Below are 57,671 nucleotides of genomic sequence, written 5' to 3' on the forward strand. Positions count from 1 at the left end.
CGATCCCGCAGTCGCGGACGACCCCGCCGGCGCGGCGGAGGATCATCGCCTGCAGGTCATTTCCATCGCCAAGAGCTACGACAAGCGCACCGTCCTCGCCGATGTCAGCCTTGAGGTCGGCCATGGCGAAGTCGTCGGGCTGCTCGGGCCGAACGGCGCAGGCAAGACGACCTGCTTCTATTCCATCATGGGTCTGGTGAAGCCCGATTCGGGCCGCATCCTGCTGGAAGGTACCGATATCACCGGCCTGCCCATGTATCGCCGCGCGATCCTGGGTCTGGGCTACCTCCCGCAGGAAACCTCCATCTTCCGCGGCATGACCGTGGAGCAGAACATTCTCTCGGTGCTGGAACTGGCCGAGCCGGACAAGACGGCGCGGGCACAGAAGCTGGAGACGCTGCTGGAGGAATTCGGCCTCGCCCGCCTGCGCGCCAGCTCGGCCATGGCACTCTCCGGCGGTGAGCGGCGGCGCTGCGAAATCGCGCGGGCGCTGGCGGCCAATCCGTCCATCGTGCTGCTCGATGAACCCTTCGCCGGCATCGACCCGCTCTCCATCGCGGACATTCGCGATCTGGTGAAGGATCTCAAGACGCGCGGCATCGGCGTGCTCATCACCGATCACAATGTCCGCGAGACGCTGGAGATCGTCGACCGCGCCTGCATCATCTATGATGGCAAGGTGCTGTTTGCCGGTAGCCCCGCCGAACTGGTCGCCAATGCCGATGTCCGCCGCCTCTATCTGGGCGAGAGTTTCTCGCTGTGATGGCGGGCCGGTCGCGGACAGGCTGAGGGGCAGCACCACCCATGGCGATGGCGCCTCGCCTCGATCTTCGGCAAAGCCAGTCGCTGGTGATGACGCCGCAGCTCCAGCAGGCGATCAAGCTGCTGGCGCTGTCCAATCTGGAGCTTGAGGCATTCATCGGCGGCGAGCTGGAGCGCAATCCGCTGCTGGAAGCCGGCACGGACATCGCGCTGCCCGCGCGGGAGCAGGCTGAGCTGCCGGACGGCGTCGAGCCGCAATCGGGCCCCGACGCTCCGGCCGACGTGCTGATCGGCAAGGGCAGCGGCGAGGCGGACGGGCCGCTGGATGTCGATCACGGTGCGGAGACCTTCATCGACGATGGCCCAAGCGACCGCGCGCTGCCGGGCGGGGCGGACCCCGGCCGGTCCTCCGCTGACTTCGGTGCGGACGGACCGGATTTCGACAGTTTCGCCGCGCCCGAGCAAGGGCTTTACGAGCATCTGATGCATCAGGCCGGCGCAGCGCTCTCCGGCCGGGCACTGATGATCGCCGAGCACCTGATCGGCCAGATCGACGATGCCGGCTATCTGGAGGCCGATCTGCTGGAGACCGCCTACCGGCTGGGCGTTCCGCTGGCAGAAGTGGAGGCGGTTCTGGCCGTCATCCAAGGGTTCGATCCTGCCGGCATCGCGGCGCGGAGCCTCAGCGAATGCATCGCGCTGCAAGCCAAAGAGGCGGATCGCTACGACCCCGCCATGGCAACGCTGATCGCCAATCTCGACATTCTCGCCAAGGGCCAGATCGCGCATCTGCGCCGGATTTGCGGGGTGGATGAGGAGGATATGGCGGACATGATCCGCGAGCTGCGCGGCTATGACCCAAAGCCCGGGCTGCGCTACGCCAATGATCGGCCTTCCGCCGTGGTGCCGGACGTGCTCATCGCGCCTGCGGGGAATGGCTGGTCCGTGGAGATCAACGGTGCGACGCTGCCGCGCATCCTCGTCAATCGCCGCTATCATCACCAATTGGCGAGCGGCGCGCGGGACAAGACGTCCAAGGCTTGGGTGTCGGATTGCCTTGCCAGCGCCAACTGGCTCATCAAGGCGCTCGACCAACGCCAGCGCACCATCCTACGGGTGACCGAGGAAATCCTGCGGCGGCAGGAGGGCTTCTTCCGCCACGGCGTTGCCCATCTGCGGCCGCTCACGCTGCGCGTGGTGGCCGAGGCGGTGGGGCTGCACGAGTCCACGATCAGCCGGGTGACAAGCAACAAATATCTCTCTTGCCCGCGCGGCACGTTCGAACTCAAATTCTTCTTTACCAGTGCGATTGCCGCAGCCGATGGCGGCGAGGCCGCTTCCGCAGAGGCGGTGAAGAGCCACATCCGCCAGCTGATCGCGGATGAGCCGCCTAATGCGATCCTGTCCGATGATTCTCTGGTCGATCTGCTACGCGAGCGCGGCTTCGACATCGCGCGGCGCACGGTGGCGAAATATCGCGAAGCGATCGGGCTGGGATCGTCCGTGCAGCGCCGCCGCCAGAAAGCCCTGGGGGGGCGATAACAGCGCGGTTTAGTCGAGCACGCGGGCCATGCGGCGCCCGGCAAGGATGCCGAGCACCAGGAAGATCCCGAACAGCGCAAGGGCGATGAAGAACAGCACCTTCGCAATCCCGACGAACGCTCCCGCCACGCCGCCAAAGCCCATCAGGGCGGCCGCACCGGCAATGAGCAGGCTGAGGATGGCAAGACGGATCATGACGGGCTCCTGTTACTGACAGGGGTTTTAACGTCTCGCGTCGGGCGCCGGTTCCCGGCCGGGGAGGGGAGGACGAGCCGTACGCGGCTCTCGCTACGCAAATCTGCCGAACCCGCCCGGCCGGGGCGCCCACCGGCGGGCGCCATTGCTTCGTCAACGTTAATACGCGAAGGCACCTTGCGAAACCCGTGCGACCCCGCTAGGGCGCACGGCTCCAGTGCATGCGGAGCGGTGGCCGAGTGGTCGAAGGCGCTCGCCTGGAAAGTGAGTATACGTCAAAAGCGTATCGAGGGTTCGAATCCCTCCCGCTCCGCCATTTCGTCGTATGCCGCCGCTCAGGACGTTTGACCGCCGCGAGATGTTCGAGCGCCAGTTGCGCAGCCACAAACTGGCGATCGACGACCGCGACCGGTGGAACCGAACGTAGTCGGTGCTGCTCGCCATCCATGGCCGCACGCCCGCGACACTCGACCGCTTAATCAAGGCCGACTAGAGCCTCAACGCCGTCTTTCAAGCGACCCGCATCATGGTCGAGATGGCGATCTGCGAGAGTCCGTTAGCCGGTGGCGCACGTCATGTTCGCTTGGACATTGCGCTGCTGATGGCCAAGGCCACCCTCCTCTTCGAGGTCGGTCGCTGGTCCGGCGCGGTCCGCTGGGACGTCATGAAACCAGAGATCCACGTCACCCCGCTCGGCGACATCCACGCCAACTTCGACTTCTTCGATGAGATCGTGGCCCCCACGCGAACGTGACCGGTGAGGAGCGAATTGAGCGACCGGTCACACGCTATGCTAAGAAGCTTGAGGAACGACCGCCGTCGGGGAGAGTAGAGAGCGAACTCGCTGTCGGACACTCCGAAGCCTGGGCAGAGCAGGTCGGATTACGATAGACGAGGTCCGGCTATTCGGCGACACCGTCGAGCAGCTGGGCATTGAGGAGAAATCTCAGGTCATTCAGATACCCCGTGACCGCTTCAAATCAATGCTAGTCGGTGATGGCTCATCGACGACGCGAGGCTGGACTGCCCTCGTTTAGCGCGCCAGTCTCTCCAGAAGGGCAGCCGCCTCTTTCGATGCCCTTCGCGACTGAAAATTCCGGAGACGTCGTTATCACCTTGCTCTCATCGGGTTTTCTCTCCGAGGTGACGATCGACGGCAAGGCATTGGAGATGCCAGCCCATCCTGGAAGTTCCTTCGGTCCGCCAGGCGCGGCCCGCTTTGTTGTCTCGTTGGAAGCCGGGGCTCACATGCTCGCCATGCATGCGCTGCCCCCGCGCGATTTCACGCCGGCAAAGGAGATCAGTGTCGCTGCGCAGATAAGGAGGCCTCGCTCTGAAGGCACCGTGTCTCGGATAACCGCCGGCTGGGAGACAGCGCTCGGTGCTCCCGATGGCTGGCGGCTTACTGGATCGTCTAACGGGTGGGATGTGCCGATCTTGCTGTCGCCACAGCCTCACGCGGCATGGCAACCACGCCAGCCGTTCAGATGCGGCATATGTTCAAGGTCACGCGCAAACCAAAAGTTGCCCGGCTCTATGTGGCCACCCTGCGCGCTTAAGAGATGCCGTTGAATGGCTATGCTGTCAGCGAAGATCGCCTGCAGTCTGAAAGCAGCGATTACCGCAAGACGATCCTTTACCGCTGTCATGATGTGACGGACCTGATCAGGCGGGGCGAGAACGTCCTGGGGGCGCTGATAGGCGACGGCTGGTATGCGAGCTATATGGCACCTGCCGGGCGTTACGCATTTGGCCCTGCACCACGGCGGTTAATCGCTCAGTTGGAGATTGATGGTGCAGTCGCGGCCCAGAACGGTCCGGGCTGGAGCATGGCGCCGTCTCCCATAATCGCGTCGGATCTCTATGACGGGGAAAGCTATGACGCTCGTCTGGAGCAGCCGGGTTGGGACCGGCCTGGCTTCAATAACGCGACCTGGACCAGATGCTGGAAGGCGGAGGCGCCTCAAGGCAAGCTGGTCGCACAATCCAGTCCCGCGATACGCATTACGAATATCCTTCAGCCAAAAGCATCTGTCATTTTGCCGACAGGTACGACCGCCATAGATTTCGGCCAGAGTTGGCCCGTCTAAAGCTGGGGGGCAAAGCTGGGCAAACGGTCACGATGCGCTTTGCTGAGATCCTCTACGACGACGGGAGCGTTGACCAGCGGAACTTGCGAGGCGCAGACGCCACAGATCGATACACGCTGCGGGGTGACGCGAAAGGCGAGGTCTATTTACCGCACTTCACCTTCCATGGCTTCCGATACGTCCAAGTTGAAGGCGCGCCCGTTGAGTGGTCAATCGAGGGCATGGTCATGCGCAGCGAGTTCGCCGAAACGGGCATGATGAAGATCGACAATCCTGTCGTGCAGAAGCTCTGGCTGAACACGCTCTGGAGCCAGCGATCGAACTTTCTCGCGATCCCGACCGATTGCCCGCAACGCGACGAGCGACTGGGCTGGACGGGCGACGCTCAAGTCTTCTGGGATACCGCCGCCTTCAATATGGATGTGGCCGCCTTTACACGCCGCTTTTTGCGCGATCTGCGCGATGCTCAGACGCCCAAGGGCGCTGTCCCGATCTTCGCGCCCACCGTGAATAGCGCGGCGGGCGCCTCACCGGGCTGGGCGGATGCTGGCGTGATGCTCCCTTGGATTTGCTGGCGCCGATATGGCGACACCACGATGGTGACAGAGCACTGGGATGCCATGTGTCGCTATGTCTATGGCGTAATCGCCGACAACCCCGACCTTACTGGCGCAAAGTGCTTGGCGCCAATTTTGGCGACTGGCTGTCGCTCGATGCCGATCAGCCCGCAGATGAGACCACGCCAAGAACTGGTCGCCACCGCAATGCTCAAACGATCGTTGGATCAGATGGCGGACATGGGCTCAGCAATCGGCAAGACCAAAAGCAGAACATTATCGCGCTCAGGCGCGTGCGGCAGCGCGCGCGTTTCAAAAGACTTTCGTGGAGGAGAATGGCCGTGTCGGAAACGGTAGCCATGCGAGCTATATCCTCGCGATTCGGATGAGCATGTTGACGGCGGAACAGAAGGTTGCGGCCGGTGCCAGGCTTGTCGAAGATATCAGGCGGCGTGGCACATTACTGTCGACCGGCTTCCTCGCGACACCGGTGAGCCTGGATGCGATCGCCGACATCGGTGCTGCCGACCTCGTTTATGATCTGCTGTTGCGCGCGGCATTCCCCTCTTGGGGCTATATGGTCAGCAAGGGCGCAACGACGATATGGGAACGGTGGAACGGCGACACCGGCGACGTGGCGATGAACAGCTACAACCATTATGCGCTCGGCGCGGTCGTGGGCTTCCTCTATCGCCGGATGGCGGGCACTAATGAGCTGGAGCCGGGCTTCCGAACAGTTCGCATTGCGCCCCTAATGGAGCCATGGGTGCCCAGTGCCGGAGCCGAATATCGTAGCGCGCGAGGCCCCATTAGCGTGAACTGGACGCAGCGCTCTGACAGAGGTTTTCGCTTGGATGTCTTGATCCCCGCCAACATGCGGGCTGAGATACATCTGCCGCTTGCCGCGGGGCGCCGCGTCCTGAGCGACGGGCGAGATGTTGCCCTAGACCGGTCGATACGCATTAAGTCCGGGCAAGAGCCCGTAGCGGTATTGGAAACGGGCAGCGGACGCTATCGCTTGGACGTCGCTTGACCTGGGGGACCACCTAAACAGGGTGGCATTGGATTTTGATGTTGCCTCCGATCAACCGACTGATTTTGGCTCTATCGAGGCTCGGTCGGCGGCGCCCAGCGCTTTCGCGCAAGACAAGTGACATGAGAAAGGCATCTATGTCGATTAGCCGGCGAACGGGACCGGGCATCTCAACCTGGTCACTTCTCGGAGTGCTAATGTGGGACCGATCACGGGCCGCGCGCAGTGGTCGCGGCGCGGCGGTTACCCGATTCCATACAATGCGCTGCATCCCGTGCGGAATCCTAGGACATCGTCGATCTTTACTTCACTTGGGATTGAAGGACCTCTCCTTCGCTAAGCAGACGCAACTCACTTCGAACGTGGATAATGTGTCCGATCAGGGTTCTCCCTACCTGACCACTGGCAATGGCTATGGTAACGGGAATACGCTCGGAAGGTTGGTTCGGCCCGGCATTCGTACGCGCTTCTGATCCGCCGGGTCGCCCGTCCGCCAACGGCGCGATCATAGCGGACGGGGCATCGATATTTGAGGTAGGAGAACTGATGGTCACTCGATTTAGCATGGTGCTGGCCGCCGCTGCGGCGCTGGCAGTTTCGGTTCCGGCGACCTCTGCCGAACCTTTGCATACAACGAAGTCGCGTGTCCTGATCTTGTCCGACATCGGAAATGAACCCGACGATTCTGAGTCTCTTGTGCGCTTGTTGCTTTATGCAAACGAGTTCGATGTCGAAGGCCTTGTTGCGACGACCTCCACCTGGCAGCGTACCAGGGTTCAGCCACAGCTTATGCGCGAGCGGGTGGAAGCTTATGGGAAGGTGCTTCCCAATCTCCGGAAACATGCCCGCGGCTATCCGGATGCCAGCACGCTGATGGCCGCAATCGTCAGCGGCACGCCGGTTTATGGCATGGCTGCGGTGGGCGAGGGCAAGGATACCGAAGCCTCGCGCCGGATCATCGAAGTGGTCGATCGCCCCGATGACCGACCGGTTTACATCCCCGTATGGGGCGGCAGCGCGGATCTTGCACAAGCCCTGTGGACCGTTCGCGAAACGCGCACGCCCGAACAGGTGAAGGCCTTCGTTTCCAAGCTTCGGATCCATTCCATTTCGGATCAGGACGATACCGGCGCTTGGGCGCGACGGACCTTCCCGGACCTGTTCTGGATCGCCAGCGTCCATGGCTGGGGCCAATATGGCCTCGCCGCATGGATCGGCATTGCTGGTGACCTTTTCCGCCGTGACGACAAGTGGCCGAATGCGGACATGGTCACCAATGAGTGGCTGGAGGCCAATATCAGGCGCGGGCCGCTGGGCGCATTATATCCCCCGCATGAGTTCATCATGGAAGGAGACACACCGTCCTTTTTGGGCTTGATTCCTAATGGCCTGAATAATCCCGAGAATCCTGAATGGGGTGGCTGGGGAGGGCGCTATCTGCCGATCTACGAGGGTGCCGGCCACCGGGCCGACGCATCTGACCGGTTTGTGGATGCGAATGGCAAGGTCTGGGCCAGCAATCAGGCGACGGTGTTTCGTTGGCGCGGGGCTTTTCAGAACGATTTTGCCGGACGGATGGCCTGGACTCTTTCGCCCGACGTGCGCCGCGCCAATCACCATCCCGAGCTGGTGTTGAGCGGGGTCGCCGGAAAGGCGCCCGTCACCTTGTCGGCGAAGGTCGGCGCAACCGTGCGCCTCTCCGCCGCCGGCACGCATGATCGGGATGGCGACAAGCTGACCTATCGCTGGTGGCAATATGCAGAGCCAAGCCAGGCGCCCGGCGTCATGGTGCCGCCCCTTGAGATTACCGGCGCGGACAGCACGGAGGTGAGTTTCACCCTGCCGATGTACCGGATGACGAACACGAACGTCCCTGTGCCCAAGGACACCGCCTATCACATTATTTTGGAGGTCACGGATTCGGGATCTCCGCCCCTGACCAGCTACCGACGGGCCGTGGTGACTTTGGAACCATGACGGGGCTGTGCCGCAATGGTCGATCGGGCCTGCATTCGATCGGCCATTGATGTTTTCTGGAAGGGCCTGTGGCAAATGGCGTGCTGGAGAGCAATGTAGCGGACTTTCACAGACAAGCGATCACGAAAGTAGACGTTCCCGATCATCGAGCGAAGCGGATGGCTGCGTGGACCAGTGCAGCTTACGCTAAACAACCAGCCCTAACTGATATCTCGCGGAACGTTTGACTGGCTCCCCGCACTTACCTTTGACTCTTCACATGCCTCGTGGGGGCAGAAGCGAAACTGAAGGATCGTAAATGCCCTCACTCACGCGTGTGAGATAGCGTGTCGCGCGCCCGACATAGCCGGGATCGGTCTTCCATCTCGCGAGCATGTCCATGGGCCGATAGACCGGCTCGATATAAGTAAGAGCATTAAGAGTCTGCAGTGCGACCATTTCCGGAGGATTTGCGGCGAGCAACTCGGCCAAAATCTGCTTGGCCTGCTCCCCTTCACTCAGATGCGTGAGGGCTTCCGCCATGACCACGCGGACCTGCGCCGACGTTTCGCGCTTGCTTGCGCTGAGTAACGTCTCTCGCGCCGGCGCGGCCTGTGCTTTGCGGATCAGCAGACCCGTTGCTGCCCAGTAGCGCATCACTTCGTTATCGTGTGTCAGGGCCCGAGTAAGATCCGGCAGTGCTGATGGGCCTCCGGTCGCCGCCTGCGCGGCCAGAGCCATAATGTCCGCCAGCGGATAGGCATGGGGCTGGCGACTGGCTTCGTAGCCCTCTAGCGGCGAGCCTTCGGGTATGAAGCCGTTATCGTTTATATCCAGCATGTGCTGGTCGAGCGCTGTCCGCAAAGCGCTCAGGCGGCGGCTCTGCTTCGGATCGGCGGCAAGGTTTTGAAGCTGATCAGGATCAGCTTCCAGGTCGTACAGTTCCTCATAGGGCCGAGGCTCGAAGAAGCGCGACTGCACGGCGTTAAGCTCGCCGGCGGCATAGCGGCGATACCAGTCCTGATAGCTGCGCAACATCATCGGGAAGGCGTTGACCTGCCCCATGGGGCGGTGCGGCATGTAGTTGCGAATATAGCGGTAATGCCCGTCCGCGACGGTGCGGACGAAGTCGTAACGCTCATCCATGCGATTGCGCATGCCAAAGGCATAGGCTTTCGGACGCGCGATCTTCCGGCCAAGGAAGGCCGTGCCCGGCATGGTCGCAGGCTGGGGAATGCCCGCGATGGACAGCAGCGTGGGTACGAAATCGATGAAGCTGACCGGCGCCGCGATCTCGCCGCCCATCGCGGCCGGCGCATAGTCCGCCCATTTGTCGGGCACATGGACCACCAGCGCGCAACGCAGCCCTTCCTCATGGCAATGCCGTTTGGAGCGGGGCATGCAGCCGCCATTGTCCGAAAAGTAGAAGATGATGGTATCGTCGGCCAGCCGGGCATCTTCCAACTCGGCCAGCTTTTCGCCGACCTGTGCGTCCATCCGCTCCATGAGGTTATAATAGCTGGCGAAATCCTGCCGCACGGCGGGGCTGTCGGGGAGATAGGGCGGGACGCGGACCTGTTCGGGCTTCACCTTGCCTTCGGTGATGCCGAACAGCCGCGATTCATGCGTGGTTTCAAAGTTGAAGACAGCCATGAATGGCGTGTTCTCAGGCCGGTTGCGGTAATGCGCCTTGGCGCTCGATTCATCCCAGATCGACGCTGGATTCACGACAGCATTGTAATCGGTTTTCTCATTGTTTGTGCAGTAATAGCCCGATGCACGCAGGAGCTGTGGATAGGTCTTGAGAAAATCAGGCAGACTTGCGTCGGCGCGCATGTGGTTCGCCGGCGCATTCGATTCCGGATAGATGCCGGTCAGAAGGCAGAAGCGCGCCGGGGCGCAGACCGGCGCGTTTGCGTAGATCTTCCGGTAGAGGAGCCCCCGGCGCGCCAGCGCGTCGATGTGCGGTGTATGGGCAATCGGGTCGCCATAGGCGCCAATGAAGGGATTATTGTCTTCGCTCACCAGCCACAGAATATTGGGCCTGCCTCTCGGGTCGGGCCGGCTTGTCTGCGCAGTTGTCGTGCAGCCGGTCGCGACGCTGGCCGCAGCCAGGCTCCCGAGCATATTCCTGCGACTGATCGCCATCTTCGCGCATCCTTATCTCAATTGAGGGCGGCCTTTGCCTTTCCGGACCGCAGCAATCCCCACAGCACCAGCGCGCCAATCAGGTCGAAGGCGGCGAGCATCACGAATAGCGGATTGTAGCCCACGACTTCCGCAAGCCCGCCGACGATCAGCGTGAAGATGGCGCCGCCGATCCATCCGATCGATCCGGCCATGCCGGTGGCAGTGCCCACCGCGCGCTTGTCGAACAGGTCGGCGGAGAGAGTGAGCAGGGCGCCGGAAAGCATCTGGTGCGCGAAGCCGCCGACGCAGAACAGCGCGATCGCCATGGCCGGGGATGTCGCCAGCCCGATGCAGGCCGGTCCGACCATCAGGGCGGCGCCCAGTGTGACGGTCAACTTGCGCGAGGTGAGCAGATCGACGCCGAACCAGCGGATAAGGGCCGGGGCGGTCAGGCCGCCCAGCATGGAGCCGGCGTCCGCCGCCAGAAATGGCAGCCAGGCCCACAAAGCAAGATCTTTCAGATTAAAGTCCCACACCGTCACCAGATAGAGCGGGATGAAGAAATTGAAGGTCTGCCATGCTGGCTCTGCGAAGAAGCGCGGGATGGCGATGGACCAGAAGCCCTTGGTGCGGATCACCTCGCGCCAGTGCGCCGGGCGCGCGATGACCCCGGCATCGTCACCGGCGGTCTGGATATGGGCGAGTTCCGCTTGCGTCAGTCGCTTGCTCTGTTCGGGGCTGCGATAAACGAAATACCACAGCAGGGCGAAGAGCAGGCTCAGGCCGCCGGTGATGAGGAAGGCCGACTGCCAGCCGAAATACAGGATGCAGAACGCGACGAGCGCGGGTGCGATCATGTTGCCGATGGAGGCGCCCATGTTGAACACGCCGGTCGCCACGGTGCGCTCGCGCGGCGGAAACCACTCGGACACGACTTTGAGGCCGCCGGGAATGGCGGCGGCTTCAAAGCTGCCCAGCAGCCCGCGCCAGAAGGCGAGGCTGAACCAGCCGGTGGCAAAGGCGTGGCACATATTGGCAAAGCCCCAGCCGACCACGAAGATGGCGAAGCCCAGGCGGGTGCCGAGCCAGTCCAGGATGGCGCCGCTGAACGTCTGCATCACCGTGTAGGTGGCCTGGAAGGAGAAGACGACCCAGCTATATTGCTGGGTGCTCATGCCAAACACTTCCATAAGCGTCGGCGCCGCGACGGAGAGGGACGAGCGCGCGAGATAATTGAGAATCGTGCCGATCGTGACGAGGCTGATGATCCACCATCTCAGGCCCATGAGGGGCATGCGCCGCTTGTCATTCACCGTCATTCTCTCCCGAAGCCCTGTTTGATTGGCAAAGTCAGTCTGCCATCGTTTCCAGATGACTGGACAGTGCGGCCAGTTCATCGCTCGTGGGTTTCCACGAGGAGGCGATCAATCCGCTCTCTGCGAAAAGCGCGGCGGCGATCCCGTCCCGGCCGGCCTGCTTCCAGGCCAGCGCCAGCGCCTCCGCACGGGGGTCGCTGACATGCGGATTGTTGCCCCGCACGTGGGCGATCCACGCGGCGAGGGCTTTCAGGATCGCAGGCGAGGCTTTCCCCTGGGCCTGCCGGTCGGCAAGCGTCGCCAGCCAGCGCTGGGGGATCTTCTGCGATCCATCCATTGCGATCTGGGCGAGCCGGTGGGGAAGGGCGGGGTTGGCGAAGCGGGTTTCCAGCGAGGCCGCATAAGCCTGCAGGTCTTGCCCGGCGGCCGGCTGGAAACTGTCGGCGGCTTCGTCCCGCATCAGGCTGCGAACCAGCGCGCCGATGTCTGGGTCGGCCATGGCCTGGCTGACCAGCTCATGCCCCTTGGCAAGGCCGAGATAGGCGAGCGCGGAGTGGGCGCCGTTGAGCATCCGCAACTTGGCCGTTTCATAAGGGCGCACGTCCGCCACGATCTCGGCACCAGCAGCTTCCCATGGGGGGCGGGGGCCGGCGAACCGATCCTCGATCACCCATTGGCGGAAGGGTTCGGTGAACACTGCAGCCTCGTCCCGCAGACCGATCATGCTTTCCAGCCGGTTGATGTCATCGGGCTGCGTCGCCGGGACGATCCGATCGACCATCGAACAGGGGAAGGTGGTGTTATCCGCGCACCATTGCGCCAGTTGCGGGTCGGTGCCGGTCAGCACCTTCAGGAGCATGGCGCGCAAGCGGGTGCCATTGTCCGCGAGATTGTCGCAGCTCAGGATCGTGAGGCCGGGCAGGCCCTGGTCTCGGCGCTGCTTCAGGCCTTGTGCGAGATAGCCGTAGATGGTGCGCGGCGCCTGGCTTGCGGGGGCATCCTGCAGCAGCGGGTCGAGCGCGTCGTCCTGCCTGCCGGAAAGGTGATAGCCTTTCTCGGTCACGGTCAGCGTCACGATATGGGTCTTGGGATCGGCGATGGCGGACACCACCCGGGCCGGGTCTTCCGGGGCGACGATGATATCGCTCAGGCAGCGCACCAGCCGCGTCGCGGGCGCGCCTTCGCCCTTGGTGGTCACGGTGAACAGGCAATCCTGCGGCGCAAGCTGATCGCGCACCGTGGCGCTGCGCATCGATACGCCGATGATGCGCCAGACCTCGCCCGACGTCGCAATGGCATCTTCGGTAAACACGGCCTGATGCGCTCGCGTGAAGGCGCCCAGGCCAAGATGAACGATCTGCTTGCTGCCGGCGGCGCGATCGTAAGGCACCTGAATAACGCGCGCATCAAGCGACGCGAGAGTCTGCTCGGACAGCCTCATAGTTTGTACGCTGCCTTGGCGAAATTATAGGCGAGATCCTGCGCCAATTCGGCGGCCTCCCAGTCTTCGAGTCGATGTTCGGCGACCAACCGCGCGAGGAAGGCGCAATCGACCCGGCGCGCGACATCGTGGCGGGCGGGAATGGACATGAAGGCGCGCGTATCGTCGTTGAAGCCGACTGTGTTGTAGAAGCCCGCTGTCTCCGTGACATTCTCCCGGAAGCGCCACATGCCTTCCGGGCTATCGTGGAACCACCAGGCCGGGCCGAGCTTGAGTGCCGGATAGTGGCCGGCAAGCGGAGCCAATTCCCGGCTGCAGGTCGTTTCATCCAGCGTGAAAACGATGAGGGACAGGCGCGGATCGCGGCCATATTTGGCGAGCAGTGGCCGCAGCGCATGGACATATTCGGTGCGCACCGGGATGTCCGCGCCGTTATCCCGCCCGAAATGCTCAAACAGCCAGGGATTGTGATTGCGGAAACAGCCAGGGTGGATTTGCATGACCAATCCATCCTCGATGCTCATGCCGGCCATGACCGTCAGCATGTGCGCGCGGAACAGTTCGGCATCCGCGGCGCTCACGTCCGGGGCAATGACGCGCGCGAAAAGAGCGCGGGCCTGCGCGTCGTCTAGGTCCGCCGTCGCAGCGGTTGGGTGGCCGTGATCGGTTGAGGTTGCGCCCATCCGGGCGAAAAACGCCCGGCGGTTGCGGTGCGCGGCGAGATAGCCCTCATAGGTGAAGCAATCTTCGCCGGCCAACTCGCCAAAGCGCACCAGATTGTCGCGAAAACCCTCGAATTCGGGATCGATCACTGGGTCCGGGCGATAGGCGGTAATCACCCGGCCGGACCAGCCGCTGGCGGCAATCGTGCGGTGATGGTCGAGACTGTCGAGGGGGGACTCGGTGGTGGCGATCACTTCGATATTGAAGCGCTCGAACAGCGCGCGAGGGCGGAACGCCTCCTGCGCCAGTTGCTCTGCGATGGCATCGTAATATGCGTCGGCGCTGTCCGCATCCAACCGCTGGGCGAGACCGAACACTTCGGCGAACACCCAATCCAACCAGAGCCGCGAAGGGGTGCCACGGAACAGGTGATAATGGGCCGCAAAGATGCGCCATGCCTCTCGCGGCGCCGTCTTCGCCGCTTCGCCGCGCCGCCGCACGCCCAGCTTCTCCATGGGAATGCCCTGGCTGTAGAGCATCCGCAGGAGATAATGGTCGGGGATCAGCAGCAGGTCTGCGGCATTGCTGAATGCCTGATTGTCCGCAAACCAGCGCGGGTCAGTATGGCCATGGGGGCTCACGATCGGCAGTTGCGCAACCTGTGCATAAAGGTCGCGAGCGATTGCGCGCGTGGTGGAGTCCGCAGGAAACAGCCGATCAGGATGCAGTTTCAGTGGACTCATGACCTTCTCCCTGGCGACCGGAAATGACCCCTTGCCATACAATGCCTGACCAATCTAGTATTGATTGTCAGGCGAAAATGCTTGGACACTCATCGGGAGCTTTGCCTGCAATGAAGATAACTGCCGCTCGGGTCATCGTCACCTGTCCCGGACGCAATTTCGTGACGCTCAAGATCGAGACCGATCAGGGCGTTTATGGAATCGGCGATGCCACGCTCAACGGGCGGGAGCTTTCGGTCGTGTCCTATTTGCAGGACCATGTGGCGCCCTGCCTCATCGGCATGGACCCACGGCGGATCGAGGATATCTGGCAATATCTCTATCGCGGGGCCTATTGGCGGCGCGGGCCGGTGACCATGCGGGCCATCGCGGCGGTCGATGTCGCGCTGTGGGATATCAAGGCCAAGATGGCCAATATGCCCCTGTACCAGCTTCTGGGTGGCCGCAGCCGCGATGGCGTGATGGTCTACGGCCATGCCAATGGCTCGGATATCGAAGAAACCGTCGATGCCGTGGGCGAATATATCGACATGGGCTATCAGGCGATCCGCGCGCAGACGGGTATTCCCAATGTGAAGGACGCCTATGGCGTCGGGCGTGGCAAGCTCTACTACGAGCCTGCCGATGCCGCGCTGCCTTCCGTCACCGGCTGGGATACGCGCAAGGCGCTCAACCATGTGCCCAAGCTGTTCGACAAGCTGCGCCTGACCTACGGGTTCGACCATCATCTGCTGCATGATGGCCACCATCGCTACACGCCGCAGGAAGCCGCCAATCTCGGCAAGATGCTCGAGCCCTATCAGCTTTTCTGGCTGGAAGACGTCACGCCTGCGGAGAATCAGGAAGCCTTCAAGCTGGTCCGCCAGCACACGGTCACCCCGCTGGCCGTCGGCGAGATCTTCAACACCATCTGGGATGCCAAGGATCTCATCCAGAACCAGCTGATCGACTATATCCGCACGACCATCGTGGGCGCGGGCGGCGTTTCGCATCTGCGGCGCATCGCCGATCTGGCCTCGCTCTATCAGGTCCGCACGGGCTGCCACGGCGCGACCGATCTCTCGCCGGTGACGATGGGCACGGCCCTGCATTTCGATACCTGGGTGCCGAATTTCGGCATTCAGGAATATATGCGCCACACCGAGGAGACGGACGCCGTCTTCCCCCATGATTACCATTTCGAGCGCGGCTTTCTCTACTGCGGCGAAACGCCTGGTCATGGCGTCGACATCGATGAAACTCTGGCCGCCAAATATCCCTACAAGCCGGCCTATCTGCCGGTCGCGCGGCTGTCCGACGGCAGCATGTGGAACTGGTGATGCGCGTTCTCGCGATCGGCGAGGGCATGGTCGAGTTCCGGCGGGAGGATGCGTGCTGGCGGCAGGCCCATGGCGGCGATGTGGTCAACACGGCCATTCATCTGGCGCGCTTCGGTATCGCGACCGGCCTTGCGACGGCCATCGGGCGCGATGGGTTCAGTGATGATCTCGCCGGCGCGTGGCAGCGTGAGGGGCTTGATCTCTCCTGCGTGGCGCGCAGTCCGGTGCACGAATGCGGCATCTACTTCATCGCCACTGACGAGAATGGCGAGCGCTCGTTCACTTACCGTCGCAGCGACAGCGCCGCACGACGCCTGGTTTCACTGATCGCGCCCGATACCCTCGCCGCTGCAGTCCGTAACGCCGAGCTGATAGTTTATTTTTCGCTGGTGACGCTGGCCATCCTCCCGGAGGAAGACCGCGCTACGTTGCTCGATATTTTGCGGAGCCGCCGCGCAGCCGGTGGTCGCATCGCGTTTGACAGCAACTACCGTCCGGCGCTTTGGGAGACGGTGGCGGCGGCCCGGCATTGGCATGAAGCGGCGCTGCGGACAGCGTCCATTGGTCTGCCGACGCTCGATGATGAGCAGGCTTTGCTCGGGACGACTTCTTGCGAGGAAGCAATAACCTATTGGCGCGAGCGCGGCGTCGATGAGGTCGCTGTAAAAATGGGGGCGGCCGGCGCGATGGCGGGCGATTGCCTCGTTCCGACCCGCAAGATCGTGGCGCGCCCTTTGGATACCTCCGGCGCGGGCGATGCATTCAATGGCGGCTATCTGGCTCATCGGCTGGTGGGGCGAAGTCCGGAGGCGTCGGCGGAGGCCGGCAATGCTCTGGCCGCTTGGGTTGTGCAGCGGCGCGGGGCTATTCCGCCGGCCGAAGCCGGGATCTACAGTCGGCCATCGGACGACGACACAGGGATGGCGTTTGACCGGGTGACCCCGCCAATAAGAACAGCATGATTGGAGAAGGCCGTGCCCATGACTGGCAAGATTTCGTTCTCGGTATCCGCAATGGCGCTCTGCGCCGTGTTGAGCGGCTGTGCGACAACGGACCGGTCCGCCGCCGCGTCTACTCCATCTGCTTCACCGACGATGACACAGCCGGATGTCGCGGCGCGCAGCAAGCCGGTCATCACTGTGGCCGGGCTGCGGTTCAAAGACCTCAATGCCTCCGGCACGCTCGAACCCTATGAGGACTGGCGTTTGACGGCGCGTGAACGTGCACGCGATCTCGTGACGCGCATGACGCTGGCCGAGAAGGCGGGGACGATGCTGATCGCGACGCAAAATCCCGATTGCGACGGCTCGATCACTGAGGATGGCAAGGCGCTCATCGAAAAGGAGGAGATGAGCCGCTTCATCCTGCGCGCCACGGTGGCGGCAGAGCCGGCCGATTGCTCCGTCCGCCTGACCGGTTTTCGCCTGCGGGGCGGCTATCGGCAGACACCCCTGCAGATGGCGCGGTTCACCAATGCGGTGCAGGAAATGCGTGAGGCAAGCCGGCTCGGCATCCCCGCGCTGTTCAAGGATAATGCGCGTAATCATGTCGAGGTCAGCCCGACCTTCGGCATTGGTCAGGGCGCTGGCGCCTTCACAGAGTTTCCGAAAGAGGCGGGGCTGGCGGCCGCAGCGCTCGGTGCCGCGGCGCCGCTCAGTGCGGCCGATGGCGCTCCGCCCGCCAATCTGCGTGGCGACATGTCCGTCATCGCCGGATTTACGCGTGTCATGGGCCAGGAGTGGCGGGCCATCGGCTTGCGCGGCATGTATGGCTATATGGCGGATCTCGGCACGGAGCCACGCTGGTCACGCTTCCACGAGACGTTCAGCGAGGATGCCGATCTGGTCGGCGATATCGTGACGGCGCTCGCCAAAGGGCTGCAGGGCGAGAAAGGGCAGGGCGGCCTTGCGCTCTCTCCGGCTACCGCAGTCAGCATGACGCTCAAGCACTTCCCCGGCGGCGGGCCGCAGCAGCTTGGGCTGGATGCGCATTACACATTCGGCAAGGACCAGTTCTACACCGATCCGAGCGGACGGTATGGGTTCGATTATCATCTGCGCCCCTTCCAGCGAGCCATCGACGCCGGCGTGGGTTCGATCATGCCTTATTATGGCGTGCCGGTGGATGCGCATCATGGCGGGCGGCCGGTCGAAAGTCTGGGCATGGCGTTCTCGCGGCAGATCGTCACGGGTATTCTGCGGGATGAGCTGGGCTTTCGCGGCTATGTGAACTCGGACAGCGGCATCATCGAAGAACGCGGATGGGGTCTGGAAGACAGTCGCATCAATCCGGCGACTGGCAAGGGGTACACCGTCGCGGATCGCACAGCGCTTGCCGTTCGTGCTGGCACGGATATTCTCTCCGAGTTCCGCAGCAAGAGCACGATCGTCGATCTGGTTGCCCAGGGCGCGCTCAGTGAAGCAGGCGATATCGATCCGGCGGTCGAGCGGCTGCTGACCGAACAATTCGCGCTGGGCCTGTTTGAAAATCCCTATGTCGACGCCGAGGCAGCGCCGGAGATGATCGGCACGGCCGAGCATCGCGCGCTGGGGCTGGACATTCAGCGGCGGTCGCTCGTGCTGCTGCACAATCAGAAGGTGGATGGCACGGGCGTGTTGCCGCTCCGCCCGGGCAGTCGCATCTACACCATGGGCTTTGCCGGTGCTGACTTCGCCGCGCGGGGTTTCGCAGCGACTGACGGCAATTATGACGCGAAAAAGGGGCAGGTCCGTGCCGCTGTGCCAGCCGGCACGGATTACGCCGTCATCAACGTCCGCGTGAGCACAGACGCGGCGCGGCGCTATTCGAGCAAGTCTGCCGAGGGCGGCGGCCGCATTATCGATCCGGCCACCATGATTGCCAACCGGGCCACGGGCAAGCGGCAGGCAAGCTGGGGAGAACAGGACCCCTGCACGACATCCTCCGCCGGCAAGGACGTCACCTGCGTGGATGACAATCTCATTTTCGGCGGGGCGTTTCCGTGGGAAGCGGGGATGCTGTCCTTTACCGCTATGGCAAAAGCGCAGAGCTGGTCGGTCTATCCCTCGCTGGCGGACATTCAGGCGATCATGCGCGAGATCGGCGATCCGCGCCGCGTGATCCTCAATATCTATTTCCGCCAGCCTTACGTGCTGGATGAAGCCAGCGGCCTGCGCAATGCCGGGGCGATCATCGCCAGTTTCGGGGCGAGCGATGCGGCCCAGATCGACGTGCTGACCGGTAAGCAGGCCCCGGCCGGGCGCCTGCCTTTCGCCTTGCCCGCCTCGCTCGATGCTGTCGACCGGCAGCATTCCGACGCGCCCGGCTATGCCGAGACGCCGGGCAGCACGCTCTATCCGTTCGGCTTTGGCCTGACCTACTGAGTGCGCGTGCCGGGGCTGCCCGGTACGTTGCTCAGGCAATCGCCCTTTCATAGCGGGCGCGCTTCGATGCCGATGCCTTGCGCGCTTCCTCGATTGCCTTTTCCTCGGTCGCAAAGAGCAGGCTGTCCAGAACCGCGGTCAGATGCGCGCGCATGGCGGCGCGGGCCTTGGCGGGGTCACGCGTGCGGAGCGCATCGAGAATGACCTGATGCTCGTCGATGACAGGTTTGACATTGGCCGATCGCGCCTTGGCATAGAGCAGGGCGGTCTCAGGGGATTTGGCGCGCAACGACCAGAGATTGTCGATGAGGTTCACGATCGCCGAGTTGCGCGTCGCCCGCGCGATGGTCAGGTGGAACTGATGGTCGGCATCTTCCGTGCCGGCGTTGCGTTCATTCTCCGTCGCGATCTCGTCGATCAGCTGCGCCAGCGTAGCGAGCTCCTCGTCGGTGATCTGCGCCGCCGCAAGCGCGGCCGCTTCGCCTTCCAGCAGCAAGCGCGCTTCGGTCAGTTCGAAGGCGCTGACATTGAATGCCGCAGGATCGCCCGCGCTGGGCAGGCCTTTGAGATAGGCGCCGGAGCCGACGCGGACTTCGACGATGCCCTGAACCTCCAGCGCGATGATCGCCTCGCGGATCGTCGGGCGGCTGACATTATACTGTATCGCGAGTTCCCGCTCCGTGGGTAGCCGGTCGCCAGGCTTGTAGCGCCCGCTCCCGAACACCTCCAGCAACTGGTGCGCGATTGCCTGATAAAGTCGGTCTCTGCCGCTGATCGGTTCGGATGCCATGACCACCTGTTCTATGTCGCCCTCTGCCAGAGGAAAGCGGCGATGCTATCGCGGATTGAGCGGATTGGCCAGACACCTTTGCGCGGTTTCTTTGCAACAGTCAGGTGTGAAAGTGGCGGCTGAAATTAGCCGTTTTCGGTCAGCACGCTGATTTTTCCCGCCACAGCCATTTATATTCTGCCTACAATGTGGCATGACCAATTATCCGCAGTGACTTGGCCAAGTCCGGTTCGGTTCCGAGTTTTGGTAAGAGGATCTCCCTAAATGTGTTCTTTCCTACGTTTTTCCGTTGCGTCTGCTGCGTTGGCGGCGGCCTGTGCGGTCGCAACGCCTGGCTTCGCCCAGAGCGCGGCGCCCGAAGCCGGTGCAGGGTCTGAGCCGGAAGCGATCATCGTAACCGCCCAGAAGCGGGAGCAGGACATTCTTGAAGTTCCGGCGGCGGTCAGCGTGATCAACTCAGCGGTGCTGAACACGGCGCAGGTCACCCAGTTCTCCGACATCACCCGCGTGTCGCCGTCGCTGACGGTGAACGAGCAGGGCAATTCGGCGTCGTCGTCCGTCTCGATCCGCGGCATCGGCACCTTCTCCTTTTCGACCAGCACCGAGCCGGCCGTCTCGATCGTCGTGGACGGTGTGGCACTGCTTCAGCAGGGCCAGGCGTTCGGTGGCGGGTTGAATGACATCGCGCAGGTCGAGGTTCTGCGTGGGCCGCAGGATTCCCTGTTCGGCAAGAACGCGTCTGCCGGCGTGGTCAACATCACGACCAAGAATCCGACGCGTGACCTGAGCGGTTATGTCGAAGGTGTCCTGACCAATGACGACGAGACGCGGGTATCCGCTATGCTCTCCGGTCCCATCGGCCAGAATGCCGGCTTCCGGCTGAACGGCTTCTATTCCGATCGTGAAGGCTACATCAACAACCTGACCAACGGTCATCGCCTCAATGGCGCGGAAAGCTACGGTTTTGGCGGCAAGTTCACTTACGGTGCCGGCAACCTCGATCTCACGTTGTCCGGCAATTACAGCAACACCAAGTCGAACGGCAACGCGCCGACCTATTATTATGTGACCCCTGGCGCGACCCAGAATGGCGCGGCGATTGACCTGCGCGGCATCCGGCCGGGCGTCGGCAACGACAATGTCCGCTTCGATGGCGATCCGCGCGCTGACAGCTTCCAGTATCTGCTGTCGGCCAAAGCCGATCTTGACCTGGGCTTTGCGACGCTGACATCGGTTTCCGCCTATCAGCGCTGGAAGCTGGAATCCGGCCAGGATCTCGACTTCTCTGCCGCGCCGACCCTCTATCAGGGCGGCCCCTATGATGCGACGATGTTCAGCCAGGAGCTGCGCTTGACCTCGCGGGGCGCCAGCCCGTTCGAGTATATGGTCGGCCTGTTCTATGCCGATGGCAATACCGATCGCCGCTTCATCCGTTCGGCGCCGTCTTTCTTGTCGTTCCTCCGTCAGGATTGGGATTCGACCGCATCGACGGAAAGCTATGCCGCCTTCGGTCAGCTCGGCTATAATTTCACGCCCACGACCAAGCTCACGCTCGGCGGCCGCGTCAATCGCGAGACTGTCGGCGTATTCTTCCGGGATAATCGACTGGCGACGCCTGTGGTGTATGAAGATCAGCGGAGCGACACGGCTGTCACCGGCAAGGCCTCGCTACAGCAGTTCGTGAGCGACGAAGTGATGGTCTATGCCGCCATCGCCAAGGGCTATAAGGGGCAGGCCTACGATATCTCGTCCGGCTTCAACCAGTCGCGGATCGACAATCTCGTCAAGCCCGAGCATTCCGTATCTTACGAAGTCGGTATGAAGGGTCGCTTCTGGGGCAACCGTGGATCGTTCGCGATCACCGGCTTCTGGACCGACTATGACGACTTCCAGGCGCAGAGCGCGGAATTCATCGCCGGTGCGCCGCAATTCATTCTCAAGAATGTCGGTAAGCTGCGCACCAAGGGTATCGAGTTCGAGGGCTCCATTCGGGCGACTCCGAACCTCAATCTCTATGGTTCGGCCGCTTACGTCGACGCGAAGATCCGCGAATTCCCGGGCGCGAGCTGCTATCCTGGTCAGACGGTTGCGCAGGGCTGCGTCGCCATTCCGGGCACGACCACGTTCGTGCAGGATCTGGCCGGCGTCGGTCTCGCCAATTCGCCGGACTTCAAGTTCAATGTCGGTGGCGTGTACGAGGCGCCCATTCAGGGCACCGAGATCAACGCCTATATGAGCGCAAACTATGCCTGGCAGGATGATGTCAACTTCTCGCTGGATCGCAACCCGCTCACCAAGTTCGATGCCTATGGCATCGCCAATGCCAGCATTGGCCTGCGCAGCACGGGCGCTGTGAACTGGGATCTGTCGTTCTTCGTCAACAACCTGTTCAACAAGGCGTATCTGACGTCCATCACCGATTATACGGGCAATGGATACTCGGCCCCGACGCTGATCCAGCAGGTTCCGCGCAACTATCAGCGCTATGTCGGCGTCCGCCTCCGGGTCGGTTTTGGAGCCAGCAACTAAAACCGTTCCGATCAACGGAACGAAACAGAACTGAAAGAGAGGACAGTACCATGACGATTGCCCGTTTGAGAGGGTTCATTCAGCAATGGCGTGGTCCTGGCCTCTTTTTCCTCGGCGCGTTATCGGCGGCCTCCCCGGCATTGGCTGGGGAGGCCGTTGGCGCCTCCGAGCCGCGGGTGACGACGCAGGCGGGGGCGATTGAGGGACGGATGCTGCCCTCCGGCGTTCGCGCGTTTCTGGGCGTGCCTTATGCCGCACCGCCGGTACGGGATTTGCGCTGGCGGGCGCCCCAGCCGGTGACGGCCTGGAAGGGCATCTATCATGCCGACCGGTTCGGCCCGCAATGCATGCAGCAGCAGCGCGGCATCCTGACCAATCAGTATTCCGGCGCGGAAGTCACCAGCGAAGACTGCCTTTATCTCAACATCTGGGCCAAGCAGGGACTCAACAAGGCGCCCGTGATCATCTTCTTGCATGGGGGCGGCTTCTTCATCGGCGCGGGCAGCATGGCGCTGTACGGTGGCGAGACTGTCGCCACGCGGGACGTTGTCTTCGTCAATCTCAATTATCGCGTCGGCCCCCTTGGCTTTTTCGCGCATCCCGAACTGACCTCTGAATCGGGGCATAAAGCATCGGGCAATTATGGCTTCCTGGACCAGATCGCCGCGCTGCGCTGGGTGCAGGAGAACATCGCGCAATTTGGCGGCGATCCTTCCAATGTGACCATTGCTGGTCAGTCGGCCGGGTCGATGTCGGTTCTCGCTTTGCAGGCCAGCCCGCTTGCCAAGGGTCTTTTCCAGCGCGCCGTGGGCATGAGCGGTGCGCTCATCGGCTCGGCGGGGCCGGGTGCCATGCGTCCCCTGGCGCAGGCCGAGCAAGATGGCGTGCGGCTGCAGGTCATCTGGAAGGGCAGCAACCTCGCTGATCTTCGCGCCATGCCCGCCGACCGGCTGGTCGTGCCGCGCGTGCCCGGATCTCCGCCGGTCGGCCCGATCGAAGATGGCTATGTGCTGCCTTATCCCATCGACGAGGCTTTCAACCGCTCCGCCCAGAGCGATGTCCCGCTCGTGCTCGGCTTCACGCGCGATGAATCGCTCGGCGGCCTTGGCCCGGTGCAGACGCTGGCCGACTACAAGGCGCGGGCTGCGGCCGTCTTCGGCGGTCGTGCGGACGCCTTCCTGAAGCTTTACCCCGCGGCGAGCGATGCTGAAGCGAAAGCGCAGGCGCGGGTTGCGGACCGGGACGGGACGATGGCGGCGGCGATGGATGCCTGGGCGCGGGCGCAGGTCGCGAAAGGCAAGGCCCCGGTTTACAGCTATATGTTCGCCCGCCCGCATTCCTACCCGGCCGGGGTGCACATCCCCGACCTCGATCCCGCGACGGCGGGCGCCTACCACACCTCGGAAGTGCCGTTCTGGCTCTCCACGATCGACAGCTTCAATCGCTTCCGCCCCATGCGGGACTGGTCCCAGGCAGACCGCGCGTTCAGCAGCGCGATGACGGATTCGCTCGTCGCCTTTGCCCGCTCGGGGAAGCCGGACACGCAGCAACTCAAATGGGTGACGTTCGACCCGGCCCGTCCGCGCCTGCTCGAACTCGGGGCTGATGCACATATCTCTGCCTGGCCGGACGAGCGCAGGCTGGCGTTCTTCCGTGCCGCGCCCGCCCAGCGTCCCGCAGGTGGCGCGGCGCGCGACTGACCGGCGAACTCCTGCCTGAAGACGCGCACTAGGACATGAAGAAGGCGAGATAGATATGCGGATGATGACATCGATGGCGCTGGTTCTGGCGCTCGCTGCAACGAGCCATGCCTCCCCATCGCTTGCCCGCGACGCGGTGTCGTCCAGCGATCAGGCCAGCGAGCACGTGCGCACCAGAATGGCGCTGGCGGACGGCTGGCAGTTCAATCTGGTCGGCGAGGCCGGTCCCGCCGCGCATGACCCGAAGCCGGAGAACTGGAAGCCGGTCTCGGTGCCGCACAGCTGGAATCGCGTCGGCTATTATCTCTCCGACCCGGAAACACATGTGAATTCGGCGGAGACAGTCAACAAGATCCAGGGCGTCGGCTGGTATCAGCTGACCTTCACGCCCGCCGCGGCGAATGCGGGCAAGCGCGCCTTTCTGGAATTCGATGCAGCCAGCCGGACGGCCGAGGTGTGGCTGAATGGCGTGCGCTTGGGTGAGCATCGCAATCCGTTTGGTCGCTTCCGCCTGGATGCCACCAGCGTGATCCGCTTCGGCGAGCCCAATTCGCTCTACGTGAAAGTCGACAACACCCAGCCGCGCCTTGGCAACAGCACCGCGGACGTGCTGCCGATGACCGGCGATTTCTTTGTGCGGGGCGGGCTGTATCGGCCCGTCAGTCTCGTCATGACCAATCCGGTCCATATCGACATGCTCGATCATGGCGGGCCGGGCATCTACGCCGCGACCCGCAGCGTCGAGAGCGGTCGGGCGACCATCGATCTGCTCGCGCGGCTCAGAAACGACAGCGCCTCCGCGCAGCCGGTGACGATCGACGCGCAATTGCTCGATCATCGCGGCAAGGCGGTCGCGACATGGCGCGAGACGGCGCAGCTGGCCGCCGGCGCGGTCAGGGAGATGCGCGGCACGCTGGTCGTCGCCGATCCGCATCTGTGGAACGGCACGGCCGATCCCTATCTCCACACGCTGCGCTTCGAGATGCGGTCTGCCACCGGCGAACTGCTCGATGCACTGGACCAGCCCTTCGGCATCCGCACGCTGAGGCTCGACCCGAAGGAGGGCTTTTTCCTCAACGGCAAGCGTACGCCGCTCGTAGGCGTGGGGCTGCATCAGGACAATGAAGCCGCCGACTGGGCCATGACGCCCAAGGACGTGGCAGAGACGGTGGACATCATGCGCGATATGGGCGCCAATTCCCTGCGCCTCGCCCATTATCAGCACGGCCAGCCGATCCACGACCTCGCAGACCGCTATGGCCTCATCCTGTGGGACGAGATCGCGCTGGTGACGGCATGGACCAATGCCCGCGACCAGACCGAAGCGCCAGCGGGCATCCGTGAAAATGCGCGGATGCAATTGCAGGATCTCATCAAGCAGAATTACAATCACGCCTCGGTCGCGGTGTGGGGCATCGCCAATGAAGTGGATTTCGGCCCGGGCCGGCCGGACTTTCTGGGCCGCCCACCGGAGGTGCTGGCCAATCCGCGTCCGCTGCTCGATGAGCTGAACGCGCTGGCCAAATCGGTCGATCCGCTACGTCCGGTCGTGCTGGCGCAATGCTGTGAAGGCCGGGGCATGCCGGACGTGCCGCCCGTTGCGGAGTCGGTCGATGCCGTCGGCGCCAACCGCTATTATGGCTGGTATTATGGCGAGCCGGATCAGCTTGGCGCGCATCTCGATGAACTGCGCGCCAAGCGACCCGATCAGCCGATTTCGATCAGCGAGATCGGGGCTGGCGGCGCGGCCAACATGGCATCGGACGATCCGCTGGGCGGCCCGATTGAATCTGCTGGGCGGACCCAGCCGGAAGCCTTCTTCTCCTGGTATCATGAGCAGAGCTGGAAGGTGCTCAAGGATCGGCGCGATCTTTGGGGCATCTGGCTGTGGAACGGCTTCGATTTCGGCTCGACGGTGCGGCGCGAGGGCGATGCGCAGGACATCAATACCAAGGGCATCGTCACCTATGATCGCAAGATCAGAAAGGACATTTTCTACTTCTATCGCGCGAACTGGTCCGACAAGCCGACCGTCCACATCAACGGCCGTCGCTATGTGGACCGCGCCTATCCCGTCACCGACATTCGCGTTTACAGCAATGCCCCGGAGACCCTGCTCACGGTGAATGGCCGCACGCTGGGCGGTCTGAAGGATTGCCCCGACAGTGTATGCGTATGGCCGGCCGTGCGCCTGAAGCAGGGCGGCAATGTCATCGAAGCCCGTGGCGTGTTCCCGTCCGGCCCGGTCATGGATCGGATCGACTGGACCGTCGCGCCGGCGCAGGCCCGCAGCTTCCGCATCGACAGTGGCGCGCTCGTCGCCGCGCGCGCGGACGTGCAGTTCGGCTCGGATGATTTCTTCGTTGGCGGTACGGCAGGCACGACCGATCAGCCCGGCGGGCGTGGCCGTCAGGCCGTCGTTGCCGAGATCAGCGGGACGGATCGGCGCGACGTGGTCGCGAGTTTCCGGCAGGGGGAGGATTTCCAATACCGCATCCCCGCCGCCAACGGCCGCTACCGCGTCACGCTGAGCTTTGTGGAGCCAGACAAGGGCGTCGGCGAGCGGCGGTTCAGCGTCACCGCCAATGGCAGGCCGGTCCTGCAAGCCTATGACATTCGCGCCCGGGCTGGCGCCGTCCGCACGGCCGTGCGTGAGACGTTCGACGTCGATGTGACGGGCCAGATGCTGACGCTGCAGTTCAAGGCTTCCGTTGGCGAGGCGGTGGTTTCCGCCATTGAGGTCGAACCGGTTGGCAACTGAGCCGGATTCTGGCGTTGCCCGTCGCGCTGTAGTGGCGGGCGCGGTGTCTGCGTTCGCAGCAGGATGCACGCCTTCGCTGGTTCGGCCCGCGGCAGAAGCGAGGCCGCTCGGACTGGCGAGCATCACCGTCGCGCAGGCGCTCCAGCGCGACTATGCGGGGACCCTCAAGGCCGCCAAAGCGATGGGGTACAGCCATTTCGGTTTCCCGCTCGCCGCGCTCTCCCCCCGCCAGCCGCCGGCGCCTGATCCGGTCGAGGTCGCCGCGATGGTGCGGGATGCCGGTCTGTCGGTCGGCGTCGTGCGGCTGGGTTACGGCGTGGCGCCGGCAATGCAGATGGCCACAGCGCGCAAGATCGGCGCAACGATTGTCGCGCAATCGGCCGCGCCGGTGTTCTTCGAGGGGGCTGTCCCGGGCAAAACGACGCGCGCGGCGTTAGAGGCGTGGCTCCCGCGACTGAACGACCTTTCCCACGCGGCACGCGACGCAGGCGTGCGTCTGGCTTTCCACAATCACGGTTGGGATCATGTTCCACTCGAGGGAGAGGCCCCGCTCGCGTTGATCGCGGAGCGGTTTGCACCCGGCGAAGTAGATTTCGAGATCGATCTGGCATGGGCCGTCCTGGGCGGCGCGGACCCGCTTTCGCTAATCCGCACGCTGGGGCCGCGCGTCCTCGCCATGCATTTCAAGGATGTCGATCCATCGCGCGGGCCATCGGACCATGACCGGCTGGTCCCGCCGGGCGATGGCGTCCTGAACTATGCGCGGCTGATACCGCTGCTCGATAGGATGACCAACGCGATCGGCTATGTCGAAGTCGATGCGCCGGAGGACGAGATTGCAGCCGCCGGCCGGGGCGCGGTGTTCGTGCAGCGCGTGCGGCGAGGCTCGGTCTCGGGCGGCTGAGGGCCGACTCATTCAGGGGAGGGGTCTGTAATGAAAATTCTGGTTCGCGCGGCTTTGCTTGGCGCCACTGCCTTTGTCGCATGGGGGGCGGCGGCCGCTCAGGATAGCGCGTGGAAGGCGGGGGCGGCGAAAGTCGAGATCACACCGGATGCATCTACGCTCAGCCCCGGCGACATCATTCGTGATCCGCTCTACGTCCGCGCCCTTTTTATTGCCAATGGCAAGAGCTGCGCAGTCCTTGTTGGGGCCGATCTGATCGGCATGTCGGACGCGGTCGCGGGGCAGGCGATTGCCCAAGCAGCAAAGATCGCGGGGTGCCCGCAAGAGAATTTCGTCGTGTCGGCCACTCACACGCATAGCGCATCCGGCTCGTCGCGCTTGCGCGCGGGTGCGGGGCTGGACGCGGGCACGGCCATCGTCAAGGCGGTGACAATGGCCAAGACCGCGTTGCGGCCTGCCACAATCGGCTTTGGCACGACGCAGGTTGACCTCAACATCAATCGCGACCTGTTGCGGGACAACCGCTGGACCCAGGGGCCCAATCCTGACGGACCATCCGACAAGACACTGGCAATTCTTGAAGCGCTGGGGGAGGATGGCCTACCGATCGGCGTCTATCTCAACTACGCCATGCACCCGATCAATTTCTACATGTCGGGCGTGGTGAGCGCGGACGTGCCGGGCGAAGCCTCGCGCTATATCGAGCGGCGCTATGGCGACGCCACGGTGGCAATTTTCGCGCAAGGCGCTTCCGGCGACCAGAACCCCAGATTCACGCGGGCGCAGAATAGATTGAGTCGCGTGCGCACGGGCGTGCCCGGCGCGTCGGACATGCGCGTTCTCGCGCGACTGGCAGAGGGCCAGCCGAGCGCTGGAGTGTCGATGGCAGACCGTATGGCCGCGTTGGGCAGCCGTGTGCCAGCACAAAGGCAGGCGGACTATCTTGCTGCGGTCGAGGACGTCAGCCAGATCGTCGCGGCAGGGGGAGCGCTTCTCGGGGAGAGCGCCATTGATCTCATGCATTTCGGCAAGTTGGCGCGTAGCCGGCAGGGGATGATTGCGGGCGCGGTCAGGCAGTTGCAATGTCCGGGGCGAGACCGGCTGGACCGGGACAATCCCGTCCGGGAAGGCGCCGCTCCGCCTTATGCCGACGGGGAACCGGTGACGATCCGCGCGGGCATGCTGAAGATCGGCCCGGTCTATATCAGCGCGATCAATGGCGAGGTCTACAGCGAGATCGGCACGCGTCTCAAGCGTTCCACCCCTGGCTTGCAATTGATGATGACCTCGCTGGCCAACGGATCGGCCAATTCCGGCTATATTTATTCCGACGCTGCGCGCTCGCATTTGACCTTTCAGGTCATTGGGTCTCGCCTGCAGCCGGGCTGCGCCGAAGACGCCATCGTGAGATCCGCACTCGAGATGATCGACGAATTGAAATGATGGGGTGGGCGAGTCGGCGTTCATTGAACCCGATTTATTGGTCAGGCAAATGTCGGTCGGTATCCCGTTGGCCGTGCCGTTCCACCGGTCCTGCAATAAAATCCGAGTAGAATCTGATATTTGGAAAGCTTTTGGTCCTACAGTTCTCGGCTGCGCAGTCATCATTTCTCTGTCTGGCATGCTGACCAAATTGTCATTGCAATTGCTATATTGTCGTGCAAACTGGTAAAACCAATAAGGGCAAACAGGGAGAGGGAATGTGCGCCTGAAAGCATGGATGCTTGCCGGTGGCAGCGCGATAATCATCGCCACGCCCATGGGGGCAATAGCTCAGTCTCAAACATCATCCACGGCTGCGCCGCAGTCTTCGGCATCGTCGCAAGAAGGTGGCGTCGAGCAGATCATCGTCAGCGCTTCGCGCATTGATCGTGCAGGGTTTATTGCGCCCAGTCCGACCGTCGTCATCGGCGCAGAGCTGTTGCAGGACAGGGCGGCGGTTAACGTCGCCGACGTCATCAACGAGGTTCCGTCCTTCCGGCGCAGTCAGGCTCCGGAAAGCGGCGGCATCGGCAATTCCGGCGCGAACAATGCCGATTTGCGTGGCCTGGGCGCGGTGCGCACGTTGGTCCTCCTGGACCGGATGCGCTTGCCAGCCGTCAATGTGCCCGGCTCGGCGGTGGCCGGCGCGACCGATCTCAATCTCATTCCCTCGGCCCTGATCCAGCGCATCGACGTGGTGACGGGCGGCGCGTCTGCGGCTTATGGCTCGGATGCCGTTGCTGGCGTGCTCAACCTGCAGCTCAATACCCGGCTGGATGGCGTCAAGGGTTCGGTGCAATGGGGGCAGACCAAATATGGCGACGCCGATGACATGTTCGCCTCGCTTGCATTCGGAACGCAGTTCGCGGGCGGTCGCGGGCGTTTCGTCATTGGCGGCGAATATGGCAGCAATGACGGCACCGATCTTTTCAATGACAAGCGGCCCTGGGGAAGGCGGAACGTCAGCAGCGTCACGCTGCCGAACAGTCGGGCCGCCGGACTGCCGGCCAACCTGATTACCGACGATGTGATTTTCGGCATGCTGACGACGGGCGGCCTGATCAGCCCGACCGCTGCCGGCAATCCAGCGGCGCTGCGTAATCTGCAGTTCGTCGTCGGGCCGAACGGAACCGTGACGACTGCGCCCTTCAATGCCGGGCTCTATCAGGGCCAGATCGGCACCAACATGGTCGGCGGAACCAATGTGTCGCCCTATCAGGTGCTCCGCGCCAACACGCAGCGCTACAATCTCGCGGCACATGCCGAATATGATCTCTCCGACAGCCTGACGTTATGGGCGCGCGGACTCTACTCCAACACCGAGGCGCAGAATATCAGCGCCCAGATTAGAGCGGCGACGGGCGGGACGACCGGTTTCCTCTCGATCAGCCGCAACAATCCCTATTTGCAGCAGGCGCTGACGCCAGCCCAGTTCGCGCTCATCCCCGCCAACGGGTCGTTGACGGTCGGCTATCTCGGCAATGATTTCGGCCCGCCGATCCTGCGCAACGCCAGTAAGACCTACAGCCTGTCCAGCGGCTTGCGCGGCGAGCTGGGTGGTTCCTGGCGGTGGGATGCGGCCGTTCAATATGGCCGTAACAGAAGCTCGCTGGACCAGGCCAATACGCCCATCACCGCGAATTTCCTGAACGCGGTCAATGCCGTAACCTTGAACGGGCAGATCGTCTGCGCAAATGCCGCGGCGCGCGCGGCCGGCTGTCAGCCGATCAACATTCTCGGGCGTGCCAGCTATTCGCCGGCAGCCTACAATTACGCGTTCGGCACGACCCACGCAGTGGCAGAAACAACCTTGTTCGAGGCGAATGCCAACCTCAATGGGGATCTGTTTGCGCTGTGGGCGGGGCCGGTTTCGGCAGGCATCGGCGCTTCCTACCGGCGTGAAACCTTCGTCACCGACGCGGACGATCTGAGCCAGGCCGGTGCCTTCATGGCGCGCGCACCCCGCGATTTTCCGAAGGCGAGCCAGTCGGTCAAGGAGGCCTATCTCGAGACGATCATTCCGCTGTTGAGTGCGGACTGGGTCACGGGCTCGCTTGAATTCAACGGTGCCATCCGCCTGACGGACTATAGCGTCTCAGGCGAGGTGACGACGTGGAAAGCGGGTCTGGTCTGGAAACCGATCCCCGACATTCTGTTCCGGGGCACGCTCTCGCGGGATATTCGCGCACCCAGCCTGACAGAACTGTTCACGGCGGCGGTGGCGACTGTGCCCCGCCCGATCTATGCCGATCCCCGCGCCGGGTTCGCCGGGCAGCCCTCTTATGCGTATGACGTCGTCACGGGCGGCAATGCCGGCCTGACCCCGGAAATCGCCAAGACGTTTAGTGTAGGTGCTGTGTTCAACCCGCAATTCCTGTCGCGGCTGAACATCTCGGCGGACTATTTCCAGATCAAGGTCCAGGACGCCATCGGCGCAACCGGAGCGGGCACGTCGCTGACCAACTGTCTGGGCACGGGCACGGCGGATCTGAGCAGCCCCTATTGCTCGCTGATCACCTTCGCCAATAACGATCCTGCGAACGGCGCTGTGCTCTCGGTGTTGGCGCAGAACGCCAACTTTGCCGAATTCAAGACCCGCGGCATCGACATGGCGTTGTCCTACATGCAGCCGGTCGATGAGATATTCGCCGGTGCGCAAGGGCGCATCACGCTCAGCGCACAAGCCACCCGCACGCTGGAATATCGCTCGACCTTCGACGTTTCGCTGGCCTACCCCAATGGTGTGAACCGTGCGGGGCAGACCGGTGCGATCTTCGGCGGGACAGCTGGCGTGCCGAAGTGGGTGGTGAACACTTCTCTCGCCTATCGCGGCACGCGGTTGGAAACGAGCGTCAACTTCCGCTGGATCAGCCGGAGCAAGTTCAACAACGCCTTCATCGGGCCGGACGAGCCGGGCTACAGCCCGACGCTGATCAACAGCATCAGCAACAACATCGTCCCAGCGCGCGGCTATGTAAACCTGAGCGTGGCCTACAATGTGGGTTCGCAAGACCGGAAGGTGCAGATCTATGGCACGGTCAACAACCTGTTGAACCAGGAGCCGCCGCTCCCCGCCGTCAATAACAACGCCTGGTACGATCTGCTGGGCCAGAGCTTCAGGGTCGGGGTCCGCTTCGATCTCTAGAGGTTCTGAAAACTGACTGCAGTGGGGAGGGGCAGATGCGCGCATTGGCAGGGATGAAACGGCTCGGCACGAGCCTGACAATTCTGGGTCTGGAGCTCTCATCTGCCTCCCTCCTTCACGCTCAGGTGCCCGGGCTGGCGGCACTGCATGTCGCGACGGCACAGGGGCAAATTCAGGGCGTCGCCACCGAAACCGGGGCAGCCTATCTGGGCGTGCCCTATGCGGCGCCGCCGGTCGGAGAGCTGCGGTGGCGATCACCGGCCCCGCCGCGCGCCTGGGCCGGCGTGAAGCAGGCCGACCATTATGGTCCACCCTGTGCTCAGGCGCCGCTGCGCGGGCAAACCGCGGTATCCAGCATCAGCAGCGAAGATTGCCTGACCCTCAACATTTGGGTGCCACATGTGTCGGCGGATCCAAAGCTGCCAGTCATGGTCTGGGTCCATGGCGGCGGTTTTCAGAACGGCATGGGCAGTAGCCCGACCTATGATGGTGTTGCCCTCTCCCGGCACGGGGTCATCGTGGTCACGCTCAACTATCGGCTCGCCGCGTTCGGCTTCTTCGCGCATCCACAGCTGACAGCAGACTCGCTCCATAAATCCTCCGGCAATTTCGGATTGGAAGACCAGATCGCCGCGCTGCGATGGGTTGCGGCGAACATCGCGCAATTCGGCGGTGATCCGGCCAATGTCACTCTTTTTGGTCAGTCGGCCGGCGGCGCCAGCGTTCTTGATCTGGTGACCTCCGATGTGACGGACGGGCTGTTCGCGCGTGCCATCATCCAGAGCGGCGCGGCGCGTAGCAGCATTGCGCCCATCAATCTGGCTGATGCGGAGCGGGAGGGCGAGAGCTTCGCCAACGGCCTCCCGTTATCGGCCTTGCGTGGCCTGGATACGGCGACGGTCATCCAGATGGCGCAGGCGGCTGGCCGATCCGGCGCGCGCTTCTCGCCAGTGCAGGATGGCTACATCATCACCCGCGCCGCCACGGACGCCATCTCTGACCAGCGGCGCAAGCCCATCCCGCTGCTGATCGGCAGCAACGCGCGGGAAGGGCTGGCGGTTCTGCCGCCGGACAAGCTCGATGCTGCGATGGCCAGCGCGTTCGGTGCGAATGCGGCTGCGGCCCGCGCGGCTTATGGCTTGTCCGCCGCGATGCCGCCGGCGCTCGATCGCCTGATGGGGACGGTGGCGGAGCAATTCTCGACCGACAGCAGCTTTCGCTGCGGCGCCGTGCAGATCGCAGCGGCATCGGCAAGAGCGGGAGGGCCGGTCTGGCACTATCAGTTCGAGCAGTTCGTGCCCGGCCGTGAGGCGCGGGGCGCTGCGCATTCGTTCGAGGTGCCCTATGTGTTCGGCAATCTGCTGACCACGGGGTTTTCGGCTGCCGATTACAAGGCGGCCGACCGCCGTCTCTCTGTTCTGATGGTCGAATATTGGACCAATTTCGCCAAGACCGGAAATCCAAATGGCGCAAAGCTGCCCGTTTGGCCGGTCTACCAGAAGGATCGTCGCGCCTATGCGCGGTTCTCCTCGGATCACCCCGGCGCGGTGGAACTCGGGACGGATCTGCGCGGCGAGATCTGCCGGCTTTTCCCCTGATCGATATCAACGAGGAGCAAGGATGTTATGAAGCGACCATTTGAGCCTGCCGTAAGAGCGCTGTCCCTGGCCGGTCTGGCCGCGCTGCTTTTCTCGGGAGCCGAACCTGCGCTGGCCCAGAGCCAGGCCGGCGCGCAGCAGACAGCAGCAAAGCCGGCACCCAAGATGCGCTCGCGTTTGATGACGACGCTGACCGGGTGGGAAGTGGAAGACTATCTTAAGCGCAACGATGTCATCTTCGTGCCGGTTGGCCCGGTCGAGCAGAATGGCGGCAATCCGACGGATGTCGAATATGTCATTCCGCTCGCTTATGCGCAGGAACTGGCCGAGAAAGCGGACGGGCTCGTGATGCCCTACCTCGCTTATTTCTATCCCGGCGGGACGACGACCAGTAGGGGCACGGTGTATGTCTCGACATCCGACAGCCTGCCCTATCTCAAGGCATTGACCCGCTCGCTCATTCGTCAGGGGTTCCGTCGCATTATTTTCCTTACCTCGCACGGCCCGTCACAGCAGACCATGCTGCCGCTGGTCCGCGAAATCTTCGATGAAGAGCATGTCCCGGTGCTGTGGATGGGGACGGACATGGTCCGCAAGTCGGAGCCGGGTCAGCCGCGCCCCGGCTTCGGTGACGGTCCGCCCAATGGCCGAAATCTGGTGAGCTATGGCGCTTATCAGCTGGTCGGCCGTCTTAACGATATGCCGGTGGGCCTTGCCCAGCCCGAGCATGAGATCGAGCGCGATCCCAGTGCCGTGTCGCGCTATGTCCCTCCGTTCAGCGGCACGCCTGCCGGCAGTTTCTATCCCGACGCGGTGCTGCACGGGGGCTTCGTCAAGCCGGTTACCGAACAGGAGCGGGCGCAGTGGGGGCGGGAGGGGGCCGACCTTATTCGCTCTCAAGTCGCCGCCTTTGACGTCAACGGCCTGCTCACCGAATTGCGCAAGCGCGACGAGTTCACCAAGAAGCTCGAGAAGAAATATGGCGATCTTCTGCCCGGCAGGAGGCGCTAAAGGCGGACGGCATCGCCCGGTCTGAGAACAGCGGGGCGATCCACAATCAAATGCGCGCTGTCCAACAATTGGCAGGGATTGCGCTGGCCAGCGCGCTGCTGACATGAGATGGGTCCGGCCATGCGGTTCAAGGGTCTTGATCTCAACCTGCTCTACGCGCTCAGCGTGTTGCTCGATGAACGCAGCGTCTCGCGTGCTGCGGCGCGGGTCAATATCAGCCAGCCGGCCATGAGTGCGGCGCTCACCCGTCTGCGCGAATATTTTGCGGACGACCTGCTGGTCCAGGTCGGCCGGCGCATGGTCCCGACCGCTTATGCCGAGAGCCTCCAACCGCTGGTCTCCCAGTTGATCGAGCAAGCGGACCAGATCCTGTCGACATCCAGCACGTTCGATCCGGCGATCTCCAACCGTCGGTTCCGCATCAGCGTGTCGGATTATATGATGACTGTGCTGATCGGCCCGCTGATGCGCAGCCTCGGGACGATCGCGCCGGGTATCCGCATTGATGCCTACCCGACAGGGCCTGACGCGACGAGCTTTCTCGAGAAGGGCGAGGTCGATCTGGTCATCTGCCCCGAGCAATATCTATCCCCCGCGCACCCCAGCGAGATGCTCCTGGAAGATGAGCATGTCGTCATCGGCTGGGCGGGCAATCCGGCGCTGGCGGGGCCGCTGGATCGCGAGACGCTCTTCTCGCTGGGCCATGTCGCCGTTCGCTTCGGCCAGTCGCGCGAGAGCACTTTTGCAGAGCAGCAGGTTTTTCCGCAGCAGGACAAGCAGCGCACGGAACTCACGACGAACAGCTTTTCTAGCGTGCCCAGCCTGATCGTGGGGACGATGCGCGTGTCCTTCCTGCAGAAGCGGCTCGCGGATGCCTTTATCGATCAATTGCCCATCGTCGTGCGCCCGGATCCCCTTGGCCTGCCGCCGCTTCGGGAAATGGTCCAATATCATGCCGCCCGTGCGAATGACGCCGGGATCCTCTGGCTGGTGCGGCAGATGCACCATATCCTCTAGGCCGAATGACCCATCCATAATCTGGATGGAACTGTATCTGAACAATTCATTTTTCAGATTTTCAACGCGGCGATAGAACAGGCCTAAGGCCCGCTTCAGGGCTGCCATGCGCGCGGAGAGGGAGGTCGAAAGCTGCCGCACATGCTGTGCCTGCATCCGCGCTTCGCCCCTCTCATCAACATAATCATCGGACATAGACCATGCAGAGCCAGAACATTCTCGTCATCGGCGGCGGCATTGGTGGCCTGACCTCGGCCATCGCGCTGCGCAAGCAGGGGTTCTCCGTAACGGTGATCGAGCGTGATCCCAGCTGGAGCGTCTATGGGGTCGGCATCATCCAGCAGGGCAATGTCCTCCGCGCGGCGCACATGCTGGACATATTGGACGACTATGCCGCGGCCGGCGTCGGTTTCGATGCCGTCGAGGTGTTCGCGCCCAACGGCGTCCAGGTGGCGCGGGTGCCATCGCCGCGCCTGCTGCCGGATTATCCCGCCAATCTGGGCGTCGGCCGCAGGCAGCTCCAGAAGGTGCTGGGCGATGCGGCACAAAGCGCCGGCGCCGAGATTCGCCTGGGCGTGACGGCGCAAGCGATCAGCGACGGGGATGACGCCGTCGAGGTGGCGTTCTCGGATGGCAGCGCAGGCCGTTTCGATCTGGTGATCGGCGCGGATGGCGTCTTTTCCAAGACGCGTGAGATGATCCTGCCGGACGCAGAAAAGCCGCAGTTCACAGGGCAGGCCGTGTGGCGCTATAATCTCCCGCGCCCGGCCGATCTCGATGCGCTGCAGGTCTATAACGGGCCGATTGGCGCCGGTCTCGTGCCGATCAGCCCGGACCTCATGTATCTGTATGTCACCACACCGGAGCCGGGCAATCCCTGGTATCCGCGCGAGGGCCTGGCTGCAGCGATGCGCGCCAAGCTCGCCGGCTGCGCCCCGGCCTTGCAGGCGCTGGCCGAGCAGATCGTCGATGACGAGGAGGTCGTCTATCGTCCGCTGGAAGGCATGCTGGTCGAAGGCCCGTGGAGCAAGGGGCGGGTGGTGCTGATCGGCGACGCCGTCCACGCCACCACGCCGCATTTGGGGCAGGGCGCCGGCATGGCGATCGAAGACAGTATCGTGCTCGCCGAGGAACTGGCCCGTCACGCCTCCGTCGAAGAAGCGTTCGCGGCATATCATGATCGCCGCTTCGAGCGCTGCGCCTACATCGTGCGCGCCAGCCTCGCCATTTGCATGGGCCAGATCGGAAAAGGCCCGCCTGTCGACAACGCCAAGGCCACCACCGAAATGTTCGAGCGCACCGCCGAGCCGATTTGAAAGGAACTGAAGATGAGCCGCGTCACTGAAATTCGCTATGTTGGCTATGCCGTCACCGATTTTGCCACCGAGTCCAGCTTCTATGAGGGCCACTGGGGCCTTGAGCGCGTGCCCAGCGACGATGGCATGGCATGGTTCAAGACGCAGGGGCATGACGAGCATCATGTCGTCCGCCTGCGGCCGAGCGACGAGAACCGTGTCGATGTGATCGCCCTGGCTGCCAATAGCCGCGCCGATGTCGATGCGCTGTGCGAGAGGGTGCGCGCCTCGGCGGCCAAGCTGGTGAGCGAGCCGCAGGATTTGAGGACGCCCGGCGGCGGCCATGGCTTCCGCTTCTTCACGCCGGATGGCCTGTTGATGGAGGTCTCGTCCGATGTCGCACGTGGCGAGGCGCGCGAGATCACGCGCTGGGAAGGCCTGCCGGTCAAGATCAGCCATATCGTGCTGCATTCGCCGGATCATCAGGCCGCCGTGCGCTTCTTCTGCGATGTGCTGGGCTTCAAGGTTTCCGACTGGCTTGGCGACTTCATGTGCTTCCTGCGCTGCAACAGCGCGCATCACCGCATCGCGCTGCTGCCTGGGCCGCCCTGCCTCAATCACGTTGCTTATGACATGACCGATGTCGACGGGATGATGGCGGGCATCAGCCGCCTCAAGCAGAACAAGACCGATATTCGCTGGGGGCCGGGGCGCCATACGGCCGGCGACAATACCTTCTCCTACTTTGTCACGCCCTCGGGCTTCGCGGTTGAATATACGGCTGAACTGGAAGACGTGGACTTCGAAACGCATGAGCCCAAGGTCCATGTGCCCGCGCCGCGCGTGATGGATCAGTGGGGAATCGGCGTCGGCGGTCCGCAGACCATGCCCCATCCGGAGGCCAATCCCGGCCTGTTCGTGGCAGTGGAGGCCTGATCCGTGGCGTTGTTCGAATATTTCCCCAACTACATCTGGAACCTCTCGGTCGCCATCGCGCTGGAGAGCGGCGGGCGCATCGGCGAAATCGTCGATATGTGCCAGCCGATCAAGGATGCCGCCGCCAGCGGCGCTGACGCCGGTACGCCGCAGTTCATGGCGCAATGGGTACGCGTGGCGGATACGCTGGTCAGCCTTGCCGATGAGGACATCGCAAAGGGCCGGGCCATCTCGGCATCCGAGAAGCTGGAGCGGGCTGCGCTCTACCTCTTCGTGGCGGAGCGGATGCAGGGCCATGGTTCCCCGGGGCGCGAGGAAACCTACGCCCGGGCGCTGTCGATCTTCGCCCAGTCGACCGATCTCGGCAAGATCAACCGCGAACGGGTGGAGATCCCGCTCGGCGATGGCAGCATGATGTCGGCGCTCTACACGCGGGCGCCCGGCGAGGGGCCGCGGCCGGTGGTCGTCTACTGCAATGGCCTCGATAGCTGCAAGGAACTGCTCTACTGGTCGCGCCTGCCCGAGGCGCTGGCCCGACGCGGTGTCTCCACGCTCTGCGTCGATCAGCCCGGCACCGGCGAGGCGCTGCGGCTGCACAATCTGCCGGTCGATCCGCATAGCGAAAACTGGGCATCGAAAGCGGTCGACTGGCTGGAGACCCAGCCGGATGCCGACCCCAAGCGCATCGGCATGACGGGCATCTCGCTCGGCGGCCACTTCGCGCCGCGCGCCGTCGCCTTCGAGCCGCGCTTCGCCAGCGGTGCCTGCTGGGGCGCCAACCACAATTGGCGGGAAGTGCAGGACAAGCGCATCCGCCGCGAAGGCGAGAACCCCGTACCGCACTACTGGGCGCATGTGTTCTGGGCATTCGGTGCGACAGACATGGAGGATTTCCTCGCTAAATCCGAGGAGATGAACCTCAATGGCCGCATGGACGGCGTGCGCGTGCCCTTCCTGGTCACCCACGGCGCGCATGACCGCCAGATCAGCGTGGAATATGCCCATGACTGCTACGCGCAACTGGTCAACAGCCCCCGGCGCGAACTCAAGATCTTCACCGAACGCGAGGGCGGGGTCGAGCATGTCGGCGCTGACAATATGTCTTACGGGCGCGATTATATTGCTGACTGGTTCGCCGAGACGCTGGGTGGCCACACAGGTTGAACGGAAAGGAACTTCGTCGGGTGCTGACGTCGCTTCCCGCCGCCCGTCGTTTTCGCAAGTCGCCATACCTCCTGTTAGAATGTCTTGTTTCCGCATCCAGCAGGTTGGGAGCGCGATAAGGGGACTAAGTTCTGCGAGGTACGGCGGGTCGGTCTATTGTCGGTGCAAATCGTTTAAGGTTCGAGAGCGGACCGGCGCAGGCTCGCCTCCTTTCGGCACGGCCGAGAGTCAGGAAGACATCGAACGCATTTTATCCATGGTTTCCATTGCGGATGCATCCCACAATATGAGGACTATCGAGCGCGCGCGGAATGTTTTGCGTGACGCAACGGCCGCGAAGGGCAAGGTGGAGACCCGTGGGGGTCGCGCTCGCGCTGTGGGTGCTGCGCGAGCGCTGCCCGGACGGATGGCTGGTCGCGTTCTGGGAAGTGGCAGGATCGGACCATGAGACTGGGCGCAATGAGGGATTGCACGCCGCCTATAATGGCATTGTGAGACTGCTGCGCACCAGCGGAGGACTGTCCGAAGACGCTGCGAGGATGAAATGAGGCCGCTGCATTCCTATAACGGTCCCTCAACCTCCAATTGCGCAGGATCGAGTACGCATGGCCAATGGCTGGGCGCTCGAGGGCGCTGTTCAGAACCAAATCGAGGACAGCGTGAAAGACGCGCTGGCAACAGCGCGTGCTCGTATGCCGGCAGGTTCGGGTCGCGCCGATTGTGAGGGAAGGTGGAGAGCCAATCCCGCAGGCACGCCGCGAAGCTCTGCCCGGTGCCCGGACATGCGTGGCCTGCCAGTCTGGCCGCGACAAGCACCGGGCTTTTTCCTTGCATCAACCGGCGCGGCAGTAAGGATAGCCAACTGCGCTGATGGTGAGCGGTCAAAATCTCACGCCATCGGGGCACTGCTGGCCGCAGTCGCCAATTTAGCAAACATTTAGCGTACAAATGCTGGAGTTCAGAAGCGGCCGTTCATTAATAACCCAAATGTCGTTTCGCCGAATTGTAGCGTCCCCATTACCGGATGGTCGGCTATTGATGGGCATTGCCGGCATGAAATCCTCAAATTTCAGATATGTACCAAATCGGGGCAGTCTCAATCCCGCGATAGCGGAGCCAAATCAGCCCCCCACGCATTGTGGTTAACGCGCATGCCATACAATGGTGGGCTGAGGGGGAGGAATGGTCACAATATCGAAGACCGAGGTGGCCGCAGACCACATATTTGCAGAACCGGACGGTGGGCGCCCGATCGATCAGGACGGACAATCTGACCGGGTTGCAGACGATCTGGACTGGATTTTGAGCAAGTTCGCCGGTCGCGTCTTTGCGGACGAGGCGGTTCTTTCCCTTCATCGCGACGACAACAGCCCAGAGCTGCTTGCGCGAGTGAGCCCCAATCGCGCCCTGCTCTCCGATCCGCACTTGGCGGTGGCGATCGCCTGCCAAGATACCGACGCGCTTCATTACACCGGCCAAGGTGCGCGTGTTGCTTGGCACGAACTGACGCAGGTCGAGGAAGCGAAGCGTGCGATGACCTTGGCCGTGGCAGAACATGGCGGGCTGCGCCTGATCCTCACGGCGCTTTACCGCCATGCCAACATGGTCCAGCGGCTCGCCGCCGAACAGATGGCCAAGAAGCTGCAGCCCGTGCTTGCGGGCTATTTTCGTCTCTGGCTGCATGCGCGAAGCCAGCAGCGCGCCTTGATCGCCTATAAGTCGGCGCTCGACCTGAGCGACGTGGCGATTATCATTCTTGACGGCCATGGCGCGGTGATCGGCGAGAATGCCGTCGCCACGCTGATGTTCCAGAAGCGGGATGTGGTGCACAAGTCGCGCTATTCGCTTGTTGCCGTCAATCGCGGCGAGACCACCAAGCTGCACGCGGCCATGGACCATGCGTCGCACGATGGCGAAGCGGTGCTGATCAGCCTGAGCCGGAAGAATTATCGCCGGCCTCTCATGGCCCTTTTATCGCCGACATTCACGCGCCCGGAAATTTCCGCGGATCCTTCTTTCGTCCTGTGCATTTATGATTCGGACACGGACGTAACCCTGGCGCTCCAGCGCTGTTGCGACGCCTATCGGCTCACCAAGACCGAGGGTCAGCTGGTCCACCATCTGGTTTGCGGCCTCGCACTGAATGATGCTGCCGCCCGGATGAAAATCGCGGAGGCCACCGCGCGAAGTTATTTGAAACAAATCTTCGGAAAAACGGCCACCCATCGGCAATCTGATCTTATCAGGGTGATGTTATCGAGCATTGCTCGAACATCATTGGGTCATTTTTCCGCCCTCTGATTCAGAAGCCCGATTCCCTCTTATTATTCTGAGACTTTCGTTCGTCTTCACAATTATCACACTCACCCCCAAATGAGGGTTACTCATACAGCGCTATGAGGGGGGAAGAGATAGTTCGGTGGGGGTGAAGGTTAATTCGCCGTTAACCTATTCAGGGTGGGTCTCCGCGGAGGCGGAGTCGATGCGTCGATCGGGGAAAGCCCCGAGGGCGGCGTGGGAACCCTGAAAGGACGACAATCGATGAAAACTCTACTGATCACGGCCTCGGCCGCCGCGCTTATCGCGGCATCGCCCGCGCTGGCGCAGGACGGCAACACCGTCAGCGATAGCGGCAACAACAGCTGGATGGCCGAATCCACCACCACCACCACCACCAGCGACAGCGGCAACAGCGCCTGGACCGCAAACACGTCCACAAATGTGGCCACCAACACTGATAACAGCGTTGCCGACAGTGGTAACGATATGTCGAACAACTCGGTCAACACCGCCGACAGCGGCAACACGATGACGTCCGACAGCGGCAATTCTGCCTGGACGGCCAACACCACCACGAACACGGACAACAGCGTGGCGGACAGCGGCAATAGCGCCACCACAACCACCACCAGCGACAGCGGCAATTCGGCTTGGACCTCCAATGCCACCACCAACACCGACAACAGCGTCGATGTGGCGGACAGCGGCAACGACATGTCGAATAACTCGGTGAACACCGCCGACAGTGGCAATACCACAACCACGACGAGCGACAGCGGCAACTCGGCCTGGACGTCCAACGCCACGACCAACACCGACAATAGCGTCGATATTGCCGACAGTGGCAATGACATGTCTGACAACAGCCTCACTGTTTCCGACAGCGGCAATGATATGTCGAACAACTCGGTGAACACCGCTGACAGCGGCAACACCAGCACGAGCGACAGCGGCAACAGCGCCTGGACGTCGAACACCACCACGAACACGTCCACGGACAATAGCGTCGCCGATAGCGGCAACGACATGTCCAATAATTCGGTGAACACGGCCGACAGCGGCAATGACTCGTCCACGCATGACATGTCGGACAACAGCTCCGCTTCGGGCGCGCAGGTTGCGGCCAACAATGGCGGCACGGCAACCGACAGCCGCGACATGTCCTCTCAGGATGACAGCTCGACCAACACCGTCGCCAGCAACAACAGCTGGGAAGACAATTCGGACAATTCCGATCACAGCTGGGCCTTCAGCGGCGGTGATACCGCAGCCGGTTCCGCCAAGTCGGATTCCGTCTTCGGTGACAGCGCCCTGGTCGCCAGCGCCAATCTCTCAAGCTATGTGACGGGCGTGAGCGTCAGCTTCGACGGTCGTGGCGGCGAGTCCCCGGTGGCTGATAACAGCATCCGCACGGGTGGCAGCGCATTCCAGAACTTTGCTGGCATGCAGGCGGTCAACCAGAACACCGGCGTTGGCGCATCGCAGAACGCGTCGGTGAGCGTGGCGGTCTCCGCGGGCGACATCACGCTTCGCTAAGCCTCTCCAACTGGCCGGCGATCTCCACCGCCGGCCAGTCTTTTTACATCATAAAGGGAGAGGATGCATGAACCGATTTCTATTCCGCCGGGCATGGCTTGTGACCTTGTCGGGCAGTTTTGCCTCGGCTGCCCTTGCGCAACCGCCATTTGAGGGCGCGGCGCCGCCCGTCGACGTCGCCACGCTCGAGCAGGTGACAGGCCGCGCGGATCTCAACCAGATCGCCCAGTCCGAGCATATTGCCGCCGTATCGGACAGCAGCGTGAGCGGCAATTCCGTGACCGGGGCGGTGGCCATCGATGGGAACGCATTCCAGAACCTTTCCGGCCTCTCGATCATCAATGCCAATTCCGGCAACAACGTCGCGATCAATGCTTCGATGAACGTCAACATCGCCCTGCTGCCCGCACAATAATGGCGCGCATGCTCCTTGCCGCACTCATGCTGCTCTCCGGCTGCAGTGCGCAGGTGAGCGGAGGGCCGACGTTCCAGCTCGGAGCGGCGGGTCTCGGCGATGTCACGCCGCCTGTCACGTCGTTCGAGGACCGGCGTTTTTTGACGGTCGTTCGGCAGCAATTTGATTTCAGTTGCGGTTCGGCTGCGCTCGCCACGTTGCTGACTTATCATTATCGCCGGAGCAGGGCGGAAGCCGACGTGTTCAACGGCATGTGGCGCGTGGGAGACCGCGCGCAGATTACCCGGCTCGGCTTTTCCTTGCTCGACATGAAGCGCTATCTTGCCAATGCCGGCCTCAGCGCGGACGGATACAAGGTCTCGCTCGATCAGGTCGCTGCGGCAGGCGTGCCCGGCATCGCGTTGATCGAGGCGAACGGCTACCGCCATTTCGTCGTGGTCAAAGGCATCAGCGCGGAGGAGCTGCTGATCGGAGATCCGGCGCTCGGTCTGCGCACCATGTCGCGACCCGCGTTCCAGCGCGCTTGGAACGGCATTTATTTCGTGATCGGCGAGGACACTGCGGTGGGGCGCAGCGCCTTTAATGGGGATCGGCAGTGGGGGGCCTTCTCCCGCGCACCGGTCGGCGCCGCATTCGTTCAGCCGCTCAGCCAGCAAGCACTGGCTTTGACTGCGCCCTTCATGAGGGACTTCTAGCCATGAACCGCAATCTCATCTCGGCCGTTGCAGCAGTTGTCCTCTGCAACCCCGTCTTCGCGCAACCGCCGGTCGAGGGACACGAGCCGGTTCCGGAGGATGTTCTTGCCGAAAGCCGCGGCAAATTCCTCCTCCCCAACGGTGTGGAAGTCGCCATGGCCGTACAGACCGATACGAGCGTCGACGGGCAATTGCTCCTGCGCAGTGTCTTCACCGTCGATCAGGGCGCGCCGCGCCTTGCCATCTACGCGCCACAAGCCACGAGGCAGCCCGATGCGCCAGGCACCAGCGGCCCCTCGCAACACGCGGGCAACCCGGGTGATGTCTGGGTCAGTTTCGACCGCGAGAGCGGTGTCTCGCTCGTCGAGCGGAGCTATCGTCCGAGCGTCGGCGCCGTCACCGTGAGTACGGGCGAGCAGGCGGAGATCGGCCTCAGCCCCGATGGATCGACACCACTCCCGCTGGGCCCGGGCGATCGCGCGCAAACCCAGAACGGCACGGTCGGGCTCGATCGGCTAGGCAGCGGTTTCAAGGTGACCTTGTCGCAGCAGGATCTGGAGGTCACCCACGTGTTTGGGCAGGCCTTGGGCAGTGTGCTCCTCAACAGCGGTAACAACCGTGCGATCGAGACCAGCACGACGATCAACCTCGATCTGATGAACGCCACGCCCGCGACCGTCGGCTCGGCCATGCCGAGGATCGACAGCATGGCGCTTGACGCGACGCGGGATCTTATTCGTTGAAGGAAGGACACAAATGACCAGAATAGGTCGGCTCCTGGGGGGAGTGGCAATGCTTGGCGGCGCCCTGGCCGCATCACCGGCATGGGCCCAGCCAACGGGCACCGCGCTGCCACAGTCGAGCAATGCCAGCCCCGAACTGAAGCAGGCGCTCAGCCTCATCGCCCGGCAGCAACAGCAGTTGGAAGCGCAGGAGGCGCGCATTCGCGCGCTGGAGCAGCGCCTTGCCATGGATGCGCAACCAAGTGGCGCAACGGCGGCGCCATCGGCAGCAAATCCGCCGCAAACTGTCCAGTCCGCCAGCAACGCTGTCCCGCCTCCGCGCGCGCCCAATGGTGCGCCCCAGGCCCCGGCTGGCCCCGTGGGGGAAGCGCCACCGGATATCGATCGCCCGCCCGAGGTCGCGGTGCTGGGAGAGCAAGGCAGCGTCGTGACCCGGCGCGGTCAGCTCACCGCCGAGCTTCAGCTCGATTATGCGCGGGCCGACCGCAACCGTGCGCTTTTCCGCGGCATCGAAGTGGTGGAGTCCGTGCTCGTTGGTGTGTTCGATATCAACGAGAGCCGGCAGGACGTGCTCACGGCATCCGCCGGCCTGCGTTATGGGCTCCTCGGCAATGTCGAGATCGGCGCCCGTCTTCCGTTCGTCTATCGCAATGACAAGTCGGTGCTGGCCCCGATTCAGGGCACGACGGGCGATCCCGATGCGGCGACCATCGATAGCAGCACCAGCGGCCGGGGGGTTGGCGACCTTGAGCTGTCGGCGCGCTATCAGCTGAGCTCTGCGCGGGGCGGCTGGCCGTTCCTGATCGGCAATTTGCAGGTTGTGGTGCCCACCGGCACCGACCCCTTCGACATCTCTCGGGATACGCTGGGCCGCGCGACCCGCGCCGCCACGGGGTCCGGCTTTTGGGGCGTGACGCCGAGCCTGACCGCAATTCTGCCCAGTGACCCGGCCGTCCTGTTCGGCTCCATTGGCTACACCCGCAATTTCGGTCACGGGGTCGACACGGTCATCCCGCCGGTGCGTATCACCTATGTGAAGCCGGGAGACGCGATCTCCGTCAGCATGGGGATCGGCGTGTCATTGAACCAGCGCACCTCCTTCAACCTGGGTTATGCGCACAGCTGGTCCTTCGGCACGCGCACCACGCAGCGCCTGCTGATGCCCACGATGGACTGGGGCGACCCGCAGGTGCAGACAGCGCGCGATCTCCAGATCGGCCGCCTGCTGTTCGGCGTAAGCTACCGCGCGACGGACCGCACGACGCTGAACTGGTCGGTCGAGGTGGGGGCGACCGAAGACGCCACCGATCTGCGCACGGTGCTGCGCATCCCGTTCGTGTTGTCGAGGGGCAGGTGACGCCGCGGAAAGTAGTTGGCGAGACGATCGCATTTTTCGGGAGCACGGCCAGGCATCGCAGCTATCCAGTGATAGATGAAGAAGGGCGGTTGCTCGGTCTGGTATCGAGATCCGACGCGCTGCGCTGGCAAGTTGAAAGCGCACCGGGAGACGTGGCTTTGTCTGATGTCGTTTCGGATGCGTCACAGCCCTTTACAACCGCGCAGGCACCGGTTGGTGTGGTGGCCGATCTCATGGTCGCGACGGGCGTCGGGCGTGTTCCGATCATCGACCCGATCACCAGCAAGGTGATCGGTATTCTATCGCGACACGATTTGTTGAAGGCGCGACGGATCGGAAATGAGGCGGAACGCACCCGTGGACGTTAAAATGACTTAGCACTGATCGAACGTCCGCTGTCGGGATGCACAGTTCCGAAGCCAAAGTCTCGAATTGGGTCGGGTCTCTCAGGGCGGGCTGAAACGTCCCGAATGACTGCTATTGGCTGGAGCAGTCGTTCAAGTAGGCCGACCCCAACGACCGGCTTTGATCGACTGTCGCAGGAAGCGAACGCCGGATCGTGGGACATTGCAGTCAGCAGTGGATCATCTATTTGGTGTCAAATGCATTCGATACCGCGCCTCTTAAGCCTGAACAGCGAGTATTGATTGCCTACCTTTGGGAAGTAACGAGTGCAGTAATGCTTTGCCGCCTGGAAGAGCCGTGAGCTGGGATTAGAGCAGCTGCTCACAGACGACACCTAATTCATCGGACCGCTGAGCCGCTTTCCACAAATTCGTGAATTACTCGCCCAGGACCGTTGAAATGTTCACGATTTGATCTACATCTACTCTGGGGAAGCAAAACCGGGGGTAGAGAGCTTGAGTATCGCGGACACAGGGGGCTTGAGCATTCCAAGGTCTTGGCCATATCAGCAGATGATGTGAAGTCGAGTTGCTAGTGGCCTCAGTCGGCGAAAGGGCTCACTCCCGCGAGATATTCTCAACAGCAGTGTCAGACACATCTGGATCGCGTCTTGCGCGTCGACGCTTCATTGTGCCTGAAACCCGGTCGCCGAGCATCCTGCAGGCCACATAGAAGATTGGCGCAAAGATGAGGCCGAGCAGGGTCAGGCCGATCATCCCGTAGAAGACGGCTGTTCCCAGCGCTTGGCGCAATTCCGCACCGGCGCCCGTCGCAAAAGCGAGGGGGACCACGCCGGCGATGAACGCGAAAGAGGTCATGAGGATCGGACGCAGGCGGATGCGCGCGGCGATGATCGCGGCTTGCCGGGAGGACAGGCCCTCATCCTCGGCCTGGCGTGCAAATTCTACGATCAGAATTGCGTTTTTCGCCGCAAGGCCAATCAGCACCACCATGCCGATCTGCGTGAGAATATTATTGTCCTCGCCTCGCAGGTTCACGCCCAGAATGGCGGAGAGCAGGCAGAGCGGTATGATCATGATGATCGCGAGCGGCAGTGTCAGGCTCTCATAAAATGCCGCCAGCGCGATGAACACGAAGATGATCGCCAGCCCGAAGGCAAGTTCACCGCTGCCTCCCGCAACACGCTGCTGATAGGCTAAGTCCGTCCACTCGAAGCCAAAGCCCGCGGGGAGGCGCTGAGCGGCGATCCGCTCCATCGCTTCCATCGCCTCGCCGGAGGAATAGCCCGGCGCTGCCTCGCCCTGAATATCGGTCGATGGATAGAGATTGTAGCGCTGAACGCGATACGGCCCGGTCGAGGGCGTGAGCTTAGCGACCGCGTCGAGCGGGACCATCGTGCCGGACGCCGAGCGCGTTTTTATCTGCCCCAGCAGGTCCGCATTCTCCCGATAGGCCGGGTCCGCTTGCGCAATCACCTGGAAGCTATGGCCAAGCAGGGTAATGTTGTTGACGTAGGAGCCCGCCATGTAGGTCTGGAGCGCGGCATAAACATCCTGGCTTTCCACACCGAGCATCTCGGCCTTATCGCGGTCCACCTCCACCGCGATGCGCGGGCTGCGCATGTTGAAATTAGTGAAGCTCTGGGAAATGGCGGGCTCTTCAGCGGCCGCCGCGGCGAGATCGCGTGTCACAGCATCGAGCGCCGCGTAGCCGTGCCCGCCACGGTCCTCCACCATGAGGCGGAAGCCGCCCGCCGTGCCAAGGCCGCGCACCGGAGGCGGCATGATGAGACGAATGTCCGCCTCGGTCATGCCCGAGAAGCGCTTGCGCAGGTCGGCGACGATGACGTCCGCGGTCAGTCCCTTGGGCAACCGCTCGCTGAACGGCTCCATGATGGCATAAAGCTGTCCGGCGCTGGACTGGACGGACATGCCCATCGCATCCACGCCCGCATAGACGGAGGCTGCCTGAACGCCCGGTGTCTCCAGCATGACATCGATGGCCTGCCGCACTACGGCATCGGTGCGTGCGAGGCTGGCGCCGGTCGGCAGATTGATCGCGACGACGGCGAGGCTCTGATCCTGCTGAGGCACGAAACCGCGCGGCGTGTCATAGAGCCGCCAACCGGTGAGCAACAGCAAGCCGATATAGAGGATGAAGACGAGGCCCATCATACGCAGCAAGCGCCGTGTGAGCCTTCCATAGCTTTGACCGAAGCGGTCAAACATCATCGTAAAGCGCTCGCCGCTCCGGTGCAGCCAACGCATGATGGCGGTGCGCGGCAGGACACTGTCATGCTGGCGCAGTAGCAGCGCGCACAGGGCGGGCGAGAGGGTAAGCGACACGATGAGCGAGATGACGGTTGCGGCGGTCACCGTTAGTGCGAACTGCTTGTAGAATTGCCCCGTGACGCCGCCCATGAAGGCGGTCGGCACGAACACGGCCACCAGCACCAGCGCGATGCCGATGAGCGCGCCCCCCACCTCATTCATAGTCCGATACGCCGCCTCGCGCGGGGAAACGCCTGCGCGAATATGGCGCTCGGCATTTTCCACCACGACGATGGCATCATCCACCACGATCCCGATGGAAAGAACCAGCCCGAACAGCGAGAGGTTGTTGAGCGAGAAGCCCGCCGCCGCCATGACAGCGAAGGTGCCGACTAGCGAGATGGGTATAGCCAACAACGGGATGATGGCGGTGCGCCAGCTTTGCAGGAACAATATGACGACGATCACAACGAGAATGACCGCCTCGACCATCGTGTCGCGTAACTTGTTCACGGAATCGCTGATATATTGGCTGGGGTTGAATACGATCCGGTAGGAAACGCCGGGCGGGAAACTCTTGGCGAGTTCCTTCATCGTCTCGCGAACGGCGTTGGCCGTCTGGAGTGCATTGCCGCCCGATGCCTGCGAAACACTTAGGGGATAGGCTTCTCCCTGATCGAGATAGGCGTTGATCGAATAGGTCTGTGCGCCCAGCTCCACCCGCGCAATGTCGCCGATGCGGGTGACGCGCCCTTGCGCATCGCGTTTGACGATGATTTGCTCGAACTCTTTGGGCTGGTTGAGCTTGCTCTGAACATTCAGATTATATTGGGTAGGGCCGGGATTCTGGCTCATTTGCGCGCCGCCAACCGTTCCCGCCGCAAGCTGGATATTGTTGCCGCGCAGCGCCGCCAATATCTCTTGCACGGTCAGGTCGCGCGCGGCTGCCTTGTCCGGGTCGATCCAGATGCGCATGGCATAATCACGTGAAGCGAATGTTCCGACATCGCCCACGCCGGGCAGGCGGAGCAGCCGTTCGCGCACCTGCATGGCTGCGTAGTTGGCGAGATATTCGCGATCGATACTGGGTGAAGTCGACAGCATGTGGACGATCATCAGTGTGTCGTTCTGCGCCTTGCGCACCGTCACGCCGAGATTTTGCACTTCCTGCGGCAGCTGGGGCAGCGCGGTCTGCACGCGGTTCTGCACTTGCACCTGCGCCAAATCAGGATCGGTGCCGATCTGGAAGCTGATGTTGATCGTCACGCGGCCATCCGCAATCGCGGTCGAACTCACATACAGCGTGTTGTCCACGCCATTGATCTGTTGCTCCAGTGGGGCTGCAACGGTGTCCGCCATAACCTCGGCAGACGCGCCGGGATAGACGGCGGTGACGCTGACCACCGGCGGCGAGATTTTTGGATATTGGTCGACCGGCAAGCGCCAATAGCTAATGATGCCGACGAGCAGAATAAACAGCGACAAGGCGCAAGCAAAGATGGGTCGCGCGATGAAGAAATGCGAGAAGCTCATTCGCGCGTTGGCGGCGCTCACTTGGTCGCTCCCGGTGCGGGCCGCTCAGGTTCGATCTTGCCTAGCTCGGCGACGACCTTCTGCCCCACTCGCGCGCGCTGCATGCCGGCGATGACGACCTGCTCGCCGGGCGCGAGGCCGCTGCGGATGACCCGCAGGCCGTCCGCTATATTGCCCAGCTCCACAATGCGCTGGGCAATCAGACCATCCTTGCCGACGACGAATACGGTCGGACGGGTCTGATCGACAATGATCGCCTTCTCTGGAACAAGCAGTGCAGGGCTAGGCGCGCCCAAAGTCCAGCGCATCCTTCCAAACATGCCGGGCGTGAGCAAGCCGGTGGGGTTCTGTACGAGCGCTTGTCCGCGGATGGTGCCGGAGCTTCGATCGAGCGCATTGTCCAGCATCTCGATCTGACCGGCCCAATTGAACTCGGTTTCATCCTCAAGGCGGATCCGCACGACAGCGCCACTCTCACGAGCCCGGCGGAATTGCAGGAAAGCACCCTCCGGCGCATCGAACACAAAGCGCATGGGGTTCTGTGTCATGATGGTGGTGAGCAAGGTCTGCTCGGCCGAGACCAGATTGCCTGCTGCAAGTCTGCGATAGGATGCCCGCCCGCTTGCTGGCGCCGTGATGCGCGTGAACGAGAGATCCAGCGATGCGGCCTGCGCGACGGCGCGGGCGTTGGCCAGCTCAGCGGACGCCTGCTCCCAATCAGCAAGGCGGGTATCGACCAGGGACTGGCTGATGAAGCCATCGCCGATCAGGGCCGTCGCGCGTTTATAATCAGCCGAGGTTCTGGCGAGCGCCGCTTGCGCACGGGCGACGCCGGCGCGGGCTTGCGCCAGTCTGGCGGCGAAGGGCCGTTGATCGAGCGTGAAGAGCAATTGTCCGCGCGTGACGGACTGCCCGTCCTTGAAGTGGACCGATTGCAGCAAGCCAGAGACTCGCGGACGCACATCGATGGCGTCCACCGCTTCAAAACGTCCTGCATAATCTACCCAATCGGCCACATTGCGGCTGAAGGGTTTTGCGATAATGACTTGCGGTGTAGGCGGCGGCGGTGGCGCTTTTTCCGAGCAGGCAGCCAAAGCGTGAAGGGCAAAAGCGATTAGAAAAGTGCGCTGGTTGCGGGCGAACTGCGAGATAGCAATCCTGCGGCAATGCCATTCCTCAGGTCGCGCTACCGCGCTGTGGCTCCCCCTCATTCGTCCATCCCCCCGCGCAGACTGCCAAAATTCTGTGTTCCAGCGCTTATATCTGCTCGTCCTAGCAGCACCTCATAGTGGACGAAAGCAACTATTGGCCTGCGGATGAGCGCCCTGCAACTTCTCGATCTGAGGGCTTTTCTGACGGTTGTGCTGGCGAGCACGTCCTGCATCAGATCTTTCACCTCACCAACGGGCACGCGCCTAGCGAAATAACGGTGCCAGGCGCGGTTGCGCAGCGCGACGCGCTCATCCTCCAAAATGGGCTCGCACCTTTCCTGCACCTACGCTATCTCCGCCAGAGGTCAGATCTCACTGTCTCCTAAGAGCGGAAAGGCGGCCAACCCCTCATGTTGAGCGTGCATCAGAAGCATCGGTCAGCACTGTGTCGGTGTCTCGGCCCAATGGTAATAAGGCGCTGGGCAGGGGAACTGGCACCTCATTGACGTGATATGTTTGCGCGTCCTGCCCGTCGGAATGAAGAGGCCCGAACGACCAGGTTTGGTCGGTTGCCGCCAACATAGCCGTTGTTCAGCACGCTTCGCTTGAGTGTCGAAGCCGGACATTCGTTAGTGGGGAGGGCCCTAGCTGGATTTCCGAACATATCTGACGCTCATGCGAACAAATGCGTGACCTCTGCGTCAGGCATGAGAGCGCCAATCAGTAGAGAACGGTGACAACTTTCTGGGTTGCGCTCGAAACAAAGCAAGGCGGTAGGCATCTCGTTCACGAGGTCGCATAACTGCGCTCCTTGCGCGATTGCATCGGGCAGTTCCAGCTGACCGGCATAAACCTCGGCCAAGCGAGCATGATCGCCTTTTCTCGCCGCTTCGCGGCCTGCAGGGGGCGTGCCAAGAGCCTTCAAGCCGACATAGGCAATATCCGCCTCTCGTAACCTGGCCGCCAAAATATTCTTCGAAAAGCCCGGTCGGCGGGAAAGCGGGACTGCGCGAACGTCAGCGACGCATTTCACTCCGGCACGAAGCAAAGAGGATACAAACTCCGCCTGGGTCGCACCTTCATATCCGATCGAAAATATCCTCATTCCCTGTAGATAGGAAGCGCGGCGGTTATAGCTATGGCGAGCAAGGCTGAAGAGATGGTGCGGGTTGCTCAGCAGTCCCCGATTCGCAAGGGCGCGGCCGCCGAGCCATTCGCTGTCCAGCCGCAGCGCGAATGGGAGGAAGGGCGCCGCCGCCTGCAGGAACAGGCCAAGCGGCTGGCGAACATCCTCCTCAACCATGCAGGGCTGACGCAGGCTGGGACCGAGATGGTCTATAAGTACATGTCGCTCCGCTTGACGGGCAAAAACAACTACGTCTGCGCCTTGATGATGGTCAACAAGGAGATCGAGAAGCGACTGGGTAAAGATCGTCAGTCAGCGACTATCGAAGAATTCCGCTCCGTCCTCGATGACCTGGACGATCTGCTTCAAACATTAGTGCGACGCGTTCGAAAGGCGAAGGCGGACTATGACAAAAACCAATCCTAGAGGACCAACCCCATCGCTCATCGGCGGAACGAACGGACGCCCGAAACGCGTGCGAGTCACCAGGCTCTCGAAATGCTACCGGTGCGGCGATAACCTGGTCGCCGGAAGCCATTGCATTGAAATTCCAAAGCTTGGGACAGCATACTCGACTGGCAGGCGATGCTGCGATGCCTGCTTCGCGTTGATCTTAACCAAGACCGAGTCTGATCTCGTCGAACTCAAAGTGCTGTAGGCGCGCTGGACAGAAAACGATCATCCGCAAACATGCCTTTCCTAAGTCCGCCGCGGGTCGGCAGCTGCCCGTTGCGCCGGTCAGGTTAGGTGAAATATAAAGAGCCTGGTCAGTTAGAAGCAAACCGGCCGCCCGTCCCGCCGGATCAACGAATGCCAGTTTCGGGAAGCGGTCATTGCTCTCGTCGCGTCTGAATGTCTGCTTCCATATAATCGGCACACGTTAGCTGACAGTCCAGACTGTCCAACAAATCGGCCGGCGGCTTCCTGCCGCCAGCGCGCCAGTTTCAACGGTCAGCCGTGATGCACGGGTGGCTCTGCCGCAGTTCATCAAGCAAGCTTTCAACCTTTGCGATGTCGGACGTCGAGCCGGTCGCATCGATCATCCAGTTGCAATGCGGATGGGTTTTGAGATCATAGGTCCGGATTGTGCTTATGAGTTTGCGCCAGCGTTGATGGGTGCCGCCATGATCGCGGACCAGTCGTGCGATAAGGAGATCAGCCAACTGAGATTGGGTCATGGTGTGCCTATCTCTCCACGGCGCGAGACTCGCAAGTGGCGGGTGAGTGCGATGGCTGCGTCTCGGTGATCCATCATCATTTGTGTCACGGCATCATGTGGCGATCCTGCGGGCATCTTCCGCGAGCCCGCATATTCGACTGGACTTGTTCCTGACACCGAGCATTGGTGCTGGTGGAGCCGCGGCGCAACGCTGCGGACATGCCCTGCCGGCTTGGTCGACAGGGCTCTGGGTGGTGGGAGCAGCACGATTGCTGCTCCGAAAGAGGAGACCACCCATGACCAAGCTCAACGATCTGCAACTCGTCCTGCTGTCCGCTGCTGCCCAACGCGATGATGGCAGCTTGCTGCCACCGCCCGATCACCTCGCCGATCAGGCGGGCCGGATCCGCAAGGTTATTCCCCCGCTGATCAGGCGAGGATTGATCGAGGAAGCGGCGACCACCGATCTGCCCAAGGTCTGGCGGGAAGAGGGGGACGATCGTTTCGCACTTGTCATCACCCAAGCGGGTCGTGCAGCGATCGGTGTGGACAGCGAGCAGGACGCTCAGGCTGAGACTGTTCCTATTGCGGCCGTCGTCACGCCACCAAACCGCACACGGTCAAAGACAGAGCAGGTGCTCGACATCCTGGGCCGCGAGCAAGGCGCATCGCTTGATGAGCTGGTCGGCATGACCGGCTGGTTGCCGCACAGCACCCGCGCGGCGCTCACCGGCATGCGCAAGAAGGGCCACGTGATTACCTTGGACAAGAGTGGTGAGCGGGCCTGCTATCGTCTGGTCGAAAGCGCTGCGGCATGAGCCTGGAGGCACGCCTTGATGCTCTGGCGGCGCTGTCGCTGAGTGAGCTGCGTGACCATTGGCGATCGTCGCTTAGAACCGAACCGCCGCGGGTCAGCGCCGATCTGCTGCGCCGGCTCTTCGGCTATGCGCTGCATGAGAAAACCATGGGAGGGCTGTCGCCCTCCCATGGCCAGGCCCTTCGTCGCCTTGCTGCCGGCAAGGAAAGCGTCCCGCTTAAAAGCGGGATGCATCTCGTGCGGCAGTGGAATGGGCGGACCATTAGCGTCACTGTGCTTGAAGATGGCTATGTGTGGGAAGAGCGCTGCTATCGGTCGCTCTCGGCTATTGCCCGCGCGGTGACCGGAACGTCCTGGTCAGGTCCCCGCTTCTTCGGGCTGCATGATCATGGCTAGGCGGCCCAAGGTGGCGGAAGGACCGCGCGGCGCGGTGCGTTGCGCCGTCTACACCCGCAAGTCCAGCGAGGAAGGGCTGGAGCAGGCATTCAACAGCCTCGATGCCCAGCGTGAGGCCTGCGAGGCGTACATCGTCAGCCAGCGCCATGAAGGCTGGACCCTGGTCAAGACCGCCTATGACGATGGCGGCTACTCAGGTGGGTCAATGGATCGCCCCGCGCTGGTCCGCCTGCTGGCAGATGTCGAAGCCGGAAAGATCGACGTAATCGTGGTCTACAAGGTCGATCGCCTGACCCGTGCGCTCTCCGACTTTGCCCGCATCGTCGAGATCCTCGATGCCCGAGGCGCCAGCTTCGTCTCGGTCACGCAGGCGTTCAACACCACCAGCAGCATGGGGCGGCTCACCCTCAATGTGCTGCTCTCCTTTGCCCAGTTCGAACGCGAGGTGACTGGTGAGCGCATCCGCGACAAGATCGCCGCCTCGAAAAAGAAGGGCATGTGGATGGGCGGTAATCCCCCGCTTGGCTATGATGTGAAGGACAGGGCGCTGGTCATCAACCCGGCCGAGGCACAACAGGTCCGGCACATCATGACCCGCTACCTTGCGCTGGGTTCCCTACAGGCTCTGGTCGAAGAGTTGTTGCGCGATGGCTATCGCACCAAGCAGCTTCATGGTCGGGGTGGTATCGCGTTCAGTCGCGGCGCGCTCTCTCATCTGCTGGGCAATGCCATCTATCGCGGCAAGGTCGTACACAAGGGCGCGGTCTATGACGGCCAGCACGACGCGATCATCAATGAGGCACTTTGGGATGCTGTGCAGCGGCAGCTGGAACTGGGACGCAACAACCCCTCGGCCAGGCGCTCTCCCAAGCGCAGCTTGCTCACCGGTCTGATCCACGATGGGGAAGGCCGAAAGATGTCACCCAGCCACACGGCCAAGGCCGGCAAGCGCTATCGCTATTATGTAACCCATCCCAACGCACTCATCGGCAGCAGCGAAAAACCATGGCGGGTCAGCGCGCCGGAGATCGAACGGATCGTCATCGAGCGCCTGAAGAGCTGGCTCATGGACCGTCGGGCGATCATCGACATTGCCGGGACTAGCCAAGCGATCAACGCACTTACCAAGGCAGCACAGGCTGCAGCCGATCTGGACAAAGCATCAAAGCGTACGGCCATATTGACCATGCTTCTCTCACGAATCGATATGGCTGATGAGGGCATCACCATCACTCTCGACCGTGACAAGCTGCTGGCCCTCCTGCGTCTCGATCAACTGGCGCATGATCATCCCGTGCAACTGACAAGCCGTGCGATCCGCATCCGACAAGGCAAGGATGTCCGCATGATCATCGGCGACTCGCAGGATCGGTCAGCCGATACGGTCAATACGCCGCTGGTCGCACTGATCGCTGAGGCCCGAGCGCTGCATCAGGCGCTGCTCGGCGCCCCGGAGCATAGCTTGGCATCACTTGCCGACGCGCAGGGCAAGTGCCGCAAGCGGTCCGCCCAGCTGATGCGGATCGCGACGCTTGCGCCTGACATTGTGGCGCAATGCATCGAGGGCACCCAGCCGGTTTCGCTCACGACCAAAGGACTGCTCAGCATCGATCTGCCGATCAGCTGGAGTGAGCAGCGGGCTTTGCTCGGCTGCAGGTAACTTCCTTCACCCATCTAGGGAAAGCGTCGGCCGGATGTCCTCCGGCCGCTTTCTGTTCGACGCCGCGCAGCGCAGACCTGTCATGAGGTCTGGAAAATGACCCCTGAGATAACATCGCATAAATGGCCGACGCCGCCTGCGAGCTCAGTCTGCACACCTCAACCGCCGAATTGACGGCGCCGAAACGGCGCAGTTCTGCGCGAGTTATGCCACGGCCCTACCACGGCTCACGAATCTCAGGGAATCACCGACTATCTGGTGCGGGCGGTCGGACTCGAACCGACAAATCCTTGCGGATGGCGGATTTTGAGTCCGCTGCGTCTACCAATTCCACCACGCCCGCACGGCGCGAACCCCTTGATGCAGCGCGCTGCGGGGATGGCTGGCGCGCCTATATCTCACCTTTTTAGGAAACGCCAGATGCTCGGTGGCGTTCATGGGCCGCGCGTGAGAATAGATCGTCTTACGCCCGCGCCCTCGTCAGCCGGCCCGCTCGATCAGGCTTCGGCGTGGCCGTAATCGGAGCGGTGCCGGCGGGCATCGCCGGCGGTGGCCCGGTTCTTGAGCGCCTGCTCGACCCTGTTGAGCAGCTCGGCCGGGCGATAGGGCTTGCCGATCACATCTTGCGAGATGGTCTGCGGGCCATCGGAGACGAGTTGCTCATTATAGCCGGTGGTCATGAGGATCGCGATGCCGGGGACCAGCTTCACCGCTTCCTCCGCCAGC

The 57,671-nt window shown here is 62.7% G+C and carries 43 protein-coding genes, 2 tRNA genes and 2 pseudogenes (2 of these 47 running past the window's edge); 35 read left to right on the top strand and 12 right to left on the bottom strand.

Annotation, left to right across the window (positions count from 1 at the left end):
• Window positions 1-763 carry the 3' portion of an LPS export ABC transporter ATP-binding protein gene (gene lptB, locus M2331_RS01070; protein ID WP_181561289.1) on the top strand. The gene continues 5 nt to the left of window position 1, outside the view, so the window shows 763 of its 768 coding nt (coding positions 6-768); the start codon falls outside the window, past its left edge; its stop codon occupies window positions 761-763.
• A 41-nt stretch (window positions 764-804) separates the two neighbouring features.
• A complete protein-coding gene (gene rpoN / locus M2331_RS01075) occupies window positions 805-2,304 on the top strand; it encodes an RNA polymerase factor sigma-54 (RefSeq protein ID WP_181558580.1) in 1,500 nt (499 codons plus the stop codon).
• A 9-nt stretch (window positions 2,305-2,313) separates the two neighbouring features.
• Here the strand turns inward: rpoN and M2331_RS01080 are convergent, their stop codons facing one another.
• Window positions 2,314-2,499, bottom strand: a complete 186-nt coding sequence (locus tag M2331_RS01080; protein WP_181558581.1) for a DUF1328 domain-containing protein — start codon at window positions 2,497-2,499, stop codon at window positions 2,314-2,316.
• Between the two features lie 225 nt (window positions 2,500-2,724).
• Here M2331_RS01080 and M2331_RS01085 point away from each other — a divergent pair.
• From M2331_RS01085 to M2331_RS01110, 5 genes and pseudogenes are all read left to right on the top strand, one after another.
• Window positions 2,725-2,815: transfer RNA gene (locus M2331_RS01085), tRNA-Ser, on the top strand.
• Between the two features lie 210 nt (window positions 2,816-3,025).
• Window positions 3,026-3,253: a hypothetical protein gene (locus M2331_RS01090; protein ID WP_181558582.1), complete on the top strand. Its 228-nt coding sequence runs from the start codon at window positions 3,026-3,028 to the stop codon at window positions 3,251-3,253.
• Window positions 3,254-4,067: 814 nt separating this feature from the next.
• A complete protein-coding gene (locus M2331_RS01095; protein ID WP_181558583.1) occupies window positions 4,068-4,589 on the top strand; it encodes an alpha-L-rhamnosidase N-terminal domain-containing protein in 522 nt (173 codons plus the stop codon).
• 39 nt (window positions 4,590-4,628) lie between these two features.
• Window positions 4,629-6,176: pseudogene (locus tag M2331_RS01100) on the top strand (family 78 glycoside hydrolase catalytic domain); the annotation flags it as partial.
• Window positions 6,177-6,743: 567 nt separating this feature from the next.
• On the top strand, window positions 6,744-8,156 hold the full coding sequence (locus M2331_RS01110) for a DUF1593 domain-containing protein (protein WP_264592241.1): 1,413 nt from the start codon (window positions 6,744-6,746) through the stop codon (window positions 8,154-8,156).
• Window positions 8,157-8,411: 255 nt separating this feature from the next.
• On the opposite strand, the gene M2331_RS01115 is transcribed toward M2331_RS01110, so the two are convergent.
• The 4 genes from M2331_RS01115 to uxaC are packed head-to-tail and all read right to left on the bottom strand — an operon-like array spanning window position 8,412 to window position 14,428.
• Window positions 8,412-10,283 carry a sulfatase-like hydrolase/transferase gene (locus tag M2331_RS01115; RefSeq protein WP_181558586.1) on the bottom strand — a complete coding sequence of 624 codons (1,872 nt, stop codon included), beginning with the start codon at window positions 10,281-10,283 and terminating at the stop codon, window positions 8,412-8,414.
• A gap of 17 nt (window positions 10,284-10,300) precedes the next feature.
• Window positions 10,301-11,560: an MFS transporter gene (locus M2331_RS01120; protein WP_220128491.1), complete on the bottom strand. Its 1,260-nt coding sequence runs from the start codon at window positions 11,558-11,560 to the stop codon at window positions 10,301-10,303.
• Window positions 11,561-11,615: 55 nt separating this feature from the next.
• Window positions 11,616-13,022 (bottom strand): mannitol dehydrogenase family protein, encoded by a 1,407-nt coding sequence (locus M2331_RS01125; RefSeq protein ID WP_181558588.1) that lies wholly within the window; start codon window positions 13,020-13,022, stop codon window positions 11,616-11,618.
• Window positions 13,019-14,428 (bottom strand): glucuronate isomerase, encoded by a 1,410-nt coding sequence (uxaC, locus tag M2331_RS01130; RefSeq protein WP_181558589.1) that lies wholly within the window; start codon window positions 14,426-14,428, stop codon window positions 13,019-13,021. The genes M2331_RS01125 and uxaC overlap by 4 nt, the downstream gene beginning before the upstream one ends.
• 110 nt (window positions 14,429-14,538) lie before the next feature.
• Here uxaC and manD point away from each other — a divergent pair, with 110 nt between their 5' ends.
• From manD to M2331_RS01145, 3 genes are read left to right on the top strand one after another with little or no spacing between them, the layout of a single operon-like run.
• On the top strand, window positions 14,539-15,747 hold the full coding sequence (manD, locus tag M2331_RS01135; RefSeq protein WP_181558590.1) for a D-mannonate dehydratase ManD: 1,209 nt from the start codon (window positions 14,539-14,541) through the stop codon (window positions 15,745-15,747).
• Entirely contained in the window at window positions 15,747-16,709 is a 963-nt protein-coding gene (locus tag M2331_RS01140) for a sugar kinase (protein ID WP_181558591.1), read from the top strand. The genes manD and M2331_RS01140 overlap by 1 nt, the downstream gene beginning before the upstream one ends.
• Window positions 16,710-16,727: 18 nt before the next feature.
• Window positions 16,728-19,109 carry a glycoside hydrolase family 3 protein gene (locus M2331_RS01145; protein WP_181558592.1) on the top strand — a complete coding sequence of 794 codons (2,382 nt, stop codon included), beginning with the start codon at window positions 16,728-16,730 and terminating at the stop codon, window positions 19,107-19,109.
• 31 nt (window positions 19,110-19,140) lie between these two features.
• Here the strand turns inward: M2331_RS01145 and M2331_RS01150 are convergent, their stop codons facing one another.
• The gene (locus M2331_RS01150) at window positions 19,141-19,899 is read right to left on the bottom strand and encodes a FadR/GntR family transcriptional regulator (protein WP_181558593.1); all 759 of its coding nucleotides are present in this window, start codon (window positions 19,897-19,899) and stop codon (window positions 19,141-19,143) included.
• A 264-nt stretch (window positions 19,900-20,163) separates the two neighbouring features.
• On the opposite strand from M2331_RS01150, the gene M2331_RS01155 reads away from it, so the two are divergent.
• The 21 genes and pseudogenes from M2331_RS01155 to M2331_RS01255 all read left to right on the top strand — a co-directional run bounded on the left by M2331_RS01155 (window position 20,164) and on the right by M2331_RS01255 (window position 46,835).
• Window positions 20,164-22,428: a TonB-dependent receptor gene (locus M2331_RS01155; protein WP_181558594.1), complete on the top strand. Its 2,265-nt coding sequence runs from the start codon at window positions 20,164-20,166 to the stop codon at window positions 22,426-22,428.
• Between the two features lie 50 nt (window positions 22,429-22,478).
• Window positions 22,479-24,128 (top strand): carboxylesterase/lipase family protein, encoded by a 1,650-nt coding sequence (locus M2331_RS01160; protein ID WP_181558595.1) that lies wholly within the window; start codon window positions 22,479-22,481, stop codon window positions 24,126-24,128.
• Window positions 24,129-24,183: 55 nt separating this feature from the next.
• Window positions 24,184-26,889, top strand: coding sequence for a glycoside hydrolase family 2 TIM barrel-domain containing protein (locus M2331_RS01165; protein ID WP_264592242.1), 2,706 nt, complete (start codon window positions 24,184-24,186; stop codon window positions 26,887-26,889).
• Window positions 26,890-26,932: 43 nt separating this feature from the next.
• Window positions 26,933-27,793 carry a sugar phosphate isomerase/epimerase family protein gene (locus tag M2331_RS01170; RefSeq protein ID WP_181558596.1) on the top strand — a complete coding sequence of 287 codons (861 nt, stop codon included), beginning with the start codon at window positions 26,933-26,935 and terminating at the stop codon, window positions 27,791-27,793.
• A gap of 30 nt (window positions 27,794-27,823) precedes the next feature.
• Complete coding sequence (locus M2331_RS01175; RefSeq protein ID WP_181558597.1) at window positions 27,824-29,236, top strand: neutral/alkaline non-lysosomal ceramidase N-terminal domain-containing protein; 1,413 nt, start codon at window positions 27,824-27,826, stop codon at window positions 29,234-29,236.
• A gap of 259 nt (window positions 29,237-29,495) precedes the next feature.
• Window positions 29,496-32,420, top strand: coding sequence for a TonB-dependent receptor plug domain-containing protein (locus tag M2331_RS01180; protein WP_181558598.1), 2,925 nt, complete (start codon window positions 29,496-29,498; stop codon window positions 32,418-32,420).
• Window positions 32,421-32,455: 35 nt separating this feature from the next.
• The gene (locus M2331_RS01185) at window positions 32,456-34,018 is read left to right on the top strand and encodes a carboxylesterase/lipase family protein (RefSeq protein ID WP_181558599.1); all 1,563 of its coding nucleotides are present in this window, start codon (window positions 32,456-32,458) and stop codon (window positions 34,016-34,018) included.
• Window positions 34,019-34,045: 27 nt separating this feature from the next.
• On the top strand, window positions 34,046-35,029 hold the full coding sequence (locus M2331_RS01190; protein ID WP_181558600.1) for a creatininase family protein: 984 nt from the start codon (window positions 34,046-34,048) through the stop codon (window positions 35,027-35,029).
• Between the two features lie 108 nt (window positions 35,030-35,137).
• Window positions 35,138-36,046: a LysR family transcriptional regulator gene (locus tag M2331_RS01195; protein ID WP_264592243.1), complete on the top strand. Its 909-nt coding sequence runs from the start codon at window positions 35,138-35,140 to the stop codon at window positions 36,044-36,046.
• 200 nt (window positions 36,047-36,246) lie between these two features.
• Entirely contained in the window at window positions 36,247-37,362 is a 1,116-nt protein-coding gene (locus M2331_RS01200) for an FAD-dependent oxidoreductase (protein ID WP_181558602.1), read from the top strand.
• A gap of 12 nt (window positions 37,363-37,374) precedes the next feature.
• Window positions 37,375-38,277: a VOC family protein gene (locus M2331_RS01205; protein WP_181558603.1), complete on the top strand. Its 903-nt coding sequence runs from the start codon at window positions 37,375-37,377 to the stop codon at window positions 38,275-38,277.
• Between the two features lie 3 nt (window positions 38,278-38,280).
• A complete protein-coding gene (locus M2331_RS01210; protein WP_181558604.1) occupies window positions 38,281-39,441 on the top strand; it encodes an alpha/beta hydrolase family protein in 1,161 nt (386 codons plus the stop codon).
• Between the two features lie 356 nt (window positions 39,442-39,797).
• Window positions 39,798-39,989 carry a hypothetical protein gene (locus tag M2331_RS01215; RefSeq protein WP_181558605.1) on the top strand — a complete coding sequence of 64 codons (192 nt, stop codon included), beginning with the start codon at window positions 39,798-39,800 and terminating at the stop codon, window positions 39,987-39,989.
• Between the two features lie 57 nt (window positions 39,990-40,046).
• A pseudogene (locus tag M2331_RS01220) lies at window positions 40,047-40,312 on the top strand (DksA/TraR family C4-type zinc finger protein).
• 311 nt (window positions 40,313-40,623) lie between these two features.
• Entirely contained in the window at window positions 40,624-41,742 is a 1,119-nt protein-coding gene (locus tag M2331_RS01225) for a helix-turn-helix transcriptional regulator (protein WP_181558606.1), read from the top strand.
• Between the two features lie 240 nt (window positions 41,743-41,982).
• Window positions 41,983-43,257 carry a hypothetical protein gene (locus M2331_RS01230; protein WP_220128492.1) on the top strand — a complete coding sequence of 425 codons (1,275 nt, stop codon included), beginning with the start codon at window positions 41,983-41,985 and terminating at the stop codon, window positions 43,255-43,257.
• Between the two features lie 67 nt (window positions 43,258-43,324).
• Window positions 43,325-43,672: a hypothetical protein gene (locus tag M2331_RS01235; RefSeq protein WP_181558607.1), complete on the top strand. Its 348-nt coding sequence runs from the start codon at window positions 43,325-43,327 to the stop codon at window positions 43,670-43,672.
• On the top strand, window positions 43,672-44,367 hold the full coding sequence (locus M2331_RS01240; protein WP_181558608.1) for a C39 family peptidase: 696 nt from the start codon (window positions 43,672-43,674) through the stop codon (window positions 44,365-44,367). The genes M2331_RS01235 and M2331_RS01240 overlap by 1 nt, the downstream gene beginning before the upstream one ends.
• A gap of 2 nt (window positions 44,368-44,369) precedes the next feature.
• Window positions 44,370-45,110, top strand: coding sequence for a hypothetical protein (locus M2331_RS01245; RefSeq protein WP_181558609.1), 741 nt, complete (start codon window positions 44,370-44,372; stop codon window positions 45,108-45,110).
• A 49-nt stretch (window positions 45,111-45,159) separates the two neighbouring features.
• Window positions 45,160-46,467 (top strand): transporter, encoded by a 1,308-nt coding sequence (locus tag M2331_RS01250; protein ID WP_220128493.1) that lies wholly within the window; start codon window positions 45,160-45,162, stop codon window positions 46,465-46,467.
• Window positions 46,464-46,835: a CBS domain-containing protein gene (locus M2331_RS01255; protein WP_264592244.1), complete on the top strand. Its 372-nt coding sequence runs from the start codon at window positions 46,464-46,466 to the stop codon at window positions 46,833-46,835. The genes M2331_RS01250 and M2331_RS01255 overlap by 4 nt, the downstream gene beginning before the upstream one ends.
• A gap of 594 nt (window positions 46,836-47,429) precedes the next feature.
• Here M2331_RS01255 and M2331_RS01260 read toward each other — a convergent pair.
• The 3 genes from M2331_RS01260 to M2331_RS01270 form a co-directional block, all read right to left on the bottom strand.
• Window positions 47,430-50,657, bottom strand: a complete 3,228-nt coding sequence (locus M2331_RS01260) for a multidrug efflux RND transporter permease subunit (RefSeq protein ID WP_319800976.1) — start codon at window positions 50,655-50,657, stop codon at window positions 47,430-47,432.
• Window positions 50,654-51,847, bottom strand: a complete 1,194-nt coding sequence (locus tag M2331_RS01265) for an efflux RND transporter periplasmic adaptor subunit (protein WP_264592245.1) — start codon at window positions 51,845-51,847, stop codon at window positions 50,654-50,656. Before M2331_RS01265 ends, M2331_RS01260 begins: the two co-directional genes overlap by 4 nt.
• 613 nt (window positions 51,848-52,460) lie before the next feature.
• Entirely contained in the window at window positions 52,461-52,892 is a 432-nt protein-coding gene (locus tag M2331_RS01270; protein ID WP_181558611.1) for a DUF488 family protein, read from the bottom strand.
• A 33-nt stretch (window positions 52,893-52,925) separates the two neighbouring features.
• Between M2331_RS01270 and M2331_RS01275 the strand changes: the two genes are divergently transcribed.
• Window positions 52,926-53,339: a hypothetical protein gene (locus tag M2331_RS01275; RefSeq protein WP_181558612.1), complete on the top strand. Its 414-nt coding sequence runs from the start codon at window positions 52,926-52,928 to the stop codon at window positions 53,337-53,339.
• A 518-nt stretch (window positions 53,340-53,857) separates the two neighbouring features.
• On the opposite strand, the gene M2331_RS01280 is transcribed toward M2331_RS01275, so the two are convergent.
• Window positions 53,858-54,091, bottom strand: coding sequence for a hypothetical protein (locus M2331_RS01280; RefSeq protein ID WP_181558613.1), 234 nt, complete (start codon window positions 54,089-54,091; stop codon window positions 53,858-53,860).
• Between the two features lie 277 nt (window positions 54,092-54,368).
• Here M2331_RS01280 and M2331_RS01285 point away from each other — a divergent pair, with 277 nt between their 5' ends.
• The 3 genes from M2331_RS01285 to M2331_RS01295 are packed head-to-tail and all read left to right on the top strand — an operon-like array spanning window position 54,369 to window position 56,945.
• Window positions 54,369-54,890 (top strand): DUF3489 domain-containing protein, encoded by a 522-nt coding sequence (locus tag M2331_RS01285; RefSeq protein ID WP_181558614.1) that lies wholly within the window; start codon window positions 54,369-54,371, stop codon window positions 54,888-54,890.
• Window positions 54,887-55,285 carry a DUF2924 domain-containing protein gene (locus M2331_RS01290; protein ID WP_181558615.1) on the top strand — a complete coding sequence of 133 codons (399 nt, stop codon included), beginning with the start codon at window positions 54,887-54,889 and terminating at the stop codon, window positions 55,283-55,285. The genes M2331_RS01285 and M2331_RS01290 overlap by 4 nt, the downstream gene beginning before the upstream one ends.
• A complete protein-coding gene (locus M2331_RS01295; protein WP_181558616.1) occupies window positions 55,278-56,945 on the top strand; it encodes a recombinase family protein in 1,668 nt (555 codons plus the stop codon). Before M2331_RS01290 ends, M2331_RS01295 begins: the two co-directional genes overlap by 8 nt.
• 256 nt (window positions 56,946-57,201) lie before the next feature.
• Here M2331_RS01295 and M2331_RS01300 read toward each other — a convergent pair.
• Together M2331_RS01300 and M2331_RS01305 are read right to left on the bottom strand one after the other, a co-directional pair.
• Window positions 57,202-57,288, bottom strand: a tRNA-Leu gene (locus M2331_RS01300).
• A gap of 154 nt (window positions 57,289-57,442) precedes the next feature.
• A protein-coding gene (locus M2331_RS01305; protein ID WP_264592246.1) for a PAS domain-containing protein crosses the window boundary here: on the bottom strand, window positions 57,443-57,671 show its 3' end. The gene runs 1,526 nt beyond the window's last position; only the last 229 of its 1,755 coding nucleotides appear in the window; its start codon lies beyond the right edge, outside the window; the stop codon is at window positions 57,443-57,445.

Origin of the sequence: Sphingobium sp. B10D7B, assembly GCF_025961955.1 — a bacterium.
GTDB lineage: Bacteria > Pseudomonadota > Alphaproteobacteria > Sphingomonadales > Sphingomonadaceae > Sphingobium.

Bases quoted from the DNA above. Each gene is read 5' to 3' on its own strand.
- M2331_RS01285 (WP_181558614.1), top strand. From the start codon at position 54,369: ATGACCAAGCTCAACGATCTGCAACTCGTCCTGCTGTCCGCTGCTGCC.
- M2331_RS01275 (WP_181558612.1), top strand. From the start codon at position 52,926: ATGGCGAGCAAGGCTGAAGAGATGGTGCGGGTTGCTCAGCAGTCCCCG.
- M2331_RS01080 (WP_181558581.1), bottom strand. From the start codon at position 2,499: ATGATCCGTCTTGCCATCCTCAGCCTGCTCATTGCCGGTGCGGCCGCC.
- M2331_RS01295 (WP_181558616.1), top strand. From the start codon at position 55,278: ATGGCTAGGCGGCCCAAGGTGGCGGAAGGACCGCGCGGCGCGGTGCGT.
- M2331_RS01090 (WP_181558582.1), top strand. From the start codon at position 3,026: ATGGTCGAGATGGCGATCTGCGAGAGTCCGTTAGCCGGTGGCGCACGT.
- M2331_RS01225 (WP_181558606.1), top strand. From the start codon at position 40,624: ATGGTCACAATATCGAAGACCGAGGTGGCCGCAGACCACATATTTGCA.
- M2331_RS01240 (WP_181558608.1), top strand. From the start codon at position 43,672: ATGGCGCGCATGCTCCTTGCCGCACTCATGCTGCTCTCCGGCTGCAGT.
- M2331_RS01195 (WP_264592243.1), top strand. From the start codon at position 35,138: ATGGGTCCGGCCATGCGGTTCAAGGGTCTTGATCTCAACCTGCTCTAC.
- M2331_RS01155 (WP_181558594.1), top strand. From the start codon at position 20,164: ATGTGTTCTTTCCTACGTTTTTCCGTTGCGTCTGCTGCGTTGGCGGCG.
- M2331_RS01290 (WP_181558615.1), top strand. From the start codon at position 54,887: ATGAGCCTGGAGGCACGCCTTGATGCTCTGGCGGCGCTGTCGCTGAGT.
- M2331_RS01185 (WP_181558599.1), top strand. From the start codon at position 32,456: ATGCGCGCATTGGCAGGGATGAAACGGCTCGGCACGAGCCTGACAATT.
- rpoN (WP_181558580.1), top strand. From the start codon at position 805: ATGGCGATGGCGCCTCGCCTCGATCTTCGGCAAAGCCAGTCGCTGGTG.
- manD (WP_181558590.1), top strand. From the start codon at position 14,539: ATGAAGATAACTGCCGCTCGGGTCATCGTCACCTGTCCCGGACGCAAT.
- M2331_RS01265 (WP_264592245.1), bottom strand. From the start codon at position 51,847: ATGAGGGGGAGCCACAGCGCGGTAGCGCGACCTGAGGAATGGCATTGC.
- M2331_RS01145 (WP_181558592.1), top strand. From the start codon at position 16,728: ATGACTGGCAAGATTTCGTTCTCGGTATCCGCAATGGCGCTCTGCGCC.
- M2331_RS01270 (WP_181558611.1), bottom strand. From the start codon at position 52,892: ATGAGGATATTTTCGATCGGATATGAAGGTGCGACCCAGGCGGAGTTT.
- M2331_RS01115 (WP_181558586.1), bottom strand. From the start codon at position 10,283: ATGGCGATCAGTCGCAGGAATATGCTCGGGAGCCTGGCTGCGGCCAGC.
- M2331_RS01165 (WP_264592242.1), top strand. From the start codon at position 24,184: ATGCGGATGATGACATCGATGGCGCTGGTTCTGGCGCTCGCTGCAACG.
- M2331_RS01230 (WP_220128492.1), top strand. From the start codon at position 41,983: ATGAAAACTCTACTGATCACGGCCTCGGCCGCCGCGCTTATCGCGGCA.
- M2331_RS01160 (WP_181558595.1), top strand. From the start codon at position 22,479: ATGACGATTGCCCGTTTGAGAGGGTTCATTCAGCAATGGCGTGGTCCT.
- M2331_RS01110 (WP_264592241.1), top strand. From the start codon at position 6,744: ATGGTGCTGGCCGCCGCTGCGGCGCTGGCAGTTTCGGTTCCGGCGACC.
- M2331_RS01235 (WP_181558607.1), top strand. From the start codon at position 43,325: ATGAACCGATTTCTATTCCGCCGGGCATGGCTTGTGACCTTGTCGGGC.
- M2331_RS01205 (WP_181558603.1), top strand. From the start codon at position 37,375: ATGAGCCGCGTCACTGAAATTCGCTATGTTGGCTATGCCGTCACCGAT.
- M2331_RS01175 (WP_181558597.1), top strand. From the start codon at position 27,824: ATGAAAATTCTGGTTCGCGCGGCTTTGCTTGGCGCCACTGCCTTTGTC.
- M2331_RS01250 (WP_220128493.1), top strand. From the start codon at position 45,160: ATGCTTGGCGGCGCCCTGGCCGCATCACCGGCATGGGCCCAGCCAACG.
- M2331_RS01140 (WP_181558591.1), top strand. From the start codon at position 15,747: ATGCGCGTTCTCGCGATCGGCGAGGGCATGGTCGAGTTCCGGCGGGAG.
- uxaC (WP_181558589.1), bottom strand. From the start codon at position 14,428: ATGAGTCCACTGAAACTGCATCCTGATCGGCTGTTTCCTGCGGACTCC.
- M2331_RS01150 (WP_181558593.1), bottom strand. From the start codon at position 19,899: ATGGCATCCGAACCGATCAGCGGCAGAGACCGACTTTATCAGGCAATC.
- M2331_RS01120 (WP_220128491.1), bottom strand. From the start codon at position 11,560: ATGCCCCTCATGGGCCTGAGATGGTGGATCATCAGCCTCGTCACGATC.
- M2331_RS01280 (WP_181558613.1), bottom strand. From the start codon at position 54,091: ATGACCCAATCTCAGTTGGCTGATCTCCTTATCGCACGACTGGTCCGC.
- M2331_RS01200 (WP_181558602.1), top strand. From the start codon at position 36,247: ATGCAGAGCCAGAACATTCTCGTCATCGGCGGCGGCATTGGTGGCCTG.
- M2331_RS01245 (WP_181558609.1), top strand. From the start codon at position 44,370: ATGAACCGCAATCTCATCTCGGCCGTTGCAGCAGTTGTCCTCTGCAAC.
- M2331_RS01190 (WP_181558600.1), top strand. From the start codon at position 34,046: ATGAAGCGACCATTTGAGCCTGCCGTAAGAGCGCTGTCCCTGGCCGGT.
- M2331_RS01125 (WP_181558588.1), bottom strand. From the start codon at position 13,022: ATGAGGCTGTCCGAGCAGACTCTCGCGTCGCTTGATGCGCGCGTTATT.